Genomic DNA, 57,671 nt, shown 5'->3' on the forward strand with positions numbered 1-57,671 from the left:
CTTCAACAAGTTCAAGGTGGCTAAATAATGACATAATTAACAAGTAGATGGTGATAAAAGTGGGCGTTATTAGATCAGAAAAGCGGCGGGTGTTAAAGCCTTTTTACAAAGTGTGATCCCGCCGTGGCCTGCATACTAACTGCTATTACCAGTCAGATACTGAAGTACAGAAAGAAACACTTGTTTCGCGATCTTCGTGAGAGTTGCTGTGACGGCTAGCCATACCTACAATTGCGCCGTTTGAACCCAGGTGCCAGGGTTGGTCAAAGTTAGTTGGGCCTACGTTCGAACATGTTTCAGCACTTAGTGCAAAACCATTTGCTGAAGACTCAGCCATAGCGGCACAGGCGAACTTGAATACGCGGTCTTCATGTCTGTTGCTGTGTACACTGTATACACCAACCAAGAACTTACCAGCCGGACAGGTATAGTTGAAAGCCTGATCGTACGAGTTTACATAGCCGGTCCAACTTACTGTTTTACGGTAAAGGCGTGCACCACCAGACGTAGTGTACTTGCCACACTCGATGTTAAAACGACGGTCTTCTCTCTTATTGTCGTGGTAGCTTGAGATTGACTTGATAAACATGTTGCTAGGACATGTGTATGATAGTACTGCATCAAAGTCGTTCAGGTAACCTGCGTTGAATGTACTATACAGGCGAAGTGAACCACCTGCTTGTATTGAGAAGTCAGATGTTGACAGTTCAGCATTCGGAATGTCAGCTTTTAATGTCACAACGCCATAGTCAGAAACGTCATTGCGGCTTTCAATTAATGTGATGATTTCATCGATATTGTTAGCCTGTGACGCTGGAATTCTGTAGATGCTGTCTCCCAGGTTATACTCCATATAATCTGCTGTGTCCTGAGCTGCAAATACACCCGTTGTAGCTACTGCCAAACATAATGTTGCAATTTTTCCAATAGAACTAACTTTCATCTTAATAATCCTTTTTAGGGTTTTAGTTTAAGTGATTCAGTTGAATCGGGGTATATTTGATGTTTTGGTGTTTAAATTGTCAATTTCATTTATATTAACCTTGGGTTTCTATTTTGTGTCTTGCAGATGTTTATACACTGAACTGAAATTGTTGTTTGTTGAGGATAAGTGTTTTTTCTTAACAGGGGTGTTTGTTTCTTAAGCTAATAACGGTTTTTTGTCATCCGTTTGTTTTGTTATCTTGTTCAATTAATTTTAGCTTTATTGGCTAATTGGTAATAAAAGGTGCCTTATTCTATTTTATTATATTCATGCCTCTCTGAGGCTGATTTTTGGGGGTACGGGAGAGGCTGAGACCGTTCTAGGATCCAAAGTATGTATGGAGGTGCCCGGTAAGTGTCACATTGATTGGTGTAACGAGATAAGCTCAGGCTGTTGGTGCATATGTGTATAATTACGAGTGGCAGTCCAAGCGCGTCGCCGTTACGGGTTTATTACAGACGTCGCTTTCAATTTCATGTAATTTGGTGGCACAAAAAGAGCGCCCATCATCGAGCGCCCAAAGACTATTTGCCTGATAGAAGATAAAGGCAGCTTATTATTTCATGTTTGCAATGTCGTCTTTTGTTGCATTCACAGTTTTCCATGCGTACGACTCGCCTTCAACGCCGAAAGGATAGCCGTTTGCTGTCCAGTTAGGGTTTGAGAAGTAGTCATACTGTGTTGCACTGCCAAAGACATGCGGATATGCCATGATGCTGGTAAATACATTATAGACACCATGCCCCATACCATCTTGGTATACACCACCCGATGTGTCACCCTGTCTGCGAGCGTGTGTTAAACCCTGGTTGTGGCCTAACTCATGAACAAAGGTGGTAGCACCACAGTCAACAGCAGTGATGGAATACATCTTGTTGACCTGAGACGAATACAAATTACCATTGCTGCCCTGGCCAACCCAGGCAATACCACAGCTAATGAGATTGCTGCCTGCAGATGAACCAACACCCAATAATGCAACCATGTCAGCATTATTTGCATCACGATATTGTGCGATGGATGTACTGTCCGTCAGTGCGTTTAACCAGTTCTCGTCAGCTGTTACCTGCGCATTGCCGATAGAAGCTGAAGCAACCAGGTTAAGCCTTAAGTTAATTTCATTTTGGCTATACACCTGATTCGAAAATGAGATCAGCTGATTGATTTTCGTTTGGATGTTTGATGTATTGGCTGCTGCTTCGTCACTATACAGGATAGCAATGTCGATTGTGTTCGCCTGAGTGAAACCTGAGGCTAAGGTGAGTGCCGACGCCAAGATTGCTTTTTTCATATTGATTTTCCTTACTTCTTACTTGTTGTTTGAGTGTTGATAGGCGGGGAAAAGAGATCTTTAGCCCCTTCTGCAGGCACACGCTCTTGAGGCGTGTGCTCTACATGATTTTTATACAGGTCGCGTTTTGCGGCTATCCAGCCATGTTTTCCATGGGATTCAAAAACATAGTTGCCAGAAGGTACGGTGAATTGTCCGTAAATGGCATCACTGCCCACTGTCATTACCGAATTATGAAAGCGGTTATCCGAGCCGGTTACTTTTGCAAAAACGCTTTTGTCACCGTTGGGAAATACATCCACCTGAGTGACTTCTGCCCGATGCATTTCGGTGGTCTGTGGGATAGTTAAGTCAAAGGTATCGCCAACCTCCAGTTGCTGCATGGCAGCTAGGTTGAATTCGACATAGGCCTCTTCACTAATATCTTTTACCAGCACGCCTGCTTCTATCAATATGGCTTTGGCGCTATCAGAGATTGATGCTATTTCTCCAATATCTTGCGGTAATCGCTCCACGTCCTGCGTTATTTCTTTTGTTGTATTTTGGGCAACTTCTATGTGTTGCTTAGGTGAAGCTGAAACAACAAGGGGCTCTGCCTTGTCTACGTTTTTATTCACTATTAACGCATCTTTTTGCGTGGGTTGAATATGTTGAACTTCTGAGTTTGGTCCGGAAAAAAGCCAATATGATATTAATATGCCTATTAAAATAAGCGAAAAAGTCAGTTTCTTCATTTTTTATTCTTCGGTTGGCTGGGAGAGGGAGGTGAATATAATTAAAGTTAACAAATGTGTCAATTAAGTTGCAAAGTTCTTTTTTTGTAATTCTTTTGTTATGATATAACGAATTATTATTGCTGATAATGAATAAGTATTAGTCACAAAATCAGTGCAAAAAATGGCAGCCACAGAGCAAATAAAAGCAATAAAAACGGGTTAATTACATCAAGTATTAGAATCTATGTTTTTGTATTTATTGCTTTTAATATTTATCCGGTGGAGCCATTTGTTCCTGTGAGAGTTATCTGTAGCGAATTTTTGATCCGTTTACAGCTATCTACACTTGAGCGTCGTTATTAAAAAGAGCAAATATTTACTCTCATGTGAGATATTAATGAGGTCTATAAGTAAACTCATGGGAATATATTATTCGTTTTTATTATATTGGTGTTTAATGAAACTCTCCTCAACTGCTGGCTGGGCGCAACGGAGTATCGCCCAAGGGTGAGCCCTGCATCTGATAATTTATTACCAGATTAGTCACTTTCTTGACAAAAGTATTAATTTTAGGAACTACTACGAACCTTTGATTGAAATCAAGGTTGCTAGCGCCATGCATGGTTAAAAATGTTACCAAAATAACGCTGGCTAGATTTTAGGTGCAGAGGTTTGGGATGCAGAGATTTTGCTACGCTCAGTGGCGTTTGTGCCTTTTTAAAGCCAGTCATCTACAGGAGTAAGGATATGAAAATAAAACACGTAGCACAGGCTTTAATTATCGCATCGGCCACACTTTCTTCCGCAAGCGTACTGGCAGAAGGACATGCTAATTCACCTGTGCGTGTTGCGATTGATCATCAGGGCATACCTTATGTGCAAAAAGATGACTCATTGGGTACCTGGCAAAAAATCGCCCTCCCTTATGGACAAAAAGCGGTTGCGGCTTCTGGTGGGTACTTTCATTACCAATTTGGTACTTCACCCAATGATCCTGGCTATGCATACTACGAAGGCGCGACATTCAGCGTTTCTGAAAGTGGCAATGCATTCAGATATCAAGACGGTAACTGGCAGCCTGTGACCGGCTGCTGGGGCGCAACGGATGTCAGTTCATTCACGGTAGATCATGTTTACTGCGTTAACGGAGATGGCACTTTAAAGAAATTCAATAACGCTACAGAAAACTTCGAAGGCAGTTATCGAATTGACAACGAATTCATTACCAAAATTGATGTTGCACTGGGTGGGGTAATTTGGGCGATCACCGAAAGTGACAAGTTATATAAGTTTAATGGGGTAAGCTGGGAGCAGCAATCAGTTGCGTGTGGAAAGCTATGCACACTTAAAGACCTTGCGGTAGGTAGTGGTGAGGTTTATCTGGTTGCAAGCGTGTATGGCAGCAATGATGGCCCGCAGAGTGTGTATACATTGAACTATGGTGAACTGGTTCAGTTTGGCGCTTTTTACAATATTGATGTAGACAGAGAAGGGGTTATTTGGGCTATTTCAAACTACACCCGCACAGTGTTTTACAAGCGCCCGGGTATGAGCGAGTTTGCAGAGGATATGCAAATGAGCCAGAGGGTCTCATCTAATATTGGCGGATGATAAGTCGCCTAAGTGATGCTAAGTAAGGGTACATACAGAATTAGTCAGCCTGTTTGAACTCTTTCTGCGAAGAACGCCTTTGCATACCTGTGCTAAAAGGAAAGGGGTGATGACTCTCACCCCTTTTCATGTTTAGAAGCTAAAGCTCACCTTAGCGTAGTAAGTCATACCGTCAAAGCCATAGGGTAAAGCGCGCAATGGGTAGCGCATCGCGCCATTGGTAATGAAGTTAAGTACCTCATCTTCGCCTAGCTCATCTGGTGTTTCATCGAACAGGTTATCAATGCCGGCGGACAGCGCAATGCTGTCGGTTAGCTGATAACCCGCATTGATGTCAACTAAAACGGCCGACTCAACTACACTGGTTTCCTGCCAGCTGTTGGTTGGCGACAAGAAATCTGGTAGCACAATGTGTCCGCCAGCAAAGTAGCTGACTTCAGTTTTACCAAAGTAATTAAAACGCAGCAGGGTATTCCAGTCGTCCTGCTGGTAGTCAAAGGTGAGCGTGGCACGTTCTCTTGGCTGACCATGGGTCAGGAATGAGCGTCTTTGTGAATCAAGTACAATGTTGTCAGGAATACCCTGAGGCGCGTTAACTTTGTCAATCTCGGTCTTATTTTTATTCGCTGCAAAGGTGATGTCCAACTCACCAGCTGCCAGAGCCAGAGAATAGGAGGCGATTAAATCAAACCCTTGGGTTGTCGAATCCAGCGAGTTTGAGAAAAAGTTACCTTGCACGGCACCAGTGGCTGTTAATGCGGCGTTGGCGGCCGGGAAAGCAGCCAGCTCATCGCTGTTTACACCAATAAAGCTGCCGAGGTTGATGCGGTCGTAAATCTTGATCTGATAGAAATCCAAAGTGACAGAAAAATCATTGCTGACATCCCAGGCCAGACCTAAGTTATAATTATCCGAGGATTCCAGTTGCAGGCCATCTACGCCAAGCGCGGCGGGAAACGGGGAGCCAGCGGTTGCCGTATAAGAGGTAGCCAGTGCGCCATCTCCACCCAGTGTCGTGGTAAAGGCGGTATAACCCGATTGTTGCAACGACGGCGCTCTGAAACCTGTTGACGCTGCCGCGCGTAGCGCCAGATCTTCCGTCAGCTCATAACGGGTTGCCAGTTTCCAGATGGTGTCATCATTTGAGTCAGACACGTCTTCATAGCGTAGCGCTGCGCTTATCAGCCAGTCTTCATTGAGCAGGGTTTCTGCTTCAATATAAATGGCATGACTGGAGCGTTCGGCTTTGTTGGCTGCATCCGGTCTGAGCCCCTGATAAGCCTGAAAACCACAGTCGGCAAAAATTTCAGCATCAAGGACAGACGGGAAAGAGCGGTCAGAATTCGATACGCCACATGCATAAGAGGCTACCTCACCCGGAACAATCTCATAATTCTCCTTACGGTATTCGGCACCTACAGACAGGTAAACCGGTTCGCCACCGCCTATATCAATAATGCCGCTGATATCCAGGTTCGTGGTCCACTGATCGAATCTGAAACCACCCGAATAACCGCCTCTGGGACCAGCATTGCTGGCAACGTCTTGTGCCGATGCACTGGGATTATTTGCCAGGTATTCGGCTGCATAAGATGCATTGATGGTATTGGATGATGAATAGTCGTACTGGTTTTCGCCGTATACACTGGATACATCGAATGCCCAGTCCGGGTTGATATCGCCTTTCAGGCCGATTGCAAAGGACAGATCTTCAGCTTCATTATCGATCCGCGGTAGAAAACCATCCGGATACACCTGGGGGACGTTGCGTTCTGCACGATTAAAGTCGCGGTAAAAGCCGTTACCTAAAGCAGTCCGGTTTGAGAAGCCAGCAAAAGAATACAACTCTTTGTCACCCACAGGCAGCGCAGCGTTGTAGAACACAGAGATAAACTCACTGTCAGAATTACCCTGCTTCCAGCGTACATCATCGGACAAAGTACCTGGCGCTATGGTTGAGGAGCCACCCGTATCACGCTCGGCCCGGTTGGTACCATCGGCATCGCGATATTCCAAGGAGACATTGATAAAGCCGCCCTGGCTGCCCAAATCAAACCCTCGGTTCAGACCCAGTGAATAGGTATCCCCATCTCCCTCACCAGTTGAACCGGCCTGTACAAAACCAGTCGTGACGCCGGTGCTGTCGTTCAAAGAAAGGTTAATAACGCCCGCTATGGCATCTGAGCCATAACGCGCTGCGGCGCCGTCTCTGAGGATCTCAACATTCTTCAGCGCCATCATAGGGATGGAGTTCATGTCTGTCCCCGCAGCACCGGCTCCAACCGTCCCAGACAGTCCGAAGATAGCCTGGGTATGACGACGTTTGCCGTTGATCAGCACCAGAGTTTGATCCGGTTGCAGCCCTCGCAATGTTGCCGGGCGGAACAGATCTGAGCCATCCGAAACCTGAGTCCTGCTAAAGTTAAATGAGGGGGCGATGGATTGCAGACTCTGGCCTAATTCAGTAAAGCCGCCTTTATTTAGTTGATCCGTGTCCAGTATGTCTATGGGAGAGGTCGACTCGGTGGCCGTCCGGTTGGAGACCTTAGAGCCCAATACTGAGATGGTTTCTATGTTTTGCTCGTTAGATTGTTCTGCCATGGCAGCGGAGCACGCAAAGAGTGCCAGTGCAACTGGCGAAAGTTTAATAGTCGTTGTCATCACTTCTACTACTCTGTTGATGTTATGTAATTATTTTGTGTTTGTTGAGCAGACGTTGACATAAATCAAATTTGAGTGCAATCGGATTGGACTAAAGTAGAAGATGAATTTTATTCATTTCAATGAAGCGCCTCCTCCTAAGTGGCTAATAAGGCAAGCCACTTGAGTGAGGAAATAACATGCTTATTTAGGGCCCACACTGACTTAACCAGGGGGAGGCAAGGCAGGTTTGACGTAGTGTCAGAGCATCGCTGAGTGCTATCTGAGCGGCTTCAAATTGGGCTTCCAGTGCGGGTTTTTCAGCCTCACTGGCCACCGCAAGGAACGCTTTAGTACGCTCTAAATGTCTGACTGCTTCACCATATTGATGCTCAGCCCACCGCCAGGTTGTCTCATACATAGTATTACTCATCACAGATGCCCAGTCAGCGGCACCATAGTGGCCTGAATCCTGGAAGCTTTTTACCACAAAGCTACGAGGCACTTTTTCTAAGTCGGCCAAATCCAACATGAGTCCATTGGGGTCGAAACTATATGCTACAAGCTTCTCCAATGTTTGCAGGCAGGGTGTGATGTTACCGCCCCGGCAATAAGTCGGTTGCTCACTGAGTTGCTGCTGCAGCTTAGCTGGTAATGGTCCATTTGAGTTCACATCGACGCTGAACACAGCATTTTCTGCATACTTTTCGATTTCTTTGACCTTGGTGATGGTCTTTTTGAAAAACAGCAAACGTATCTTAATTTTAATGACAAAGCGTTTGTAATCTTCTTCGGTCCTAAAATGTAGCCGTGTGTTGACGAACAAATCGCGGCCAAAGTTGACTTGATAAACAAAGTGGCTACCGCAGTTTTTCAGATCGACGCCGGCTTTTACCTGACGATCCTCTAAGGTGCTATAGCCTTCATCAAACTTGAGATGAAGCTGCGACGTGAGTGTGCGTTGATCGGTGGCGTTACGATGTGTCATTGAAGTCGACACACTACCGGCAATAATGAACAGGTTAACACCGCCATGTACCTCACCGAATGTACGGCGTTTGATCAAGGTTTCGTCAACGCGTTGGAAATAATCCAGACTGCCGCTGAGTTCATTATGCAGCACAGGTGTGCCCTGCAAGCAAATATCACTCAGCTGATGCATGTTTGGGTCAAAAGCCCGGCCAAGGTCGTTAGCACCGACTTTTTCACTGTAGTAGACCCGGCTATGTGCTGCGAATGCGCACCCCAGAGCCAGTAAAGGTAAAAACTTTTTCATATCCGCTCCCTGAAAAGAAATCGCAATGTGCTCCGGCACATTGCGATTAATTATGGCAGGTTATTGCGCAAACGCCGTACCGTAAGTGGTCAGAGCGCCTTCACACAAACGCCAGTTCAGGATCCCACGAGCCGGGGCTGTGACGTCGATGAAAGTCGGGGCCCAGCGCATGTTTCTGAAACGTGCACTTTGCTCTTCAGTGACGATGCCGGCGCGCACGGCTTCTTGTCTTGCTAACTCACACTGCTTCCAATCTTGTTGATCGTTGCTTGGTAGTTGCAAGTCAGTCACATTGTAGGTGGCCGGGCAGTTTTTACCGCGTTGCACACAGGCGCTCTTCATTTCCTGCACCTTGTTTTCACATGCGTAACCAAATGGGTTGTCGCGGCAAAACTGTGCGGCATTGAAGAAGAACCAGGCATTGTCATAAGCCAGATCTTTGATCTGCTCCACAGCCAGACGTTGTGACGCGGGTAAGTAGGCATAGTAGCTATTGAGTAGCTTATCCGCACGCTGCTCGTCCAAAATAGCCTGTTTGAAATCATCCTCAAGCTCACTGATCAGCCATTTGGTTGCATTTCTGACTATCTGATACTCAGGCACTAACGCGCGTAACGCCAGTGAAGAGTTTTCGTAACGCGTGGTGTAATAGCGCACCACATTGTAATCACTCAATGAATTGAGCTGCGAGTTGAAACCAGACTTGGCATACTTCACGGCTTCATAGAACATATCAAAACATGGCTCTGGATTGTCCAGTGAACAGGTGATGATGTTGTTTGGTATGATGGTTAGCAGCTGCTTTGGGTCGCCCCCTTGCTGGATGGCACGTACTGTGATCTTCACAGAAGATTTGGTTTCATCCTTGAGGTATCTAAGCTGACCGCCTACGTTGAATACACCCCCATACAAATCAACATCCAGATAACCGCCAATGTCTGATTTGTCCTGGTTGCTACCGTATTCGATCTTAAGGTTTACCAATACGTTTGCTCCGTATTCAATGCCGGTTACAAACTCATCGCCAACCAGCGTTTGCAGCTTGGTCTGATGGTTGTTGGCGACATCACTGCCTACCTGTGACAGGGTGTAGCCCTGGTTTTGGTCTTTAGGTAAGAACAGACGCTTTTTCGGCGTACTTGAGGCGCTAAAGGTGTAGGAGCTTGAGTAAGTGCTGGAAGCCATTTCTTTGGCCAAAGACGCACCCGCAGAGACGCGAACAACCGGGAAGTTAACGTCGACATCCACGCTACCGTTCAAAGTATTGAGCATATCATCATAGCTCATATCAATGCCGGTTTTAAACTTGAGCTCGGTATTGCCAAAGGTCTCATCAACCACACCAGCAACAGGCTGTACATTGAGAAAGCGTTTCTTTTGGCTGTCATACGCTGTACCCATGGCAACATGATCGTTGATCAGGCCCGAGATCACAGAGCCAGACAAGTTGGCGCTTGAAATGTTCGCCTCTTTTTCTTGTGCAGCAAGGCTTTGTCCTGTCATTGCCAGTGCAAAAACAGATAAATAAATAGGTTTCATATCATCTTTCCTTAACGAACCGTTACAAGGTAGTCTTCGACTTCACCATATTGAATACGGGAGCATGCGTTGTCTGAGCCACCACCCGCATCGGTTGCAATGCGCATCAATGTGGTGCCCTCGGGCACATCCGCCGGAATGTCCATGGTAAACCTGAACACCCCATCTGATGCAGATTTGTAGACCATTTCACTGTTGTCCAGCTGACCATTGTGATCCCAGTCAACCCAGACTCGTGCAACCACATATGAAGGAAAATCAGGTTCCAGATTGCCCGGTGTGATAGATACCTTGACGCTTCGGTTTGCGGGCAGCGTCACCACTTTTCCAGACACCATAGTGTGTGCTTTGGTGCCAGATTGATGTTCGAAGTCCTCAATAGTTACTTTGGAGATCCATTCCCACTCGTTATCAAAGCTGGCATTGTCACAGTAGTTATGTGACAGCACAGTGGTTTTCAAAGCCACAGGTTGATACTCTGGTGGCATAAGCGTACATGCCTGACTATCACTGGTGCCAGCAACCCAGTTATAAGGATTGCTGAAATCTTCATTTGCAAAGGTCACATATTGCGCTTTGCCCGCAGCGATTTTATCTGCCGACAGCCATAATTCTTTAAGCTGGCGTAATTTCTCTTCTTTGCTGACAATGTCACGGGTATCGAACATCTGCTCCCATAGTTCAACGAGCAAACCATCGTAGCATTTTTGCATCCAGGCGAATCTGCCCTGAGCCTCTGTAACTGTTAGCATGTCACCAAGCTCGCTGTAACGGGCTTCCTGTAGTTGAGCATCGCTGAGATCCTGCGCCTGCGCTGTGGCACCCAGCAGGGGTAAAGCCAGAGCGGCAGACACAATCGATGTGCTTATAGAAAACTTTTTCATAATGGTATCCTTACTTTAATACGTCGCTGATAGCGCTGTAGTCGCGATAGTAAGCTAAGTTACCTGACTCATAGTCGAGGCAGTAATTGCCTTCAGGGTTACGTTCACAATAGTCGACCATATCTGCGAACAAGTTAGCATTGGCGCGGCTGGATGTTTCGATTTCCTGCAGTTGATTCAGCTGCTCGGCGTTGAATTGCGCGGCATAGTAGCGCTGTAAATTCTTCGCTCTGCGGTAAGTCAGCCGTTCTTCAATCCAGCGAGAAGTCAGTTCTTTAATAACGAGCTTTGTCAGGTAGTTGACCGGGGTATAGCCAGCGTCTGGGATTAACTGTTGCAAGCCTGCGCCAGAATCCAGGTATTGTGTGACATAGCTATCAGTGATGTTGTAATCATCCAGTGAATTAAACTGGTTGATGTAATCTGATTTCAAGTAGTTCACAGCGGCTTCGAACAGGTTGAAGCAAGGCTCCGGGTTCAGCAGCGTACAACGCATAATGCCATTTGGAATGATGTTCAACAGCCGGTTTGGATCGCCACCGCTCTGATAGCCACTGATGGAAATCTTAACGGACTGCCTTTTTTCCTCGTCAATTTTTTGGAGTTGGCCATCAACCTTGACCTTACCTATCCAGTCGACACTGAGGTAGCCGCCTATCTGTCGTTTGTCTTCCTCATTGCGATAATCAATCTTCATATTGATCACGACGTTGGAGCCATAGGCAAAGCCTTGTACAAAGCCATCACCGAGGTTTGCTGCCTTGTTACCCGGATAAGCTTGCGCCAGCTCGATTGCCGCTTGCGTTGGTTGATATCCTTGGTCTGAACTTGGCATTAAGATACGAGACTTAGGTTTGACCGACGAATACACGGTATAGGTACCTGTGTAACGGTCGGCACTGATATCTTTTGCATAGTTTGCGCCCGCATCAACGCGCACAGCCGGAAACTTGAAGCCCGCATCGACCTTTCCATCGATGAGTTTGAGCGCCTGTTCATATCTCAGGTCTACACCAACACGAAAGTCAATGCTGGTGTTGCCCAAGTGCTCAACGGCCATGCCCTGCACTGACTGAATGCCCAGTAAGACATCGCCTTTACTTTGATGCGCTGTACCGAGCGGAACTAAATCGATGCTTTTTGCCTCTGCAGAGAGGGGGGCTATTTCGCTGAGTTTCTCTGGTATTTTGGTTGCCTGCGCGAGGGCCTGGGATGTCGTTAGTGCCAGCGCAAGGCAAATGAATTGATTTTTATTCATTGTGTTCACTCCGTGAAGAGGCCCCTTAAGAGGCCTCACTGGTTTATTTCCTGATTACTGGATGCTGTTTAGGTAATCTTTGTGCCAAGCTTCAGGAATTCGATTTAGAACGTCTTGTGTTGTTTCCACTTCGTCCTCAAATTCATTGTCACTTTGCATTGCCAGATCACCTACCTGCAGACCATTTGCAAACATTGAGAAAGTTTCACCGGTAATGTGCTTTGGATCCTCAGAGGTACGAGCCAGTTTGAGGTTGTAAACATTGTCCTCGTATTTCACTTGCTCAATCTTAGTGACCAGCTCCAGGCCATTGGTGGTGTGAATACGGTCACCTTGTTGAACCTTGTTGGCCCAAGCTGAGACACCAGATTGAGTGACCACAGGGTGCGATTCAGTAAGTAGCAGCTCTTTGCCTGAATCTGTGGTGATCTTGATCATAGGTAAAGCTTCAACACCTATTGATACGTCTTTGATTTCAAGTGGCATGTGTGAGTTTGGAGCAAACTGACTGGCGCCAAGTACCAGGTCGCCAACCTGTAATTGCTCGATGGGTAGTTGCTTACCATTTGCCAGCATGATCATCGAGCCTTTCGCGAGACAGCTATACACCATTTGCATCGGTGGGTGCTCAATGTCTGTCCAGGTTTGCTCTTCAGGCATGTCTGTGCTGCCCACAACGTAGGTGAAATTACGCAGGCGTTTTCTGCCACGCATTTCTTGTTCAACTTCAACCGATAAGTTCATGATCCAGTGTGCATCGGCATAACGTCCATAAAGCGTTGCATCACCAAACACCCCTTTTGAGCGTGGGATGTTCCATGAGATGCGCGTGTAATCGTAGACGTTGTCACCGACTTGCTTTTGCAAATATTTCAATGAAATATGATCTGAGAAAAGGTGCTCAGAGCCTTGATAACCCCCTAACTTGGATGCGCCACCGCCTTCTTTCGTCTGAATAAAAATTTCGGTGCCATGGTACAGTCCCATCGGTTGGGTGCCCGCAGGTTTGATGGTATAGCTCGGGTTACCATTGGCGTCATAGGTGACGTCTTTGGTGCTCCAATCAGGGCGATAGATTTTGGTCACTTTACCCATGACATCACGATAACCAGAAAAAGGTACAAGCACCTTTAATTGATCATTAGGCGTGCCGTGAGGGTAGACAGCGTCGTAATCACAGTCATTGTACATGCGGTTCAGACAGATTTTGATTCGGTCCAGTGTTGGGTCGGCATTGATCTCTTTTAAATCAACCGGGTTGGTAACGGCACTTTCCAGAATCGCACCTTGCTGGATAGTTGGCACAGATGACGAGGGGAGTGCTTCAGTCCATGCCTGAGTTGATGCCGTGGCGTGTTTTAAATTCTGACTGGCTGAAAGCGCATTCTCATAGCCTAACTCGGCCAGCAGAGTTTCTTTAGAATATTCAACGATGGTGTTTTTGTCTTCAGCAACTTCATTGCCATTTTCATCGATGTATACCACAGTCACCCAGGCATCAGCGAAAATTTGTTCTGCAGCAAGTAGTCTTGGCATGATATCGCTGAGCTTACCAAGCGAAGCTATGTCCATACGCTTTTTGGAAATCCCTTCGCCATAATACTCTGCAAAACGCGGAATAGTGATGTCCTGGCCATTTTCGTCTATCAGCGCAATATCGATAAAGGTATAGGTCGTCGACGCAACTTCACTGTTGATGGCTGAAATCATCACATACTCTGTACCTGTGGCGTCTTTAACAGCTCTCAAACCCATGTGTTTGAAAAACGAGCACACTTTATCCGCGTTACAATTTGAGCTAATGCTATTGTTCAGACTGCTAAGCTGCTCTGTCTGAGCAGCTTTAAGCCCATATTTTTTCGCCTGTTCGCGTTTGTCCAGCAGGTTGAATAAATGCGGACGGTTACTCTTATTTAGGCCATGCTTACTCAGTCGTTGTTGTACTTTTTCTGCACTGCTTAATGTCTGAAATTTTAAAGCAGACTTAGGTAAAGCGGTGCTATTTTCGGACAAAGGACTCGCGACAGTAGCAAGAGAAGCCCCTCCCAAAGCAGCGATAACTGCTAGGCTAACAAGTTTCATAAAGTTTCCTTTTTGAGTGGTTTTATGAGGTAGCTCGTAGGCAAAGTTGCCTTTGCCTACATTACTGCGAGCGGTTTTAGTTAATATCGGGTGACTTTGATTTTGAGGTCTTCAATTTCACCGTAATTAAATCTGTTACAAGCATCTGACTTATAGTCATTGGTTGGACGCTCTTCTAATTTAGAGCGCAATACAAACCATTTTGACCAATCCCAGGTGCTGACATTGGGCAGTGTCAGTGATTTTGTGGCGCTGATCCGACAATATTCAGAACCGGAAATTGTGGTGCACTGGCTATTGTCTATCCAGTAGTTGTAGTTTGGATCGTTGTCTAACCCGGATTCAGAAGATGCGAACTCCTCGTTGCCGTCTGCATCCAGCCAAATGGTGAAGCGCACATCACGGTTACCGTTTTGCAGTAAGTTTTCGGCAGTAGAACGAGGCATGAGATTAGTCATGATTTCGACGCTGATATACGTTCTTCTCTTAATGTCGGTGCCGTTTAAAGTGCTCAGACTGTAGCCGTCACGGTTGAACCCTGCTGCGGAGGGGACATTGGCAAGCTGCGTTGAGTAATTGAATAACTTCATGTCGTCGATATAGATGACATCTGCATTAGCGCCGTCACTGATTTTGGCTGGACAAGCGTTTACGGGATCCAGTGAGATACGGGTTTGCTTGGTATCTGTCTCGCTTTGATCGGCGTACTGTATTTGTAGCGATACATCAAATTGACCACCGTTTGCTGGATAGTCAATTATCCCTGGATCTCGAGCGGTACTGGTACGATTATCAAAGCCAAATTGCCAAAAGAATTGTGGGCTTTTTGCGTCATTGACCTGAGAGGTGTTAGTGAATTTGACCCGATTGCCATCTAGATACTGCACCTCAAAATCAGAGATCAGCGGCAGGTTATCAGAGTCTACATCCATCATCACGTCCACAACCTGAGCGTTGTCTGCAACACCACAGGCATCCAACAAGGAATAGTCAAACTCGTTGTTAGTAATAGCGACACGCAGCAGGCCAAGACCACGGTTAGTCTGCTGATCAAGCGTGAACTTGACGTTATTCCCTGCGATGGTTTGATTTGACAGTATTGCTTCATTCGATTCCATCAGCCCGTTTTTGTTGCCATCAAAGTACACGGAAACACGTTTGCCGCTCAGGTCCTGTGCAAAGCTCAGAGTGTGCTCTCTCGGTTTTGCGACGGGCCATGGTGCGTCTAGTTTTGCTCTGTATCCGGCGTTGAGCCCCGACAAAGTAAAGTTATTGATAGACAGAGTGTTGGTGTGCAGTACAGCGTTGTTCATAAATGGCTCACAGCGCAACGCTGCAGGGCGGCTATAAAAGTGGTTGTACGCCGACTGGGTTACCTGGTTACCATTGTGATCCTCGGTAGTTACATTGACAGAGAATCGGATCAGGGTGTCTTCAACAACCTGTTTACTGCGTTGTAAAAAGGGATAGATAGGCGTGCCACTATCGCGCTGCCAGCTCTCGCTTTGGCCGTCTCCCCAGTTCACATCAATGCTGCGGATATTATCTTGATTGATACGACTTAAATCATAGCTGGCCTGGTTGTAGTTAAGCCATGCATCGGCATCCAATGTCGACAGTCCGATTCCAGTAGAAATACCGACACCAGCAAGGCTGAGAGATACGTCTGATTTTATCTGGTTCAAAGATTTGTTACCGACTTGAATGTGGGCGGTTTGATCAACCAGACAGAAGCCAAACTCATTTAAAGACATGCCTGAGAATAGACAGCCAGACGTGTTGGCGCGCAAAAATAAACGATAGGCTTGCTGGATGGTCCAGCCTTGGGTTTTGACAAGCTCGTAAAACGCTTTTCTCAATACACCGCCATTGTCATGGCCTGTTTTAGCTGTGGTAAAATCCTTGACGTGATCTATGCTTCGGCCATCCCAGGAAGGTAACTCAAAGAAACGTGCAGCCTTATCCTGTGGGAAGACATCCCAGCCATACCACCACTTACGGTTCTTAGTATACAACCCTGTTTGGTCAGTAAATTGATCAGCAAATGCCTGAGACTGTGTGTAAGCGCCTGATGCGGTATGTTGATAATAGTCGAGTATTGCAATCGCAGAGATATCGGATAGTCCTTCGTTAATTGCACTGTCGACGTCCTCTCTTCCCAATCCAGAATTCCACTCGGTAATAGCATGGGCTATTTCGTGTGCCGCGATACTCATACCAGTCAGAGCAAAATACTCATATCCGCCGTTGCCCGAGCCATAGTTAACAAACTCACCATCCCAGGAAGCGGAGTTAGTGCCAAAAATGGTGTTTCGGTTTACTTTCTGGGAAAGTGGTTTAATACAGTAGCCACTGCTGTCACAGTCAATGCTTTGCTGTGGGTACAAAGTCTTGAGTTGTGTGTGGAAATACTGCATAACCAGGCCAGCGTTAAAATGTGCTTCGTTTGCCGGGCTGTAGCTATAGTAGGCGTCAAATGTTTGGTCAATTTCGCGTTTTACAAAGTTTTCGTTATTTGTCTGACAGACATAAGAAACCGGGGTCGTTTCGGAGACAGTTGCATCGTAAGTCACCACATAAGGGTTATCTAAAATACAGTTGTTATTTTCTTTTTTGACGATGAATGGGTAGCCATTAAACTCAGAAAAAATAGCGTTCTGGCTCAGGTCTTCAAATCTGAGCTCAGCACCTTGAGGGGCAATTTCATCAAACTGATAGCTGGTACAGTTTTGCATACTGTCGGGGCTGGGGGAGTAACATATTGCGCCTAGCTTGTCGTTACCTCCGATGCCACCACCGGCAACATACCCTGCGTCTTTCAGTGAGTCAGGAGAAAACGCAAACGACATATTATAAGACTTAGAAACGACAGTGAGATCGTCACCATTGAGCAGTATCTTTTCTTTTCTATCTTTAAATGTCGCAAAAACTTCGATGACAGGGACCAATACATCACTTTTGATAAAAAAGGCTTTTTCGTAACTATACTTGGTAACATCACTTAGTTCAGGCAGTGCTTCAATGTGTTGGCTGAGCTGAGTATGTGCCATGTCGTGAAACTGAGCTCGACCCTGAGGTGCAACCCCTGAGATTAAACTGCCCATCGCCTGGCGGATCTCACCATGGTTATTGCGTGCTATCACCAGGTTACTTGATAACACCGGATAATTTCCGACATAAGCACGATAGTGTTCATAGACAGTAGGAGCCCCGGTTCTTTTTGTTAATTTATAGTGAACTTTATGTCCTGTTTCTTCCGCGGTTAGTCTGCCGGCCTCAAGTGTTGACGCTGAAAATGAGTGAGGGTGACCTTGCGAAATAACCTGTTTCAGGTCGTCCCACAGAAATTGTTTGTTATGCAGTGACTGAGATTTGATGTCAGCGAGTGCGCTGGAAATGGGCAGCGCAGCAACACCTAAACCAAATAAGTACCCCAAATGTTTCATGCAGTTTGTCCTTAATGAGTGTCAATATATGGCCTTATATGACCTTGATTAGGTGAAAAACTCTAATGTCAGTGCTGGATAGTATATTAATTAAATAAATTGTTGCAAATGTTTATTTTATGTTCAGTTTGTGTTTCTTTTGGGTTTATTTTTAAGTCTGCAATAATTTGGTGGAAAGTGTCTTCCCATGTCATTGTTTTTGTTTCTACAGCTTAAGGAATAGCTAATTGTGGATTGCGACCATTGGAATAAAAATTTCTTATTTTTGTAATCTCTTTGATGTGATAATTCTGTTAAAGACAGTGGCGGAGGGGCAGCTTGATCTACTTTTGCAGCGATGCGTAGATCAAGTTAATCATTTTTGCGGGTTTATGGATGGTTATTTTGCAGCGGTTGTGAGCCATTGTGCGATGCGCTCATACATGAAATCCCGAATGAGAGGCTGAGCTTTTTCATTGGGGTGCAGATTATCGTTTTGCATCAGGCTGCGATCTGCTGCAATGGGCAGCATAAAGTAATCCATTAGATAGGCCCCGGTTTGTTTTGCTACCAGTGGGTAGCTATCGGCAAACAGGGTGCTGTAGCGCTGACCATAATTTGGCGGGATCTGGATTTGCATTAACGCCACTTTGGCCCCACTTGCCTGGCTTTTGTCAACCAGCTCGCGCAGGTGTTTGCGGATCAGTTTAGGCGGAAAGCCTCGCAGGCCGTCATTGGCACCCAGCTCTATCAGTACGTGGCTGGGCTGGTGGCTTTCAAGTTGTTTGTCTATCGTGAGCAGCGCATTGTCTGTGGTTTGTCCCGAGACACTGGTATTGACCAGAGTGATCGGTTTTTGCTCTGCCTCGTATTTATTTTGTAACAAATTAACCCAGGACGGTGCTTGTTTGAGACCATAACCGGCGCTTAAGCTATCACCAATGATCATAATTTTGGTATCGTTGGCGTTCGCTTTTAATACTAAAAGTGTGCCGAAGATCAATACCACCAGTTGTAGGAAAAATCGCATCATGTCAGTGCTTTCTCAGTTAAATATTATTCAGGTTAAGGAGTTGGGTAAAACCGTCAGTACCTTTGAGGGTGACCTCACTATCCTTAGCGATATCAATTTTTCTGTCAAGTCAGGGGAGTCAGTGGCAGTGGTGGGCACATCTGGCTCGGGCAAATCAACATTGCTTAGTTTGCTTGCTGGCTTGGACATTGCCAGCAAAGGGGAAGTCTATCTCGATGGTGAAGCACTTCACCAACTCAATGAAGAGCAGCGCGCACGCCTCAGAGCCGAGAAAGTCGGCTTTGTATTTCAGTCGTTTATGCTGGTGCAAAGCCTCACAGCATTGGAAAATGTGATGCTGCCTGCGGAACTGGCCGGAGAAAAAAATGCCCGTGAACAAGCTCAGGCGCTGTTGGAAAAAGTGGGCCTGGCACATCGGGTTGGCCACTATCCTTCTCAGTTGTCGGGGGGAGAGCAACAACGTGTTGCCATCGCGCGTGCATTCATCGGAACACCAAAAATCCTGTTTGCCGATGAACCCTCCGCGAACTTGGACTCAAAAAATGGCCACCTCATTGAAAGCCTGTTGTTTGATTTAAACAAGCAGCATGGCACAACTTTAATCCTGGTGACACATGACGAAGATCTGGCAAAACAGTGTGACCGTATCATTCATATCGAAGGTGGTCAGCTGGCAAAGATCCGTGACGGAGAGGGAGTAGCTGCACATGTGGGTTAAACTGGCGCTGAGATTATTTTTTCGCGAGCTGCGCCGTGGTGAGCTGACCATCATTTTTGCCGCTATTGCCTTGGCGGTACTGACGGTCTTCAGTTTGAGCTCAGTCACAGAGCGGATCCGGCTCAACATTGAACAGAAATCTGCCGACTTCATTGCCGCGGACCGTCGCCTATCGAGTAACCATGAGTTAGATGCGCGCTACCTCAAAGTCGCACAAGACTTTGGGCTCGAAACGGCACAAAATATTTTCTTCGACTCCATGCTATTCGTAAATGATGAATTGGTGCTTGGGTCGATCAAAGCGGTGAGCAATAGCCATCCGTTGCGCGGAAAGATCACACTCAGAGATACGTTGCAAGGTGAACAGTACGACATTGCTGCGGCGCCCGCTAAAGGAGAAGCCTGGCTCAGTGAAGGCCTGTTTTACACGCTTGGCCTTAAGGTGGGTGATCAGGTAGAAATTGGTGCGGGTATGTTTACCGTCACGAAAGTGCTGGTACAGGAACCTGATTCTGCCTTTTTCTCGTTAGCTGGCAATAAACGTGTGTTACTGAATATTGCCGACATACCAACCACGCAAGCTGTACAGCCTGGCAGTGATGTTTTTTACCGCTTACTATTCGCAGGCGATGAGCAGCTCCTGAAAGAATATTATAACTGGCTTAAACCTCAACTGAGAGAAAACCAAAACTGGCAGGGTGTTAAAGACCGGCAATCCCCCTTGGGTGAAAATCTGGAACGCTCGGAGCGGTTTTTACTGTTGGCGGGTTTATTTGGCATTATGCTGGCGGCGGTTGCCATGGCCGTATCTGCCAAACGCTACTGCGAGCGCCAGTATGATCCGGTTGCTATGATGAAAACTTTAGGAGGCAGCCGCGACACAATCAAACGGATATTTTTTATGCATTTGTCGCTGGTCACTGTGAGTTCTTTACTGATTGGATTGGCAATTGGGTATGGTTTGCAGGAGGTCGCCGTTGACTATCTGACACGCTTTGTCGCCAATGAGCTACCGGCTGCCGGACCTCGCCCGTGGATTTTGTCTATTGCCATAGGGGTGGTGTGCGCGCTGATGTTTTCTCTCAAACCGCTATTGGACCTGTTTGACATTCCACCTTTGCGGGTACTCAGGAGAAGTCTGGGTGACAAACTGGCTGTAAGCCGCATACATATGGCTGTGTCGGTTGGTACCATATTCATGCTGATGTGGCTATTCAGTGGCGATATCAAAACCACCTTACTGCTGTTTGCCGGCACCGCGACTCTGATGGCCGTGTTGTTTGGTTTGTCTCGATTATTTTTCAGTGCGGGTCGTAAACTTGGCCTGAGCCCGGGGAACAGCTGGTCTCTGGCCATTGCGACCTTGCAAAAGCGGGCAAACGCAAATGCTGTGCAACTGATCAGTTTTGCATTGGCTATTAAGCTTATGTTGTTCCTGTTCGTACTGAAAAATGACATGATTTCTGACTGGCAGATGCAGGTACCTGAGGATGCGCCCAATGCCTTTATGATTAATATTGGTGAGCGCGATGTTGACCAGTTTAAGCAGTTTTTTGCTGAACAGAACATTCACCATGAGGCGTTTTATCCGGTCTTTCGGGGTCGAGTCAATGCTTTAAACGGAGAGGCGTTTGCGCGTCGGGTATCCAAGCAAGAAGGAGAACAGGAACAAGAGGATACGCGCAGTGGCGTGGGTCGTGAACTCAACCTGACCTGGACGGACACGCTGCCCGATGGTAACGAAATTCTGGAAGGTCAATGGTTTGAGCAAACCGATGAATTGCAGGTGTCTGTATTTGAAGGGACAGCAGAGCGGGTCGGCATTGAGTTAGGAGATACGCTAACTTTCCTGGTGAATACCCAGACATTCGAAGCGAAAGTAACCAGCATTCGCAGTGTTGATTGGGGAACACTCAAGCCAAACTTCGTAATGATCTTTAACTCGGCAATGGCTGAACGACTACCGGTGACTTATTTCACCGCGGCCAAACTGGAAGAAAACCATGTGCGTCCGGTCAGCCGGATGTTATTGCAGTACCCCACCGTGAGCATGATTGACATCAAAAATAACATCGCTCAGGTGCAGTCGATGATAGCTCAGGTGTCGCTGGCAATCGGGTTTGTATTATCTATTGTATTGATCAGCGGTGCGTTGGTCCTCATCTCTCAGGTGCAAGCCAGTCTTGCAGAACGTATGCAGGAGGTGGTTATTCTTCGTACGCTGGGGGCCAGAGGTAAACTGATTAAGCTTGCGACGCTCTATGAATTTTTATTACTGGGGGCACTTGCGGGTTTCGTGGCAGCGTTGGTGAGCGATATCACTTTATTGATCATTCAACAGCAACTGTTTGATGTTGAGGGTCGTCTGCACCCTTACGTTTGGCTTTTAGGGCCGCTGTCCGGCGCGTCTTTTGTGGCACTGATAGGGTATTTTATGGTGGCACATACGATGCGGCAAAATACCCAGGGGTTGTTACGTAAAGTGGCCTAGTCGTCTTGTGACGAAATGCCGTGGTGTGTGCAAGTATCACACGCCACGGCGGGCTCACAATATCTTCATCTCGTGCAGCGTCGCTTTAGCAATTTCGACTCGCGTTGCTGCCATGTCTTTAAAAGTCTTAGCATTCATATTGAAAGCAAAGTAATGACGCCCCTGAGCGTTTTCAACCATGCCAACATACCACCCCAGATACTCGCCTTTTGCGACTGGGCCGGTCCCCGTTTTGGCAAAGAGCTTTGTGCCTTCGGTTTGCTCCTGTAAGAAAATCTTATTAAACGCCTGGTAGGTAGCGGGCTTTAGTTTGAATGCATGCGACTGCAATCGACGTAAAAATTCGACTTGCTCGACTGCACTGAGTTTTATACTGCTGTTCAGCCAGAACTTATCGTGTGGACCACTGATGTCGCGGTTCCCATAGTTAAAGTCATCCAAATACTGTTGCATCAGGGGTTTGCTAAGCAAGTTTGTCCAGGTTTGGTATAAGGGTAATGCAGAGTATTTAAATGCGTCTTCAGGTGTGATCAACTCTTTGCGCCAGGCATCAAACCACCATGATTTGGCTGGATACTTGGCATGATCTATCTGGTAGCCTTGCCCGGGCTTGATGGTATCTGTGTCCAACAAGATCAGGGTGTTGGGGATCTTATAGGTTGAAAATGGCGTGTAGGTCTGAGTTGCACGCGTTTTGTTTACAAATTGCCACTGTTGGGTGCGCTCGCTATAAACCGCCATTGTACAGGCTTGCCCGTCCTGACAAGCTGGCAGTGTTGCCTCGGTAGTAATGACACTCGCTATTACCAAAGGGGCAAGTGAAAGAGACGAGAGAACTGGCATAGGTATATCCTTAGTTATTTTTATTTGCTCGCGCTCATCATAGAAACACAAACTTACCTTAGCCTGAACCGTTTTTTATATCAGTGCTTTTTGCTGTACTCGTGCACGAAACTGACTGGGTGTGCATTGCTTGATTGCCAGAAAGCGACGGTTAAAATTAGACAAGTTATTAAACCCACACTGATCACTGATTACTGTGATTGGGGCTTTGGTTTTGAGTAGCAGTTTACAGGCTTTGGCAATCCTCAATTGGTTGATGAATTCGGTGACCGTGCACTCGGTGCGCTTTTTAAAGAAACGGTGAAAATGATTAGTACTCATATGGGCTTGTCTGGCCAAAAGCTCGGCACTTAGAGGTTCGGTGTAATTGTCGTAGATGTAATTGATCACATGATCAAACTTATCTTTGGCGGGGTCCAGCTGCTTGGCAAAGCTGAATTCCATGGTTGAAAGGGTGTGGTATTGACTGCCCGCCATCAGATTAAGAAGTTGAAAGAGTAAAATATAACGCTCCAACGGAGTGGCATTTTGCATTTTCCGAAACAGCTTTTCACTTTTTTTAGCTGTGTCTGTGTCAAAACTTAAACCGCATTTGGCGTGGTCCAGCAAGGTGTGTAACCCCTGAAGTTCAGGGTTTTGTTGCAGCTGTTGCTGTAACCAGGGAGCCGGAATTTGCGCAACATGCACAATATGTTTACTGCCATCTGTATTGTCACGGGACTGCCAGGTGTGTGGTAGTTCCGGGCCCATTAACACCAGGTCGTAATCTCCATATGATGCGATGTGATCGCCAATATGGCACATTCCCTGGCTATTTAAAGTCAGGCAAATTTCATATTCAGGATGATAGTGCCAGTTAAAAGGAATTTCTTCTAGCTGATACAGGCAGTATCGCCATGAACAATTATGAGACGGAATGACTTTTTCACACATTGCTTTCATGGCATTACTCCTTTACATAAATCGACTGATGGCTGTACAGACATATTTTTACGTCATAATTTGCTCTATCCAGTTATATTCGCGCCTTGGTCTCTAAATGGTGATGCATTTCACTTATCTTGTAATATTATTCTATGCATTATGCTTAAAAAGGTACAGTTTATTAACAAAGGTTAAGGGAAAGCGTGCATAATGCATGTACCTAGTTCGTTACTAAGTATTAGAAATAAAATGACAGCGCTGTTATCTGATAGGTTTGTACCGATATGGGTTTGAAAATGCAAACTTATAAAGTACAAGCCTGTTCAAATAGGGAAAGTGCCTGGTGATTATTTCGTCAGACGTACATCTTAAGAATATAGAATAAGAGGAAAGAGATGAAACATTGTAATGCAGCATTCAGATTGTCTCGTATTTCATTTGCGGTAACCGCCGCAGTGATTTCGAGCACCGCTTTTGTCATGCCAGCTCAGGCTGAGCAAGAGGAGTCTGTTGAAGTCATTGAAGTTCGAGGGATCCGCGCTTCGACAGAAAAAAGCCTGAACACAAAACGCTTTGCCGATGGAGTAGTCGACTCTATCACTGCGGAAGACATTGGTAAGCTTCCCGACGTCACAATTGCTGATTCTCTACAACGGGTTCCGGGTATTCAGATCCGTCGTAGCGCTGGTGAAGGCTCGACGATTAACGTCCGGGGTATGCCACAGGTTACAACGCTACTGAATGGCGAGCAATTTCTAAGTGCAGGTTCACTGACCACAGTACAGCCTGACTTTACGGATATTCCGTCTAGCCTTGTTGGTGCGATGGATGTAATGAAATCGCCTACCGCAGATACGCTCGCAGGGGGGATTTCTGGTACGGTTGATCTTAAGACTCGCAAGCCATTTGATTTGGAGCAAGGGTTTAGCGGTGCGGCATTGATTGAAGCATCACGGGGCTCTTATTCAAAAGAAACGGACCCTAAAGCGATGATTGCAGCGGGCTATAACGCAGATCGTTTTGCAGTGCTGGCAACCCTGACCAGAGACGAAGTGAACCTGGCGAACTACCGTTTTGGTTCGACCAACCACGGCTGGGGTTATGCGCCGCAAGAGGACGGCGGTTGTTGGTATTGTCCTGCAGGTGATATCAATGGTGACGGGGATACCGATGATGCAGAATTCACTTATGTGAGTTACGGGATGGTTAACAGGTTTACCGAGCGTGAACGTACCGGTGGGAGTTTGAGTTTCCAGGCCCAGCTCAGTAACAACTTTGAACTGAGCGCAGACGTTTTTTATACCAAAATGGATGATGCCGACCGCCAGCGTGGCTTGATGGCCGACAATGCCTGGGGTGGTCACTGGGACTGGCAAGAGCAGCATGATGCCATCGACAGGGGTAAAACGGATGGCGGCTACAACCTGTACACGGCTCAGGACATTACCCTGCATGCACCGCGTGTGGTTGCGCATTCGGAAAGTCATACCAATGAGCGTGAGTCTACCAACTACAATTTCGAGCTGACTTACAAAGGCGACGGCAACTTTTCGGGCAAAATGCGTGTTATTACAGCGGATGCAGAGCGCATGCATACTGAAAACGTTGCGCAGGGCTATATGACCAGTGGTCTGGCGCATAATCTGCGTCGTAACGAAGGCAACGGCCCGATTGCCGTAAACCCGGGAGGTTATGGTCCGGGCACTGTGCCGGTCAGGCTGAATTATCAGGGCGATCATCCGGTACTGGTTCCACCCAGCGAGCTGCAAGGCGAAGTGTTTGGTTCTAATATGAATCGCTACTCAGTGGTGTCGACTTACTCCGAAAACAACTTCAATGAAGATGCTAGCCTGGATATCATCCGTCTGGATGGTGAGTACTTGTTCGATGATCTGGGCTCACTGACCAAGATGAGTTTTGGTGCTCGCTTGGGTAACCGTGATGTTTCACGTGAGCAGTATGTGCTGCTGGCTCCATTTAGCAATCCAGTTGGTGAAGGCAGTGTCGATGTTATGTGGAAAGACCAGGGCCTGGCGGCATTTGATACTGACGGTAGCGGCGGTGTGCCAAGTGCATCTGATGGTGACCTGACCATGGGCTATGACACTCCGTATACGTTCGATAAACTGCCTGAAGGCTGGATCCAGCAGGTCTCTGACTTTGGTCCGGTGAATGGTGGCAGCTATTTCTTCATTGATCCCCGTCAGCTGGATGACCCGTTTGCGTTCCAGAATCAGCTTTATCCGGGCAACAAGAAAGGCGGCGTACCAGGCAGCACCTATGAAGTTGAAGAAGAAACACAAACGCTCTACTGGCGCGCAGATTTCTCCACTGACCTCTACACCGCAAACGTGGGTTTCCAGTACATTAAAACGGATCTGGATATACTACAAAACGTGATTGGTGATTCTATCTGTGTTAACTGTCCGGGCTCTGTGGCTGCAGATGCCGGTGATATTAATACCAGCAAGTCATTCAGTGACTTCCTGCCGTCATTAAACCTGGCGGTTAATCTGAGTGATGACGTCATCTTCCGCTCTGCCTGGGGCAAAACCATGACACGCCTTGACCTGAGCGCGATTGCTGGTGGATTGCAGGTCAGTCGCTCACGTGCTGGCGACGATCTGGCTGCACGTGAAGGTATTTCGCCAGACTTGTTGATTGCAACGAACGCGACTATGCAGGGTAACCCGGAGCTTGAACCCTGGCGTGCAACCAATACCGATGTGGCATTGGAGTGGTATTTCTCTCCAAGTGCATTGGTGAGCATTGGTGTGTTCAACATTCAGCTGAAATCCTTCATTGAAACCAGCACCTGGACAATGCCATTGGCCGATGCGGATGGGGTTGTACGTCGTGAAGTGAGTGTCACCGGTCAGGTAAATGGCCAGGGTGGTACGATGAATGGTGCTGAATTCACTTACCAGCAGGCATTTGACTTCCTGCCAGGGTTCTGGAGCGGATTCGGCGCGGCATTCAACTATACCTACTCTGATAGTGAAAGTGGCCGGGTGGATTTCTATGGTGAAGCGTTACCATTACAAGATAACTCTAAAGAGTCTTCTAATGCTGTACTTTGGTATGAAAAAGATGGCTTCCAGTTCCGTTTAGCTGCAAACCATCGCTCTAAGCGCCTGGCTCAGGTTACCACCACAGGTGGTATGGGCGATACCGCCATCTGGACGGAACCAACCACCTACATTGATATTTCGGCTAGCTATGATGTGACTGATTATCTGACGGTTTACATGTCGGGTAGTAACCTGACAGAGGAATACGAATCCAACTACGCACAATGGAAAGACAACCGTATTTCACAAAACGTCTACGAGCGTCGTCTGACACTGGGTGTACGCGGTCGCTGGTAATTCTCCCTCGGGCCTGAGTAGGTAGTTCAGGCCTTTTCTTTCCGGCTGTCTCAATTAAATGCACTGTGAACATGCTTCTACGATAGTGTCTTGATGATTTTTTCTCACTCAATATATTTTTAAAACTCAGAAACTTACCAACCCCCATCGTTGTCGAATGAAAAAATGGCAACACCTGAACTAAATGAGTTGCAGATTGACGTCGATAATGCGCTTCACTCATATTAAAGAACCTAAAGAGTATAATTTATTAACTTTTTCATATGGCAAGTTGAATAATAGTTTAGTCTTGCTTTTCATTCTGATGAGTCAATATGGTTCGTCTGGTGAGAAGGCTAAGCTTACTGATGGTTACCCCGTTTTTAGCGTCATTGAATGCCATCAACCGCACTAGAAAAGTATTAGCAATTGTTTGAATTGTGCCGCTACAGCGCTGGCAATGGCGGCACACTAGTCTTACCAACGAGTTAAGGCGGTGGCTATCCTTAGCAGGATCCCCTTGGATCATTGAGTTTGTCTGCCCACAAACTGATTCCAAACTAGTCACCGCCTTTTTATCTCTCAGTTCATAACAAGGTAAGACACATGAAACCCAATTACGTCGTGGTTGCCCTGGTACTGGTGACCTTCTTTATGGTGTCCTTTTTCACCAATATTCTCGGTCCTATATTTCCGCAGCTTATAAGCAGCTTTAACATAGGTTTGACTCTGGCCGGTTTATTTCCCTTTGCATTTTTCATCGCCTACGGGGTGATGTCTATTCCTGCTGGATTGCTGGTTCAGCGCTTTGGAGAGAAGCGCGTTATGCTTGGAGCATTTGTGTTGGCTGGTTCCGGTGCGCTGTTGTTTGCAGTAGCACCCGTGTTTTTAGTCGCTATGCTGGCGCTATTTTTGATTGGCACCGCGATGGCAATGTTGCAGGTTGCTATTAACCCCTTGCTCAGGCGCAGCGGCGGCAGCGCGCACTTTGCTGTGTTCTCTGTACTGGCTCAGTTACTGTTTGGTGCAGCTGCGAGTCTGTCGCCTTGGGTGTACGTCACGCTCGCCACTCAAATACAGGCGTCTCCTGCTGATTTCAGCTGGATCCCTTCATCCATGCCCTGGCTCAGCATGTACTGGTTGTTTGCACTGTTAAGTGTGGTGATGCTGATCTGGATTAGTCTGGTCAGGTTGCAGGCAGTTGAACGCAGTGATGAGGAAAAGCTGAGTGTAAAGGCTTGTATGGTGTATTTTCGTGACCCTGTTGTAGTGCGGTTCTTTTTTGCGATTGTGGCGTATGTGGCATTGGAGCAGGGCATCGCCAACTCTATTTCGGTGTTTTTGCAGACCTATCATCAAATAGAGACAGCTCAGAGCGCGCAAGTGATCAGCCGCTTCTGGATGATGCTGACGCTGGGGTGTGTGCTGGGTTTACTGCTACTGAAACTACTTGATGCAAAACTGGTGCTTTTGTTGTTTTGTCTGGGGGCAGCGATGAGTCTGGTTGTGGCTCTGACAGGCAGTGCGCAGACCGCGTTGCTCGCATTTCCGTTGTCCGGATTCTTTTTGTCTGTGATGTGGTCAGTACTGTTCTCTTTGGCATTGAACTCTGTGCCAAGTGGTCATGGCACTGTCTCTGGTGTGTTGTGCACGGGGATAGTGGGTGGTGCGCTTGCCTCTCCCTTGATTGGTATTCTGACTCAGCTGAGTGGCTCGTTGCAGCTGGCATGTTTTATTCTGTTGTTGCCACTGGGATACATCGCCTGGATTGCATGGTGGGCAAAACCTATCGTGAAAAACCACACCATTAAAACATTCTGGCAAAAGAAAGCCCTTTCAACTGAGCAACAGGAAGTGGCAAACCAATGAGTATGATAGTCAGTGTTGACCTGGGTGGAACCAAGGCACAAGTCGCCCGGGTTGATGAGCAGGGTGTTTACGATGCCCGTCGCTATAGTGTGCCTGCCACCGCAACCAAGTCGCAAGTTAATGATTTTATAACTGGGATTGTTGCTGAGCAGCTAAATACACAGTGTTGTGGTATAGCGATTGGTGTGCCCGGCATGGTTGATCTCAGCAGTGGCACTGTGCTGGAGACCGTAAATATACCTGCCTGGCAGGATGTACCACTGGCTGCTCAATTAAATGCGTATTTTTCTCTTCCTGTAGTTGTTAACAATGATGTTAACTGTTTTACTATGGGTGAATATTGTTATGGTCATCACTATCTGTCTGGCACTGGCTTGCATACACCTGTTCCTAACCTGTTGGGTGTGTGCCTGGGAACCGGGCTCGGTGCTGGGCTAGTTTTTGATGGTCGCCTGTATAGCGGAAGGCATTGCGCCGCGGGGGAGTTTGGCAGTTTTCCGTATCGAGACGGGATACTGGAGCATTACACCAGTGGGCAGTTTTTTCTGAAGCGCGGGACGAATGGCGCTGAGCAGGCATTGCTTGCACAACAAGGAGATCGCTATGCGCAATCTCTGTTTGATGAATTTGGAAGCCACCTGGGATATGCGTTAGCGCAAACTTTGTTGGCCTTTGATCCAGATAAAATAGTACTCGGTGGTTCTGTTAGTCAGTCGTATGACTTATTTGAGCGTGCTATGTGGCAAAGTCTGGCCAGGCAAACACATCCGGCGTTGTTTAAACGACTGGAAATAGCCGTCGGTACATTAGAGCACGCAGCACTGCGTGGTGCATATAAGTTGTTTCAGCAACAGCTTTCGGAGGGAATATGAAGAAGTTAGCTTGCCTGTTTATGGTGCTGTTGAGTGCCCCGGCGGCTCTGGCAATGACGCAAGGACAGTTGAATGAAATTGCGGATACACTCCAGGTCCGTTACCACCTGATTGACTCTATGCCGAAACACTGTCCGGAACCTGCTAAACAGTGTTATTTATCTGAGCTAAGATTGCGCTCACCGGTGCGTTATCCGGGGTCTGATTGGGCTATTTATTTCAGTCAGCTGATGCCCATATACCAGGTTGAGTCGGCATTGTTTAAGATTGAGCATTTAAATGGTGACTTACATCGTCTGACACCCACAGCGGCGTTTCGTGGATTTTCATCGGATGATGAGCACGTAGTGCGTTTTTATACGCAAAACTCACAGATCACGCGCTCTGAGTTTATGCCCAACTATATTTTGGCGGACCAATCGCACAATCTGACCCCCAGAGTGATTGCCAGTACGCGGCCGGTTCGTGATGAGCATACTTTGCTGGAACAGCAGCCTTACCTTGCGCCGTTCGACTCATATAATCAATTACGTGTGAGCGATAAAGATCAGACTCCCTGGATGGGCGCGGCCCATCTTGCGCAGCACCAGTCGGCGCCTGAGTTTACCCATGCACCGCAGGGCGTCATTCCCAAGCCCAGACAGCTGAAGGTAGTGTCTCAGGGACGGATTATGCTAGACAAAGGCGTTCACTTTGAATTGGCGGGTGTTAATCTGGCACAGCTGGAAATGGCTGGTAAACGACTTGCTCAACTGGGCGTTAAGCAGACCAAAGAGGGGCTGCCGGTCAGAGTCACTGTCGATCCCTCATTGTCAATCGAACGAGAGGGGTATCAACTGAACAGTTCCACCCACGCCATAGACATTAAGGCGTCCAGTGCCGCGGGAGCCTTCTACGGCGTGCAAACGTTAATAGGATTAATGGACCTGAAAACACTGACTATCCCCAGTGTATCCATCGAGGATTCACCCCGATATGCGTTTAGGGGGCTGCATATCGACAGCGCTCGTAATTTCCGCTCCAAGCAATTTATACTGGATACCATAGTGCAGATGGGCGCGTATAAACTGAATAAGCTGCACTTGCATCTGGCTGATGATGAGGGCTGGCGGCTGGCTATTGCAGGCCTGCCTGAGTTGACAAAAGTTGGCGGATTACGGTGCCTTGAACTCAGCGAAACGCGTTGTCTGTTGCCGCAATTGGGCGCAGGAACGGGCACGGGGGCGCCACGCAATGGGCATTACTCTCAGCAGGATTACAGCGATATTTTGCGCTTTGCACAAGCACACCACATAGAGGTTATTCCCTCGTTGGATATGCCGGGTCATTCTCGGGCCGCCATCATTGCCATGGAAGCGCGCTATCGCTCTTTGATGGCCAAGGGTAAGTCTGAGGCGGCCAATAAATATCGTCTGGTGGAGGACGCCGACACCACGACGTACTCTTCTATCCAGCATTACCATGACAACACGCTAAATGTGTGTTTGCCTGCCACCTATCGATTTGTTGACAAGGTACTGACAGAACTTCAGCGTATGCATGAGATGGCGGGAGTGCCGTTGAAAACCTACCATATAGGTGCCGATGAAACTGCGGGTGCCTGGCTGGACTCTCCAGCGTGCCAGGCCCTGAACAAGCAACAAGCCATTACCTCAATGAACGGCTATTTCATCGAGAAAGTTGCTGCAATGGTGGCCGAAAAAGGGATAACAGTAGCGGGCTGGAGTGATGGCCTGAGTGATGTGGACCCGGCGAAGATGCCAAAGCATGTGCAAAGCAATGTCTGGAGCACGCTGAGTGAACAAGGCCACAAGGTTGCCCATCAGCAGGCTAACCTGGGTTGGGATGTTGTGTTGTCACTGCCGGATGTCACTTATTTTGATTTTCCATACCAGTCTCACCCTCAGGAACGCGGCAATCATTGGGCGAGCCGAGCGCTAGATACTCGTAAAGTTTTTGAATTCATGCCAGATAACTTGCCAATTCATGCCGAGTTCTGGCGTGACGTGCTTTCGCATACTTATAGTGCAGATGACAGGGAGTCTGGCCTTGCGAAAGGCGCAGGGTATATTGGCATGCAAGGACATCTGTGGAGTGAGATGATCCGGGACGATTTACAGGCCGAATACATGTTGTACCCGCGCCTGCTGGCTCTGGCCGAACGTGCCTGGTATAAGCCTGCCTGGGCTGTACCTTATCAGAGTGGTCGGGTTTTTGATGATAAAAGTGGCTACTTTAAGGCCAAAAACCGGCAGTTGCGTGAACAGGACTGGCAACGTTTTGTGGCCTTGTTAGGCTATCGGGAACTCCCCAAGCTGACACGTCAGGGGCGTTTTTTCCGTATTCCTACCGTGGCTGCAAACCGGCGCGATGACGGTACACTTAACCTGTTTAGTGAATTACCCGGGTTTAAACTGGAGGCACTGATTAATGGCCGCTGGGTAAACTATCATCCGAAACTGGACTTTGATGCCGTAAATGCCGTGCGTGCGGTCTTGCCGGATGAATCGCGAGCAGGCCGGTCATTGCCTTTACCAGCGCCGGTTGAGCCAACAGTTAGCCCCCTGGAAAATTAAAAAAGGGGCTGACCGTAGCCCCACTATGACCTAACGCTGGTAAACAATCTCGCCATCGAGTAGTGTCATGACTACCTGTGCATTGCGGATCTGTGTGGCCGTGGCTTCAAATAAATCTCGGTCAATGACCACCAGATCAGCCAGTTTACCGGCTTCAATGCTACCGACACGTTGCTCCTGGCGCATGGCATAGGCGCTGCTAAGCGTGTAGGCTTCTATCGCCTGTGCCAGCGTAATGGCCTGCGGCTGACGAGAAACCGCATTGCTTAATCCGATGAATGGATTAAACGGGCTGACATTCCAGTCGCTTGATAAGGTGAGCGTGGCCTTGTTGTCAACCAGGCTGCGAATAGGCACCAAATCCTGCGCCCGCTGTGCACCAATTAAGGGGATGGTGTCGGGCCAGTGGCTCGGATCTGTAAAGTCTCCGGCAACTTGTGCATCGGCAATCACCCCCAGCTTGTCAAAGCGTGGTAAATCAGCAGGGTCAACGACCTCCAGGTGGGTAACTCTGTGGCGGGCTTGTCCATTTGAGGCCTTTTCAATAGCGTTTAACGCTTCATGAATACCACGGTCACCAATACCGTGGATATTAAAGTCAAAGCCCGTTGGTTCCAGCGCTTTGATGTACTTTTCAAGTCGTGCCTGAGAAAAGTAATTCAACCCCCGGTTGCCATCCAGTTCCAGCCAGTTTTCCAGGTAGGGTTCATGCATCGCGGCTGTGGTATTGACTAAAATACCATCCATATAGAATTTGACCTGGTTAACCTGTAGCAGCTCGGCTGGGTTACTCTGGTACAAAGATTTAAGTTTCGCCAACTGGGTGGTATCGTTCATTTGTGGGTAAGCCCATAGCCCCAGCGCGACACGCAGTGTTAATTTGTCTTCTTTCGCAACGCGCTGCCAGGTTTCCAGGTGACCACGTTGCCAGTAGGTGCGCGCATCACTGATGGAGGTGATGCCTGCCTTGTTGAGCTCAGGCATGGTGTATTCAATCAGGCCCAGGTAGTCACTCTGTGCAGCTTCCGGAAGTGACTGCATGGCCAGCTCCATGACCTGGTTGCCCGCATTGTCGTACAAAATACCGTTGAGCGCCCCTTGCTCATCGCGACCCAGCACCCCACCAATAGGGTCAATGCTTCTGGCAGACAGGCCGGCAAGCGCCAGTGCTTTACTGTTTACCCACATAGAGTGAGAAGTTTGTTCCATAATGATCACCGGGCGGTCAGGCACGGCTTCATCGAGTACTGCCAACGGAGAATCAGACATCTCCAGCAACGTTGATATTTCATGGCCATAGCCGATCAGCCAGGCAGCCGTGGGGTGTTGGCTGGCTGCGTAAGCTACTTCGTCTATGTATTCTCCGGCGGTTGCTGCGGCAGGCACCGTAAACTGGGTCGCCTCCGAGGCTGACTCAAGCGGGTGCATATGCACATCATGGAAGCCGGGCAGCATCATCTTACCCTGCAAGTCGATATGATGTGTGGTTTCGCCGATATACTGCTGAGCTTGTTCATTGCTGCCAACCAGGACAATTTTGTTGTCTTGCAGCACCACGGCCTGTGCCCATGGTTGCTCAGTATTCACTGTGTATATTCGTCCATTGGTAAAGACCATAGTGGCGCTATTAATATCACTGGTCTGCACTACATTCGGGGTGCTTGTCGGCTTCGTAGTTGGACTCGTTGTTTGATTGTCTGAGTTACAGCCACTGAGGGCTAAACCGGCTATCAGAAAGCTGCTGGTGATCATCTTTGTTGCTCGCATTGTTGACTCCTCGTTGATGCCGATACACTATCAATAGCATGGTAACCACAAGGTAACAGTATAGAGGTTAAATGCTGATCTTATTGGTTGAAGACGACTCGGTTCTGGCTGCGCAAACCATCGACTTTCTTAACGCTGAAGGGATTGAGGTGGATTATGCCGCAACGCTTGCCAGCGCAAAAGAGATTGCGGCCAAAAATGCCGCTTTTGACAAATACGATGCGATTGTTCTGGACATGGCATTGCCTGATGGTAACGCATTGAGTTTGTTGCAACAAACACTGGCGGGGTTTGACGCTCCGGTATTATTCTGCACTGCCGCAACGGCACTGGATGATAAGCTGGCTGCATTTGAGGCTGGGGCACTCGATTATTTAACCAAACCCTTTGCGCTGCCGGAATTGGCAGTGCGAGTCAAGTTACTAGCGGGCAAAGTAAGTAAACAAAATCAGGTCTTTGAGCTGGGTGATCTGCATATCGACTTTTCGGCAAAAATTGCCCGGCGAGGCAGTCGCACCATAGTGTTATCGCCCCAGCAATGGCAATTGCTCGCATTACTGGCTGAGCAGGCTCCGGCTCCTGTCAGTAAAGTCCAAATATTGCGCCATATCTGGCCGGACAGTGAGGTCAACAACAATATGTATAAATCATTGATAACCAGGCTGAGACATAATCTGAGCCGGGGAGATGAAGCGTCAATGATACACACGCTCAAGGGACAGGGCGTAGCATTGAGAGAAACCGCGTCATGAAGCAAAAAACGCTCAGGTGGTATCTGGCCAGGCGATTGTTTTTGCTGTTTAGCATCTTTTCTTTGATCTGGATTTGGGTAGCCAGTCAGGTTTACCACTATGCCTGGGATGGCACATCAGAGTATTATCTTTATCAGGATCTGGAGGTGGCGCTGTCGGGCCAGCTAAAATTACCTTATGAGGATACCGGCAAGTTCATGGGTCACTGGCAAGATCTGCCCACAGGCTATCAGCGTACTTTTGAGCGTCATGGGTTAGGGCCTGACGAACAGACTCGGGAATTCACACAGTTGCTCACACTGGGTGAAGACTATGTGTATATTCTGCGCTATGCAGAGATACCGGCCGAACCGCTGTACATTGTGCATCGCATTGCCGGGCAGGATTCGCCCAGCCTGCTGGTGGTGTTTATTGCCCTGACGCTGGCGCTGTTTGTGCTTGCCGCCCTAATATGGTGGCCCACTCATCAACGTATTGTGCGCGAGTCTGAACAACTCACTGCGTCTTTGAGGTCACCGGATAGCAACCTAACCCAGTTTGAAGAGTTTGCTTCTCAGTCTATTCTCGCTGCCACTGATGCTTACGCACAAGACTATGCCCAGCAACAGGAGCGGCTGTATTCCGCCTTTTTAAGTCATGAACTTAATACGCCGCTGGCACAGATCCAAAATACGCTGGCACGATTTGGGCAGCTGGATGAGCTGCCTTTAGATGCTTTACCTCTATTAACTCAGCTTGAACAAGCAGGCCAGGATCTGGTTTTGCTGAGTGAGGCTATTTTGTTGCTGTGTCGAGCTGATCAGGCACGTCTGACAGTAACGGAACTGAGTGGGGCTCTGATAAGCTGGCAACAGACTTGGCAGCAACAAGGCCTGTGCATAGAGCTGAATCTGCCAACAGAGCCTGTCAGCCAGCCAGTTCAGCTGCGTCTGTTGACTTTACTCCTGACGCAGCTGGGCAAAAACGCGCTGCAACATGGTGAAGGCACACTCGTTGTAACACTGGATAATAGTGGCATGACCTTTTCCAATCGAGTTGGTCAACAGCAAGCACATCACGGTCAGGGATTAGGTACCCAAATTATTGCCCGCGTATGTGCATGTTTTGGTTGGCGGGAACAGCATCATTCGCATTCGGAGCAGCAATTTACGCTAACGATCCATTTTTCCGGTTACACCGGTTGAACCAGTACCTCGGTTTTAACAGAGTTGGCTATAAAGCACAGCTCATGAGCCTGATGATGTAACATGTTCAGGCTGATCTGGTCTTGAGTATTATGTGTGGCCAGGGTTACTTCGGGGCGCAGGATAACCTGGATCATGACCATTTTTCCTGTGCTGTCTTCACTGAGAGTGCCGACAGCCTTGTCTTCGTAACTTTCTACCACAACGTCTGATTTTGCAGCCAGGTGAAGGAAAAATAGCATATGACAACTAGACAAGGAGGCAACAAACGCTTCTTCCGGATCCGCATATTCAGGCACTGAATATGGCTGTGGCACGATGTGTGGTGATGCAGAAGCTGAGAGCTTCGCTCCGCCACCCAATTGCCATTGGTGTGCGCGGCTGTATTGTTGTTCGGTAAAACGCTCATTTTGGTTGAGCTGCCAACGAATAGTTGCATGATATTGGGACATTTTATTACTCCAGATTGTGATGACTGACATCAGTATGGAGTTGAATTGCTATGAGTAAAAGCGATAATAACTCAACCTGTTATTAATTAAATTCACATCATGATTGAGGCAAATATTTCGCTGACTGCACTACAAAGCTTTGCCGTGGTCGCAGCTGAGCTGAGTTTCACCAAAGCCGGCCAGATTCTGCACAAAACCCCCAGCGCGATTAGCCACCAAATGAAACAACTGGAACATCAGCTCAATGTGCAGTTGTTTTACAGAAAATCCAAAGGCGTATTATTGACACCAGCAGGCAAGTTACTAAAGGCGGATGTCAATCACGGATTGGCACAAATCAACGCAGGGATCCGCCAGGCCAGACTTAAAGCGCAAACTGACAGGCAGACTCTCGTTCTTGCGGTGATCCCTTCATTACTTGAACACTGGCTGTTGCCCAGGCTCAGTCGCTTATACACAGCGCTGCCTGCCATTCAACTGGAGCTGATAGCAATGGACCAGCTGGCCGATTTCGCCAGCAATCGGGTTCATGGTCATCTGCATTTCGGTCGGGGAGAGTTTGCTAATTTGGACAGTCGCTGGCTGGCCGATGAGTATACCTATCCCGTGATTTCACCGACGCTTCGCCAGCAATATCCTCATTTGTCTTCGGTCAGAGACTGGATTGGGCAAGTGCCCTTACTGGCTTATCGTGGTGGGGTCGAGGATGCGCCAGCAAATCTTGGCTGGGAAGCATGGCTGAATCGCTTTAACCCATCAGACGCTCGGGTGCCGCGTGTTAACACCTTCAGCCATGTGGGTCTGGCGATAGGGGCGGCCAAACATGGCCAGGGTATGGCCCTGGGTTGGCACCACATTGTACATCATGCCCTGAATCGTCGAGAGTTAGAGCAACTCCCTGTTGAACCACTCAAGTTGGCATTTTCTTACCATCTGGTAGCCCCCAAATGCCAATGGCTCCGGCCAGAAATGGTGGCTTTATTTGAGTGGCTCAAATTAGAATTTTCTCTCTCATCAATCGGGTGAATTTCAGGCAGAAAATTGCCCCAACTTTTGGCTGCATGACTATACTCTGAGCGAACATTTCCAGAATAAATGGACTGGCGCTTTATAGAGAGAAGGAATAATGGAGTTAAATACGTTAAGTACGCGCATTAGTGCGGGGTTTGTACTCGCCTTTTTGATCCCCGCTGCAATTGTCATTGCGGCACTTTTTCAGCTTGCTGAGCTGGAGCGCAGCAGCACTCACTTTAGTGGCAATGAACTGGCCAGTGTTAAGCATATGCAGGCGCTGAGATCGAATTTTGAGGACTCTAAACTCGAGCTGAAATCCTGGATGGCAGGTGGTGGTCAGCAGCACCTGCAAGGAAGGCGAGAGGCCTGGCAAAACATCGACGAATCTCTTTTCAAGATAAAGCGGCTATCTTTATCTGCGTTGAATCGTGATCAGGTTGTAATGCTGGAAGCAAAACTGGGCGAAGCCAGGTTAGTGCAGCAGAAAATAGAAGCTGTGGCCCAAACCGAAGAGAACTTTCCTGGGCTACAAATTCTGTTTAATCAGGCAATGCCCAGAGCTGAGCGGATCCAAAATGCGGTAACCTTGTTGATAGAGCGAGAAGAAGAACTCGCTGGAGGAGAGCAGCGCAAGCAGCTTCTTAAACACCTGGCCGATTTTAGGGCCAGCTTCGCCAGTGCAATGAGCGCTGCAAAAGCATTTTTACTCAGTAATCAGGAGTCCTATTTCAGGGATTTTGAGGAATATCACTCGTGGCATGAAGATGCCTGGTTAAGCGTTCAGCAGCAACAGGCATTGATGGATTTGAAACGGCCGCTTTGCTGCGCATGAATGATGAGACCAAGCATACGCCAATTATCTTTATCACTGCCGCAGATCATACCGAAGCGCTGTAGTTTAAGGGGTATGAGGTGGGGGCGGTCGATTATTTGTTTAAACCCATCAATGCCCACACCTTATACAGCAAAGTGCAGGTTTTTCTTGAACTGGAACAGCAAAGAACGAAGCTTTTACAATCTTTCCATGATATTCAGGAACTTGAAAACAAAAACCGTCTGTTATTGAAGTCGATTGGTGAGGGGATCTTAGGAGTCGATACACAGGGTCGTATCACTTATACCAATCCGGCGACCGAAAAAATACTGGGCTTAAATGAAAATATGTTGGTGGGCGCTGATATTGCGGAGTTCATCTGTTTATCTACATCGCTTGCTGGGATTGCAAACTGGGAATATTGCAAAATATTTGAGCACTGTACCAAGGGGTATACCTATCGGGATTCATACGGGTTATTCAAGGATAACGAAAAACGCATGTTTCCAGCTGAGTTTATTGCCACGCCCATCTATGAAAACAATACTTTGTTTGGTGTGGTTATCGCATTTCAGGATATTAGCCAAAAGCGCAGTATTGAAGAGCAGCTGAGTCGTTTATCTCAGTTTGATACTCTGACAGGTCTGGTCAATCGCAGTACTTTTGAAAAGCACTTGCAGCAGGCGATTAAACGTAGCCTCAGGCATGGTCGGGAATTTTCACTTCTGCATCTCGATTTAGATCATTTTAAGCAGATCAACGATCAGTTTGGTCATGAGGTGGGTGATATTTTACTTCAGGAAGTGGGCCACCGGATTGTAAAAACGGTCAGTGATGGTGATATTGTTGCTCGGATAGGCGGCGATGAATTTGTGGTTCTGCTGGAGAATTTTATTGAGCAGCATGTCAGAAACGAGGCTGTACTTGCTGAGCATTTGCTCAGTCATTTATCGGGTGCTTACCATATTCGGGGTAACGAAATTTACATTGGCCCGAGCATTGGCATAGCGCGTTTCCCTGGTGCAGGTGAAGACAGCGTCAGTGTATTAAGAGCAGTTGAACTGGCAATGTATCGGGCCAAAAAGCAGGGAGGACAGAACTTTCAGTTTTTCACCGAAGAACTGCATTTGCAAGCTTTGGAATCTCTTGAGCTGGAACAAAAGCTACGGGCGGCCATCGAGCATCAGGAGTTTGAGTTGCACTATCAGCCACAGTGGGACATTGCAAATAACAAAGTCAACAAGGTAGAAGCTCTGCTACGCTGGTTTCCCGCCGACGGCAACCGGGTGGGCCCGGATGTTTTTATTCCTAAGCTTGAGGAAATGGGGCTGATCAATAAAGTGGGTGAGTGGGTTGTTGAACAGGCCTGCTTGCAGGCAAAAAAATGGCGATCCGACATGCTCAACCCGCCCTGCATTGCGGTTAATTTGTCGATGGAGCCACTGCAGCGAGAGGAGTTGCCCGAAATGGTGTTTTATTTGCTGCAAAAGTATCAGCTACCGGCTGATGCCATCGAAGTAGAGGTAACGGAAGGGATGATGATACAAAACCCCCAACAGGCAATTGAAATTCTTAATGCCTTTCAACGTTTGGGGATTGCCGTAGCGATAGATGACTTTGGCACGGGTTATTCATCGTTTAGTTATCTGGTACATCTGCCGATCGACACACTTAAAATAGATCGCGAGTTTGTTCGCAAGCTGGGAGAAGATGAAAAGTGCGAAATGGTGGTGCGGGCCATTATCAGCCTGGCTCACAATATGCGTTTGAAAGTGGTGGCAGAAGGGGGCGAAACAGAGCAGCAGCTGGCCTTTCTTTTGGAGCAAAAATGTGACTATATTCAGGGCTATTATTTTGCAAAACCCGCATCTGCTGCGCAGGTACGGCTTGAACTGTGAGCCTGCGCCTGTGCAATGGTGGGCAAATGAATAACGATAGCCTGTGAAGTGATATAAAGTACCCAATTAATTGCTCTGATCTGTGGATAGTAACCTTGCCCCTCGTTGCCAAAAATCCAAAATTGTCCGATGAGTGCGTCGGCCAATGTAGCGAGTATCATACCAAACGCCAGGCTGAATCTGGGCACTTTTGGCAGGTTGGAACGGATCAACAGGCAAAAACCCAGCAGGGCGGCCTGAGCAATAAACACGGCGTAGCTGCCGGTTAGGAGCGTAACATACCAGCCACTGTCAGGCAGGTGCATAGACAGGTAACTGCACAATGCCAGTAGTGCAGTGATCAGCGCGGCAAGCATAAAGTAAACCACATGAACACCCGAGTAGTTCAACAAACGCCAGCACGCCAAAAATAAGAACAGATAGCCGGGCATAAAAAACCACACAGAATCTGCCAGGTAATCATGCTTTACTACTGTGCCGTGTTGAAAGTAACTTTGTGTCAGGTTGAAATTAACCAGGTCGCCGGCCAGACAAAATAAAATGGATAAAACGGCCATATTTGCAAATAGCCGACAACTGCTAGCGTATTGATGTTGATAGATTGATTGCCTTATTATTAAGCAGTTGGACAGTAGTAAGAGCAAAGTCAGCGCTTCGAAACTCACAACCCAAACGCGTGTTTCTCCTTGTACAGACCAAACGCCGAGCAGGGTTAAAAGCAGGTCGAGCATTGCCAATGCGATGATTAAGGCACTTATGTTGATCGTGTTCCAGCGGGCTACCATCCTGAATCCTTGTTACTTTGCCGACCTGTTTTGTGGAGGTACAACTTTTAACAGTATTCTCGATGCAAAAGCAATGCTTTTTGTGTAGATTGCGAGGCTTGAGAGGAAATATATGTCACAATTAAAAACCACACTGTCGTTTACTTTTTCAATCAGTGCGCTGTGCATTGCGCTCTACAGCCACTTTACTCACTCGCCAGAGCAAGGTCTCACGCAGCTGTCCTTATCCGGGGAACGGGAACAACTTACGCCGCAAAACGAGCTGTTGACAGCTGGCCGAGCGGAAGCATTTGAACAAGGTCAGCAGCACATCCAGCAGTTGAAAGAACAAGTACGCTATTTGCAAGAGCGTGTGTTAGAGCTGGAGAATCGTGCGTTTTCAGCGCCAGGGGCCGCTCAATCTCTTGAAGAATCGGTATTAGCTATCCTGGAGGAGAAAGAGCAGCGAGAGAGAGCTGAACATCGCGAAAGCAATCCCGTCTATGGTTTTTACGAAGACCTGCCTGATGATTATGAAATGCGCCTAAAGACTGACCCTGAGTACGCAGATAAACTGTCTAAACAGTTACAACAAAAGGTACTGGATGAGAGTTTACCTGTAATTGATCGTCTGTCCGCTATGGGTCAGTTGCAGATGAATATGTATGTACTTAATCGTACGCAAATGGACACTATGAGCTACGATACTGTAGATGCAGTTATCAAAATCAGCCGCGGTCAGTACGACGATAAATTGCGCGTTCAGGCATTAGACGTGGTAGCTCAAACACCGGTCGTAGACGGGCGTATCGCCCGCTCTCTGCTTGATATTGTCGAAAAGGAAAGTAACGATTACATGCGTGCAACGGCTGCGGAAGGTCTGATGGCGCAATACTATCAAGCCAATGACGAACAGTATCCGGGTTTAAAACGGCAACTGGCCAACGACATATTGAAGCTCTACAACAATGATATCGACAGTCAAGTATACAATCTGATGCAACGCATGATTGGAGATGAAGACTTGCTTGAGCAAATACGCAAAGACGCTAACAAGTAGTCAGATAACGCGAATTGGTGTGATTTTGCAACGAAAATTAGTTATTTTGTTTCTAAATACAACAATTTCTCCTATGTTTGTGTTATACATTTTATTAAACAACTTGATTATTTAGCGTTGCCGCCTGGAAAAAGGAGACGGTAGCAGAGGAAGGTATAGCCATGTTGCCGTTGCGGCTTTCCATTAAACACAAAATTACCCTGGGCTTCGGGGGCATCGGTATGTTGCTGGTCATTGCCTGTGGGCTTGCATATTGGGCACTGTTGGAAATTCAGCATGCCAATCACAAAGTAACCGATACCGCCCAGCCTATCTTGCATGCCGCAGAACAATTTCAGCAACAACAGCTAAGAATTCGCAACCTGGTTTCAAAAACCTACAGTGCGGACGATGAAAGTAGTGTCAGGCAAGTAAAGCTGGCGTTTAGCCAGGCAGAAGATAGGGCTCAATTGTTACTGGCTGACTTAGAAGCGCGCGCTGAAGACAATCAACGGCTGACACAACCTTTGCGAGAAGTAAATCGGATCCGCTTAGAGTTACAACAAATATCAGAGTCTCTATTTACAGCACGACTGAGCCAGTTTCAGGCGACAACCCATATTCAGCAAGGGGTGGCAGAATTCTTTGAGCAAAGGAACATAGCAGGCTCGGCTATGTTGGATATTGAACTGGTTGAAACATCCGATAGCCGGTTAAGAGATGAAGTAGCTGGCACTGGGATCAGGATAGATGACTTGTTGTTTACGCTGGAGAATAATGTGCAATCGCTAGCACCGATTGGGCCTGACAGCCTTGCTACTCATCGTGAAGATGTCGGTTTTATAGTAGACAACATCAGTGACAACTTTACTTATCTAAAACGCCAGTCTGCCGGGTTGCCAGTAGAGCCTCTGTTCCAGCAGTTTGAGCCGGCATGGGGTAAAATAACTCAGCAGCTAAAATCGCCGGGGACTTTGTATCAGGCTCTGGCCCGTCGTCATGAAGGGCAAAAAATGGCCATACAGAGCTACCAGCAAGCAGAGCAAGCATTTCAGGCTCTGTTTTCTCAGATTGACAGCATTCAAAGTCATGCACAAAGCCAGTTTGATCTATATCAGCAGGAGTCCGATCTGATTATCGAGCAGGCTAAAAATGCGGCCTTACTGTTAGTATTAGTATTTGCAGCGCTTGCAATCGGGATTGCCATTTCCACCAGCCGCGCTATGTTGACGCCGCTGGCTGCTGTAAACAAGATGCTCAGATACATTGCGAGTGGCGATTTTTCACGACAAATAGTTAAGCGTCAGGATGATGAGTTTGGTACGCTGACTGACAACATTAATCAGGTAAAACAAAATCTGAGTGGCTTACTTGAAGAGATAGACACTCAAGTGCATGAATTAAAGGGTCTCGCTGGCACATCTTTGGAACGCAGTCAGACACTCACCAGTCGAGCGACGGCCCAGGTAGAGCGTACCGGCAATGCGCTCAGTATTGCATCGAATATTGCCCGCAGTGCCATTGATGTGTCAGAACAGTCTGCTCATGGCGTAGCCGGGCTTAAGCGGGCCCAGTCGTTGAACCATGAAACAGCGCAAAGTGTCGTGCAAAACAAGCAGAAAATTATGTCTCTGAATAGCAGGATGGCTGAGTCGGTCAGTGCGATGGACGGACTAAGAAGTCACAGCGAGAGTATTGGCCAAATTCTGGACACCATTGTCGCTATCGCTGAGCAAACGAATTTATTGGCGCTCAATGCTGCAATTGAGGCAGCCAGAGCTGGTGAGCAGGGAAGGGGCTTTGCGGTGGTGGCAGATGAAGTGAGACAGCTGGCCATTCGCACACAACATGCGACTCAGGAAATCAATAAAATGATTGCGACATTACAAGCTGATACCCACTCGACTGCGACTTTAATTCAAAGCGGACAACAAGATGTACAGGAGTGCGCAGAGCAAAGTGAAGTTCTGGCAAGTAATATGTCACAAGTCAGTGACGCGATTGAGCAGGCGACGGTGTTGAGTGAGCAGGTTTTGGATGCTGCAAATCATCAGGCCGAACACTGTGAGCGTATTGCAGACCTGATGAAAGAGGTGCAGGAAACAGCTTCTCGTAACTCTCAGGAAATGGGGTTTATGGCCGAAGACAGCGAGTCACTGAGCGGCTTTGCGGCCAGGCTAACCCAGTTAGTTGAACGCTTTAAGCTTTAATATCAAGCGGTATTAAAATATCGCTACTCCGTGAAATTAAATCTGCCGGTAAGCGGATTAAACACCCCATTAAGGCGTCGGAGTCAGGATAACCTAAGTATCAATGTGGCCCATTGAACGCTCAGGATCAAGCTGGTCTCGTACCCGACGTTTTAATATTTTTGCTTCAGGAAATCCGCCATCGCGCTCGCGACACCAAATTAAGGTGTCATTGTAATAGATTTTAAAGACTCCCTTACTGGCCGGAACCAGTGCGACCTCTGCCAGCTCGTCAGAGAAGGTAGATAGCAGCTCTTGGGCAAGCCAGCCACTGCGCAGCAACCACTGACACAGGACACAATAGTGAATGGCTATTTTAGGTTTATTCACGTCAATTCCTTGCTATCGTCAATCCCCCGGGCATGCTGAACAAACTCCGAGTAAATAGAATCTTTGATGAGCCTGTCTGGTGTGAAGGCATAATAGTTCTGGTAAACGTTGGCGATTGCGCCGATAAAACTCACATCGTAGTGACGTTCAATTTCGTCACGTACAGACAAAGGTGCTGGGAAAACACCAAAACCTTGTTGGCCAAGCGCTTTCATTAGTGCACTGTCATCTACATGTCCGGCAACCGAAATCTCGATTTTTTGCTCATTGAGCCAGTACTGAATTGCACTGGTCACCGGGCTGTTCTTCGCAGGTAAAATAATGGGCGTCTCGGCGAGTGCGGCTGGAAAGTTATCGCTGCTTATGGCCTGAGTGTGTTTCGCGCCATAAAAGCCGATCTGACTTTTCCCTATCTCATGGCAAAAGAGTTTAAATGGGGTATCGCCATCTAACGGCTTGTCTGCCAGCACCAGATCCAGTTTATGTGTGGCCATTTGCGCCAGCAACTCGGCTTGTTGCCCATCAATACAGTGGAGATTTGAAATCCGTTCATTGTCAATCAAAGGCGCGAGCCACTTTGATACCAGTGACTTTGGCAGAGCATCTGAAATACCCACTTTCAACGTTCGGTTAATCGATGCAAGATCACCTTTGGTCGTTTCCAGCCACTCCTCGGCAATGGCGAACATGTCATCCGCATATTGCTGTGTTAGTTGCCCGTATTCGGTCAGTCTCAGCCCTCGTCCTTCTCTTAAAAACAGCTGTTTGCCAAGCCGTTGCTCAAGACTGGTGATCTGAGCACTGATGGTCTGAGGTGTCAGGTGCAGTATCTTACTTGCCGCTGCAATACTGCCATGACGGCTTACCTGCCAGAAGTAGTACAGGTGGTTATAATTTATGTTCGTAATCATTCGTAATATTCGACGTTTCGCTAAGAATTTATCAGCTTTTTTCTTTTTAAATACATTAGTAGATTAACCTCAACGACGCAACAATATGAGTTCAACTCCAATTTGTTGACTGGCTTTGTTCAAAAGGTTGATAGCATTATGAAACTGAATTTCAGAGCAACGGGAAAGCGCATTGCAGAGGCGACTAAGTCGCAACTCTCCAGATTGGCAACTAACAAATTTATGCGCTATGCGGCCCACATCCGCAAAGTGCGGATAGATGTGGATGAGCAGCCTTGCCAGCGTCACGGTATGCTGACGATTTGTAAGGTGGAAGTGTTGTTACCCGGATTGCCGAATGTCTCTGTCAGGGCCAAAGGTAAGAACATGATGCAGGTGATCAAACGTGCTTTACGTGACAGTGAGCTGCTGTTAGCACGCCAGTTCAACAGAGCCGCATAGGACTGAACAGTATTTCTAACAAAGTAGATAAATTATTTGACCCTAACTGTGCAAAATAGGAGGTGGCGTCCAGGTTAGATTACGATTATGCAGTATTTACAGTTATTCCCAAGCACTTGCGGCGGCATGGAGGCCGCGCTTTACTCCCATCATTAACGCACTTCTCGCGACATCTCTGACCTTAAGGCACCAACACTCGGTGTATAAATTAACCATATAAGGTAAATAATGTTCCCAAAATAAATTTTCATACAAGGAGAATATTAATAAAATGTTTATTGTTGGTGACATTTAGTTTGATTTTTGCTATTTTCAGACTCGGTATTGATCAACACTTTTTATTTTCAAGGACGTAGTAGATGCAGTATATCGATGATACCAGCGCTCAGGACAGCCAGTTAGAAAAAAAACACAACTATAAACGCTATTTCCTGATCATCGCTGGTGTAATTATTTCATTATATTTTATTGTTCCTCAAATACTTGCATGGGCAAGTGGTGAGAGCGCTGTCAGAATGGACAATATTCATGTCGCACAAGTGCGCCGTGGTGAATTCGTCAGAGATATTTCAGTCCAGGGGCGGGTAATTGCAGCGCGCAGGCCCACATTATATAGCCCGGCAGAAGGGACTGTTACTTATCTTGTGACTGCCGGAGATTCTGTCGAAATTAACCAGCCGTTGGCTCAGATAGACAGCCCTGAACTTAAGAGCTTGTTGGCACAAGAACAGGCTGAATTAACGCGTTTGGGTACTCAGTTAGAGCGGGAAAAAATTCAGGCGAAGAAGCAAGACCTGGCACAAGAAAACTACCTGGGCAAAGCCATGGTGGCGTTAAACGCAGCAAAGCGAGAAATGCGCCGTAATGAAGAAGGTAAAAAGAACCAGGTTGTCAGCGACATTGATTATCAAAAAGCCAAAGATGAACTGGAAAATGCACAGCGAGAACATCGCCTTGCGGTTAAAGAAGTGGCTTTATTAAAAGAAAGTCAGAAGTTTGAAATCCAGACGCGTGCAATTGAATTGCAAGCGCAGCAGGTACTGGTAGATGAGCTGCAGCGACGAGTTGCATCTTTGGAAATTCGCTCTCCGGTGAGTGGTATTGTCGGCAATCTGAGTGTTGATCAGAAGAATTCGGTTGCGAAAAACCAGCCATTGCTGAGTGTCGTGGATTTGTCTCACTATGAGGTTGAGGTCAACATCCCAGAAAACTATGCAGATGACCTGGCGTTGGGTATGCCGGCACAAATTACACTCAATGGTCGGGCATATGCTGGTGAATTGACTGCCATTTCACCTGAAATTGTACGTGGACAAGTCGAAGGCAAGATACGCTTCAAAGAAACTGACATTACCGGTCTCAGACAAAACCAGCGTCTGACTAGTCGAATTGTACTGGAAGAAAAATCGGGCGTGACTTATTTGCCTCGTGGTCAGTTTGTCGATGCATACAGTGGTAAGTATGCCTATGTTCTTGATGATGGCAGTGCAGTGAAAAAGTCAATCAGCCTTGGTTCAAAAAGTCTGGGTCAGGTTGAGGTACTGTCCGGATTGGCAGTCGGTGATACCGTCATTATCTCTGACACCCGCATGTTTAATAGTGCAGAACGTGTGAGGGTCGTTCAGTAAAAAGTTAAATTCAAGAGCGCGAATAAGACAATGTTCGCGCCAGCCCTGCGCGATTAATAAGCGTAACAATATGTGGAGGAAGCATGCTGATGAGATATTATTTCAAACTGGCCTGGATAAGCTTCAAACAAACTCCACTATTAAGTTCCTTAATCGTGGTCACAATTGCGGTGGGGATTGCCGCAACCATGATTACTTATACCATCAGTTACATGATGAACAAAGAGCCGGTGCCGGGTAAAGCCGACTCTCTTTATCTGGTTCAGCTCAATAGCTGGGACCCTCAAAAAGCCTATTACAGCCAGGGAGAAGAAGAACGAGTTCCTCCTTACCTTACCTATCAGGACATGCAAAATTTATGGCGCGCCAATCAGGCACAACGTCATGTGCCCATCAGCGGTTATAGAGATCAACTTAAGTTGCCACAGCAGGCTGACTCTGATGCAAAAACAGCATTGGTACGTTCGACAAGTCGGGATTTTTTCAGCGCATTTAACGCGCCAATTCGGTTTGGCAGTCCCTGGTCAGTTGAAGCGGACAGGCAAGGTGAGCTGGTTGCTGTAATCAGTGCTGATGTGAATCAGCGACTATTTAACGGACAAAACTCAGTTGGACAATCTATACGGCTGGGAGCGTTGGAGTACCGAATTGTTGCTGTTCTGGACAACTGGCCCATTCTGCCACGATTTTACGGCGAGGCGATGCGTGCTTTTCGCAAACCAAGAGATGTGTTTATTCCTTTTGAGGCGCAAGTGCGTAACGAGCTATGGTCATCGAATTTACAAGCTTTTGAGTGTTGGCGTGATCCGGAAGATAGCTCATTCGAGGCGTTCTTGTCCTCGGAGTGTGTCTGGGTTTACTTTTGGGTTGAGCTCAATGGGCCCTCTGAGCGCCTGGAATATGAAGAGTTTCTGTATTCCTATGTTCAGGAACAGCGAGCGTCAGGACGATTTCAACGCAAAATCATCAATAAGCTGAGCACCCCTGTGGAGTATCTGACTCAGCGTGAAGCCATCTCTCAGGACAACCATATAGCACTGGGGTTGTCACTGTGCTTTTTGATACTTTGCCTGCTGAATAGTATGAATCTGATGATGGCTAAGTTTCACACTAAGACGCTTGAAGTAAGCTTGCGCCGCGCCGTTGGTGCCAGCAAACGGCAGGTGTTTTATCAGTTCTGTATTGAAACCCTGTTGCTCGGAACGCTTGGGGGCGCGCTGGGGTTGATACTGGCACAGCTGGGACTGAAGGTGTGTAGTCAGGTTTATCAACATCTGAGTAGCGATTTGATGCAAATGGATCTGTTTATTGTGGTGTTAACCCCCTTAATTGCGATTTCCGCCAGCGTATTATTTGGCTTGTTACCCGTTATTCGTGCCAGCCGTATTGAGCCCGCCAGTCAGCTTAACAGTGTGTAAAGGGGCAATCATGAGAGACCTGTTACCGATTATTAAAACGTGGAATTATAGTCGCACTGCTCCTCTGTTATTTGTGCTGCAAATCGCGTTGACGTTTATGATATTAGTGAATGCTGCCTACATGGCGTTGCACAAGCACAGTTTATTATCTCGTCCAAGTGGGCTGGATGAACAGCATACCTTTTACGTGCTAACTAATTTACCCTCGGAAGCCATCGCAAGGGCTGCGGATATTGACCAAGATTTATCGGAAATAAATGACTTACCAAGTGTCACTTCCGTATCAGTTACATCGGGAGTGCCACTAACTGGGTGGGGGCGTTTTCTGGAAGTGGCCACTCAGGCCGACAGTGAGTACGATACCTTCAGTGGCTATTATGGAGGCGACAACGCGTTACTCGAGACGATGGGGTTAGAGCTGGTCGCGGGGGAAGGCTTTTCACAAGCCCCACTGTTTGCAGAAACAGACGGGTTTCGGGTCGCAACTGAGATCATCATCACACAAGCGCTCGCACAGGCACTTTATCCCGATGACTGGCGTCAGGTTGTAGGGCAGACCATCTATATTAACAAGCGACCACAACAGGTTCGAGGGGTAGTCAAAACCTTGCAGGCTGCCTGGAGTTTTTGGGCCGTTGTGGAACACAGTGTGCTTGCACAGGTAATAGAGACCAGTGAGTATGTTTATTACCTGGTACGTGCTGAACCTGGCCAGCAGGCTGAGGCTATGGCACAAACAATTGACTATCTTATGCGTCGTAATGGGAGAAAAATCGAAGAATTACAAACGTTCGAACAAGTAAAGCAGCAAAGCTATCAGGCTGAATATTCGGCCAGTATGACACTGTTGTGGGTTGTAGTTTGCTTGTCTTTGGTTACGGCATTGGGCGTGTTTGGTCAGGCGCGTTTTGCTGTTACCCGGCGTCGCAGGCAAATAGGTATCCGACGAGCTCTTGGAGCACAAAAAGAGCATATAGTCGGGTACTTTATGCTGGAGAATGCGCTTCTGACGATAGTAGGTATCGGTCTGGGATGTATTGCGGCTATGCTGCTTAATGTGCAATTTAGTAATTGGTTTGAGCTTGCCGTTGTACCTGTGGAATTCCTGGTAATCGGTGGAGTGTGTATGTTGCTGCTCGGTCAGGCTGCAACTTTGGCACCCGCTTGTCGTGCCGCCAGCGTATCGCCAGCCATTACGACCCGCCTTGGGGAGCTGAGATAGACTCACCTGTGCGCAAATTGTTATGATAGCGGCTATAGAAGCGAATCGTGGTAACTATGTTAAAGCTATCAAATAATGTTGAACTGGCTGCGTGGGAAATTGAACTGACAGCGATCCGAGCTCAGGGGGCTGGTGGGCAAAATGTCAACAAGGTGTCCTCTGCAATTCACTTGAGGTTTGATATTAAGCGCTCAACTTTACCTGCTTTTTACAAAGAGCGGTTACTGGCCTTGCAAGACAGTAGGGTCAGTAAAGAGGGGGTAATCATCATTAAAGCTCAGAGTTTTCGCACTCAGGAACAGAATCGCGAGGATGCATTAGAGCGACTGAAAACATTGATCCTCGCCGCCATCAAGGTAGAAAAGAAGCGCAGGGCCACTAAACCAACACGCAGTTCTCAGCGCAAGCGTCTGGACAGTAAAAGTAAACGGGGCCAGACTAAAGCGATGCGCGGGTCGGTTAAATTCTAATATCAATGAGCTAGTCAGCAATCAGCGGCAACGCCAGCGTGAATTTGGCCCCGCCGAGATCAGACTCGCCCACCTGACAAGAGGTGTCGTGCCAGGACAGGATTTTACTGACAATGGCCAGCCCCAAGCCAAATCCGCCGGTTTCTTTACTCCGGCTTTTGTCCAGTCTGGAAAATGGCTGAAATACTTGTTCTCGCTTTGATTCAGGTATGCCCGGTCCATCGTCTTCAACTGTGAATTGCGCCATTCCCTGTTGCATTGCCAGTGTGACTTTAATTTTACTTTGGCCATATTTGTCGGCATTTTGCAGCAGGTTTTGTATCACTCTGGATAACTGATGTGGATCGCATTTTACCGGAATATCTGGCTTGATGTCAGTGACAAGGTGTTTGTCCGTTGTACGCCCAAGTTTGTCAAGTTGGTCCAGGATGAGAGGGGCCAGGTCGCACTTTTGCATATGTAGTTGTTGATTAGCAAATTCCAGCCGAGCATAACTGAGCATCTCGTCAATCAGCACTTCCATTTCTGTTACATCCTCTTCCATGGCAGCAACTTGCTTTGGGTCTGTAGGTGCCAGCATAGCCAGTGCAAATTTTAGCCGCGCCAGAGGTGTTCTGAGTTCATGAGACACTGCATTGACAAGCTGCTTTTGGTTATTCATCAGGCTCGCGGTTTTAAGCGCCATTTTTTCAATTTGCTGGGTCAGAGTATAGATAGCAGAAAACCGCGAGCGAGTTGGAGTAAGGTCAAGAGAGCCTGAGGCGAGTTTTTCCGACGTGCGTTTTAATTGTACCAAGTCTACCCACAGTGGTCTGAGCCACAGCACCAAAAGCAATGCCAATAAGGAAAATGACAGAAATTTAATCGTGTATTGCTTTATCGTTGCGGATTGTGCTGGCGCAAAAGGACCAAGTTGAACAACCGATGTACTATTGATAACGAACAGAATCAGAGCGTTTCCGGTGTCATCAAAAGAGGTGATAATTTCCCCGTTCTTGAGTGCTGCCAGCTGCTCAGGCAACCAGGCAACATCTTCGTACGGAAACACAGCCAACTGTGTTTGAGTGTCGAAAAACGAGGTTAAATCTTCTTCGTTTAGATGTGTTAATGCTTGTTTATAGTGCTTGGCGACCGCCGTTGCATGACGTAAGTCATCAGGTGCCTGCTCAACCCAGTTACGCCAGATAGCTTCACTGCCCTGATTAATTGCAATAATGCTGGCAAACACCACAATATACAAGCTAACAAGCAAACGCAGCACTGGCTTTATTCCCAGGCAGATTTAGAACACAAGTAACCTTTGCCCCAAACAGTAATAAGTCGGTAGGGTTGTTCCAGGTTGTCATTGAGCTTTTTACGCAACCTGGAGATCCGTACATCGACACTGCGATCTAAGCCATCGTAAGGTCTGCCAACCACTTCCGTGTATATGTGCTCGCGACTGAGTGTTTCTCCTGCGTGTCGGGCAAGCTCCCAAAGCAGATCAAATTCATAGCTGGTCAGTTCGATTTCTTGTTCGCACAGGTAAGTCTTTCTGGCCGCTTTATCTATGTGAAGCTGGCCTAAGGTCAGTGTATCTGTGTTATCAGTTTGTTTTCCCTGGCGACGCAACAAAGCGTTCAATCTAGCAAGCAGTACATAGGGCTCAACGGGCTTAATTACATAGTCATCCGCACCAATCTCGAGCCCTCTTACATGATCGAAATCGCTGTCTTTTGCGGTTAAAAACAGGACTGGTCCCGAGTATTCTGGTCGGATCCTACGGCATATTTCAAAGCCATCAAGGTTGGGCAACATGATGTCGAGAATCACCACATCGGGCTGCTCTTGCACGATTTTTTCCGGAGCTAAAGCGCCATCATGGATCAGGGTGACATCGTAATTGTTGCTTTGTAAAAACTGCCCAGTAAGTTGAGCGAGTCGTTCATCGTCTTCTACCAGAATGACTTTAGTCATCAAAATAAACTCCAATCGGTTTTCAGTTTCCTGCGATACTTAGTACTTACCACAGCATTGACCTTCACTGTCTTCTTGGCAAGGGTATGCTGCTTTGCATCCCTCAGGCTAAACTCCATATTTTGTGCAAGTTTAACTGCCAGTTTAGCGGTTCCCTGACTGCTGCTTTCCCAGCAATGCAATTGCTTATTTTCCTGGTACAAGCATAGGTCTTCTGACACAGAATGATGCCAGTTTACCCGAATGGTCATTTGGCAGGTTTGGCCTTGTGTCTTAACCATACATACCATGGGTTTAATCTCAAATAATGGTTGCGGTTCAGCACTGGCTTGTACAGCGCCGGCGCACCATAAAAGCACCCCAACAGGCAGTCCGTACGGAGGACGACTAGAACGCATAAAGGCCTCCGATGAAGACTGACGTAGTATAGCCTTCCTCTATAATTGGACTGTTAGCGATGCTAGAACCAAGCCATTGGTGTTTTGCGGTAAATTTAAACTGCCAGCTATCAGTTAGTTTATGATTATAAGCGATACCTATGTAGGGGTTAAAGGTACTGTCTACGTGATAGTGGAAATGCGTGAGATCGGTATCTTTGTCAGTGATGCCGTAGTAATAGCTACCCAACTTGGCATCTTTGTAGTCTATACCCAGTTTAAGCTGTAACTGCGCATATTTAGGGTGACCAAAGGGTAACTTGTAACTATAGCCAAGGGAACCATTAAACCCCTTATAAATCCCTCTAATATCGTGTAGTAAACGTATTGTCAGCTTATGTTGTTCAGAGATGTACCAATGTGCCAGTATACCGCTGTCTATTGCCCATTTTCGCTTAGCCAGATCTTCAAAGGTTAAGGACGGTGGCTTGGTCTTTGCTGCAGTTTGGTCACTGTTAATGACTGGGATATAGCCACTGATTTCATTAGGCAGGCTAATATTTCCACCGTCATCAGGGGATACGTCTCCATTGCTCGAAGGGATCCGGGACTCCGGAAAGTCTACCCGCTCACTGATGTCCGGAGAAAGTCTATTTGAGCGTAACAGGGTTCCAGGCCGGGAACGGGAAAAAAATGCCTGTTCCGAATTGAGTTCTGCAATCCAACTGACGTCGAATGATTGCTGATTGATAAATGTATAACCAACTGCAGTATTATCAAGGAAGAAACGATCGCCGTAGTAGCTGACATAAGGCAATACGATCAATGGGGAGTGTTCTCCGTCCTTAAGTGGGTTTGTTGCGACGCCGGCGCCCACCGCCACTGAAACTTCCCACTGGGACACCTCAATACAGTTTTCAGGCTGTGTGTCGCAGTTAGCAAAAGCCATACTACTAAACAACATTAAGCCAATCACACCTGTCAGACGTTTCACTTTTCCACCGCTCCCTATTTTACACAGAGGTACTTTACCAATTAAATTACCAATTACCAGAAAGAGTTACATTAAATAACATTTACACTGGCTGGAGTAACAGCAACTCTTTTGCAAACAGGTATGGTTATGCACATACTTAATCCCAAGGAGACAACCAATGTTAAATTCTAATCAGTTAAAAGTCACAGCAGCCGCGCTCTCGTTAGCGTTGCTCAGTGCTTGTGGTTCGGGGAGCGACGGTAATTCTTCCGGCCAGGGTTCGGGCAATGGGGGGGGTCAAACTCCAGCCGATAAAGTGCCTGACTTGTCCACTGGTGAAGCCAGTGCGAAAAAGTTACGAAAAGCCAGTGCAGGGGACTTTGCTACTTATCTTAAAAATGGTGTTTATCTATCTCAGGGGACATCAGATGCGTCAAATATAGCAGACGGTTCCGAAGCAGGCACGTCTCCAACTTCTGGAGAGTCTCCTACTTTTTCCACCACCAATGTACAGGAGTCAGCAGTCGATGAGGGTGACCGGATCAAGTATGACGGTGACTACTTGTATATTGCCAACACGACGGATTTTCAGGCGGCAGAAGGAGAGCACCAGCAGTCTGTACGCATTCTGAAACGCACAGAAGCGGGAGAGCTTACGCCACTTTCCAGCTTGATAACCAGTAGGGATTACTATGTTAATCAACGCCTTTATTTAAAGGAGGATAACCTCGCCGTCGTACTCAGTAACGAGGGGGGCATGTTCGGGGTAGAGCCTGGCATTGATGGAGCCCTTTCCATAGCAGTGATGCCTTATCCGGCAGAGCTAGGTATTACGCTGGTACGTGTTGATGTTAAAGATCCCACACAGAGTAATATTACGCATCAGCTACGCTTTGATGGTGAGCTGGTGGACTCGCGCGTTATAGGTGACTCGCTTTATTTGGTCAGTAAATTTACTGCGCGTTTTGATGGTTTTGAGCGACAAGGAGAAGATCTTAACCTGACCAACTACCAGAAAATAATAGCGACGGATATCTCCGAGTTGTTACCCAAAGTGACCGACATCAAGACCGGAACACAAAGGCTGATGGTAGACCCCGCAACCTGCTACGTGCCGGAGCAAGCTTCAGAGCTCAATGGTTATCATCAAATTACCTCTGTAACGCGTGTGTCATTAAGCGATCCCAACTCTCTGACTTCAACCTGTGTTGCGAGTAGAACACAGGGGATCTATATGTCACAGAAAAATCTCTACCTCTACGGCTATTATTACGATCCAGAGGACGTGACTTTTGATGACACAACCCAGACAGTTATGCATCAATTTAGTCTGACAGAAAATGCCGTGACTTACAGTGCATCAGGCAGAGTTGCGGGCCGATTAGGAAGTGGAAATACAAACCTTCGCTTTAGTGAGCACAATGATTTACTGCGTGTAGTAACGTCACGCTTCACCGAAGAAAATGGCATGGTGCACAAACTGCACATACTACAAAGGCTGGGCGATAATCTGGCGCTGATCAGCCAGTTGCCCAACGACACTCGACCCACGCCAATCGGAAAAGTTTCTGACAATGGTTTGGTGGAGGAAGATATCTACGCGGTGCGTTTTTTTGGTGATAAAGCCTATATCGTGACATTTCGCCAGGTTGATCCTCTGTATGTGCTCGATCTCAGCGAGCGAAATGATCCTAAAATAACCGGTGCATTGGAAATCCCCGGGTACTCGGCATACCTTCACCCGGTTTCAGACACTCTGCTGGTTGGGATTGGTCAGAATGTGCAGGATTGGTTTATCGACCCTGTTGCGCTGAACGATGACCAGATAGGCGCAAAGGTAAGCCTGTTTGATGTCAGTGACATTGGCGCGCCGGCCTTGCTGCAGGAAAAAGTATTTCCTGGCGGATATAGCCCCGTGGAGTTTGACTATCATGCATTTAGCTACGTAAAACACAGCGAAGACGTATTCAGAATGACGTTACCTGTAGAAAGCTGGCTCACTCAGGATGAGGGTGATAATAGCGTGTCTTGGTATATACGCAGTGAGTTAGCCGCATTCGAAGTGCACAGTGGTGAAACGCCCAAGCTACAGTATATGGGCAGCAGTGTTATTGAACCGCAATCCGACATAGAGCTTCAGGGTTATGTTTGGTCGGGAGATGATCGTAGCGTGATACATGACGATCATATTTACTACGTGCATGGCAATTTTGTCTGGTCAAGTCTGTGGCAAACGCCACAGGTAACGACAGGACCATTCTAATGTAACTTGGCAAAACGACGCAACCGGCATCTTTTTCCGGCTGCGTCATGTGCGTTTAGTTTGGCGTGATCAAGCCAAGCTTTTGGTCATTACACCACTTTCCACCGAGCATATAGTTATCTTTTAGCGTGCCTTCATGCTCAAAACCTAACTTGGTCAGTAAGTTAAAAGAGGGCTCATTGCCTTCGGTTACGGTTGCCGTTAATTTGTGGTAACCACACTCGTTGAAAGCAAATTCAATGACTGCTTCGGTTGATTCTTTGGCGTACCCTTTACCCTGATGTGTGGGGTCAAGCATAAACCCAAGCTCTGCCTGTTGGAAGGGGACCCAGTTGCACAGAAAGCCATGTAAGCCAATAGGTGTCCCTGATTGGCGGTCTTCAATCATCAATGTTAGCCAGTGGTTTTGTTGTTTTCGCCAGCGAGGCAGACGGCGGTTAAATTGGCCGCGAATAAAATCTTGCCCTGGCAGGTCCTTAATAAATCGCATCACCTGAGGCTGCTGGTGCAGGTAGAGGAAAAATGACCAGTCTTCATTGGTCAAAGGCCTGAGTAAGAGTCTTGGGGTTTCTATCACAACATTGTCCTTATGAATTATTATTTAGGTGTGAAAAAGTAGTGCTCTGGTGGCGACAATTTGCGCAATGCTGTCAGGATTATCACCGTGAACACAAAGTGTATCTGCTTTGAGCGGCAATGAACGACCGCTGGCTGTCGTAACTGTGCCCTGGGTTACCAGCTGTTTTACCTGCGCCAGAAGTTGGGCTTCATTATGCACTGCATTGGGCTGCGCGCGCGGGCTTAGCAGTCCTTCGTCTGTGTATAGCCTGTCTGCAAAAGCCTCAAACAGCAGCTCTACACCAAATTGTGACGCAAGACGTAGATGATGATCCTGCTTTGCCGTCGCCAGAATCATCAGCTTGAGCTGCGCAGGGTACAATGAGATTGCCTTGAGCACCTGAACAAGTATACCTTCGTCGCGCATCATGTCGTTGTACAGGGCGCCGTGTGGTTTAACGTATTGTAGCGTCATGTCGTGTACGCGGGCCATTCCTTCTAGTGCTGCAATTTGATAATGCAGGGTATTGATCAGCTCATGCTCATTAAGGGTCATAGAGCGGCGTCCAAACCCTTGCAGGTCCGGGTAGCTGGGGTGAGCGCCAATAGCGACTTTATGCGTTTTGGCAAGTGCCAAAGTAGATGCCATAACACTGGGATCGCCCGCATGAAATCCGCAGGCGATGTTCGCCAGATCAATGTGAGGCATAACCTGATCATCCAGACCCATTTTCCAGGCGCCATAGCTTTCGCCTAAATCGCAATTTAATAGCATGAGTTGCTCTTTTGTTTGGTTTTTACTGAACCT

Annotated in this window: 44 protein-coding genes; 20 read left to right on the forward strand and 24 right to left on the reverse strand. The window is 47.4% G+C overall.

Annotation, left to right across the window (positions count from 1 at the left end; all coding sequences use genetic code 11):
• Nucleotides 1–145: 145 nt before the first annotated feature.
• The 3 genes from NH568_RS19475 to NH568_RS19485 form a co-directional block, all read right to left on the reverse strand.
• Nucleotides 146–943 (reverse strand): dermatopontin-like protein, encoded by a 798-nt coding sequence (locus NH568_RS19475; protein WP_253050012.1) that lies wholly within the window; start codon nucleotides 941–943, stop codon nucleotides 146–148.
• Nucleotides 944–1,541: 598 nt separating this feature from the next.
• Entirely contained in the window at nucleotides 1,542–2,276 is a 735-nt protein-coding gene (locus NH568_RS19480) for a zinc-dependent metalloprotease family protein (protein ID WP_253050015.1), read from the reverse strand.
• An 11-nt stretch (nucleotides 2,277–2,287) separates the two neighbouring features.
• Nucleotides 2,288–3,010 (reverse strand): hypothetical protein, encoded by a 723-nt coding sequence (locus tag NH568_RS19485; RefSeq protein WP_253050018.1) that lies wholly within the window; start codon nucleotides 3,008–3,010, stop codon nucleotides 2,288–2,290.
• A gap of 729 nt (nucleotides 3,011–3,739) precedes the next feature.
• On the opposite strand from NH568_RS19485, the gene NH568_RS19490 reads away from it, so the two are divergent.
• Complete coding sequence (locus tag NH568_RS19490) at nucleotides 3,740–4,603, forward strand: hypothetical protein (protein WP_253050021.1); 864 nt, start codon at nucleotides 3,740–3,742, stop codon at nucleotides 4,601–4,603.
• 132 nt (nucleotides 4,604–4,735) lie between these two features.
• Here NH568_RS19490 and NH568_RS19495 read toward each other — a convergent pair whose 3' ends face one another.
• From NH568_RS19495 to NH568_RS19530, 8 genes are all read right to left on the reverse strand, one after another.
• The gene (locus NH568_RS19495; protein ID WP_253050024.1) at nucleotides 4,736–7,264 is read right to left on the reverse strand and encodes a TonB-dependent receptor; all 2,529 of its coding nucleotides are present in this window, start codon (nucleotides 7,262–7,264) and stop codon (nucleotides 4,736–4,738) included.
• 187 nt (nucleotides 7,265–7,451) lie between these two features.
• A complete protein-coding gene (locus NH568_RS19500) occupies nucleotides 7,452–8,519 on the reverse strand; it encodes a hypothetical protein (protein WP_253050027.1) in 1,068 nt (355 codons plus the stop codon).
• Between the two features lie 60 nt (nucleotides 8,520–8,579).
• Nucleotides 8,580–10,058, reverse strand: a complete 1,479-nt coding sequence (locus NH568_RS19505; protein WP_253050030.1) for an internalin — start codon at nucleotides 10,056–10,058, stop codon at nucleotides 8,580–8,582.
• A gap of 11 nt (nucleotides 10,059–10,069) precedes the next feature.
• Entirely contained in the window at nucleotides 10,070–10,942 is an 873-nt protein-coding gene (locus NH568_RS19510; protein ID WP_253050033.1) for a GEVED domain-containing protein, read from the reverse strand.
• Nucleotides 10,943–10,952: 10 nt separating this feature from the next.
• Nucleotides 10,953–12,200 (reverse strand): hypothetical protein, encoded by a 1,248-nt coding sequence (locus NH568_RS19515; RefSeq protein ID WP_253050036.1) that lies wholly within the window; start codon nucleotides 12,198–12,200, stop codon nucleotides 10,953–10,955.
• Nucleotides 12,201–12,254: 54 nt separating this feature from the next.
• Nucleotides 12,255–14,282, reverse strand: coding sequence for a Hint domain-containing protein (locus NH568_RS19520; protein WP_253050038.1), 2,028 nt, complete (start codon nucleotides 14,280–14,282; stop codon nucleotides 12,255–12,257).
• Nucleotides 14,283–14,362: 80 nt separating this feature from the next.
• Entirely contained in the window at nucleotides 14,363–17,728 is a 3,366-nt protein-coding gene (locus NH568_RS19525; RefSeq protein ID WP_253050041.1) for a M4 family metallopeptidase, read from the reverse strand.
• A 379-nt stretch (nucleotides 17,729–18,107) separates the two neighbouring features.
• The gene (locus NH568_RS19530; protein ID WP_253050043.1) at nucleotides 18,108–18,740 is read right to left on the reverse strand and encodes an arylesterase; all 633 of its coding nucleotides are present in this window, start codon (nucleotides 18,738–18,740) and stop codon (nucleotides 18,108–18,110) included.
• Between NH568_RS19530 and NH568_RS19535 the strand changes: the two genes are divergently transcribed.
• Both NH568_RS19535 and NH568_RS19540 read left to right on the forward strand, forming a co-directional pair.
• Nucleotides 18,739–19,458 (forward strand): ABC transporter ATP-binding protein, encoded by a 720-nt coding sequence (locus tag NH568_RS19535; protein WP_138551167.1) that lies wholly within the window; start codon nucleotides 18,739–18,741, stop codon nucleotides 19,456–19,458. The two genes, NH568_RS19530 and NH568_RS19535, sit on opposite strands and share 2 nt — an antisense overlap.
• A complete protein-coding gene (locus NH568_RS19540) occupies nucleotides 19,448–21,949 on the forward strand; it encodes an FtsX-like permease family protein (protein WP_253050047.1) in 2,502 nt (833 codons plus the stop codon). Before NH568_RS19535 ends, NH568_RS19540 begins: the two co-directional genes overlap by 11 nt.
• A gap of 54 nt (nucleotides 21,950–22,003) precedes the next feature.
• Here NH568_RS19540 and NH568_RS19545 read toward each other — a convergent pair whose 3' ends face one another.
• Together NH568_RS19545 and NH568_RS19550 are read right to left on the reverse strand one after the other, a co-directional pair.
• Complete coding sequence (locus tag NH568_RS19545; RefSeq protein WP_253050050.1) at nucleotides 22,004–22,792, reverse strand: penicillin-binding transpeptidase domain-containing protein; 789 nt, start codon at nucleotides 22,790–22,792, stop codon at nucleotides 22,004–22,006.
• A 75-nt stretch (nucleotides 22,793–22,867) separates the two neighbouring features.
• Nucleotides 22,868–23,734: an AraC family transcriptional regulator gene (locus NH568_RS19550; protein ID WP_138551170.1), complete on the reverse strand. Its 867-nt coding sequence runs from the start codon at nucleotides 23,732–23,734 to the stop codon at nucleotides 22,868–22,870.
• A 377-nt stretch (nucleotides 23,735–24,111) separates the two neighbouring features.
• Here NH568_RS19550 and NH568_RS19555 point away from each other — a divergent pair, with 377 nt between their 5' ends.
• The 4 genes from NH568_RS19555 (at nucleotide 24,112) to NH568_RS19570 (ending at nucleotide 32,380) form a co-directional block, all read left to right on the forward strand.
• Entirely contained in the window at nucleotides 24,112–27,084 is a 2,973-nt protein-coding gene (locus NH568_RS19555) for a TonB-dependent receptor (protein WP_138551171.1), read from the forward strand.
• A gap of 585 nt (nucleotides 27,085–27,669) precedes the next feature.
• Nucleotides 27,670–28,932, forward strand: a complete 1,263-nt coding sequence (locus NH568_RS19560) for an MFS transporter (protein ID WP_253050053.1) — start codon at nucleotides 27,670–27,672, stop codon at nucleotides 28,930–28,932.
• Nucleotides 28,929–29,804, forward strand: coding sequence for an ROK family protein (locus NH568_RS19565; RefSeq protein ID WP_253050056.1), 876 nt, complete (start codon nucleotides 28,929–28,931; stop codon nucleotides 29,802–29,804). Before NH568_RS19560 ends, NH568_RS19565 begins: the two co-directional genes overlap by 4 nt.
• Nucleotides 29,801–32,380 carry a family 20 glycosylhydrolase gene (locus NH568_RS19570; RefSeq protein ID WP_253050059.1) on the forward strand — a complete coding sequence of 860 codons (2,580 nt, stop codon included), beginning with the start codon at nucleotides 29,801–29,803 and terminating at the stop codon, nucleotides 32,378–32,380. Before NH568_RS19565 ends, NH568_RS19570 begins: the two co-directional genes overlap by 4 nt.
• Nucleotides 32,381–32,410: 30 nt before the next feature.
• Here the strand turns inward: NH568_RS19570 and NH568_RS19575 are convergent, their stop codons facing one another.
• Complete coding sequence (locus NH568_RS19575) at nucleotides 32,411–34,147, reverse strand: amidohydrolase (protein ID WP_253050062.1); 1,737 nt, start codon at nucleotides 34,145–34,147, stop codon at nucleotides 32,411–32,413.
• Nucleotides 34,148–34,218: 71 nt separating this feature from the next.
• On the opposite strand from NH568_RS19575, the gene NH568_RS19580 reads away from it, so the two are divergent.
• Both NH568_RS19580 and NH568_RS19585 read left to right on the forward strand, forming a co-directional pair.
• Nucleotides 34,219–34,899, forward strand: a complete 681-nt coding sequence (locus NH568_RS19580) for a response regulator transcription factor (RefSeq protein WP_253050065.1) — start codon at nucleotides 34,219–34,221, stop codon at nucleotides 34,897–34,899.
• On the forward strand, nucleotides 34,896–36,083 hold the full coding sequence (locus NH568_RS19585; protein WP_253050068.1) for a hypothetical protein: 1,188 nt from the start codon (nucleotides 34,896–34,898) through the stop codon (nucleotides 36,081–36,083). Before NH568_RS19580 ends, NH568_RS19585 begins: the two co-directional genes overlap by 4 nt.
• Here the strand turns inward: NH568_RS19585 and NH568_RS19590 are convergent.
• Complete coding sequence (locus tag NH568_RS19590) at nucleotides 36,071–36,535, reverse strand: OsmC family protein (protein ID WP_253050071.1); 465 nt, start codon at nucleotides 36,533–36,535, stop codon at nucleotides 36,071–36,073. The two genes, NH568_RS19585 and NH568_RS19590, sit on opposite strands and share 13 nt — an antisense overlap.
• Nucleotides 36,536–36,634: 99 nt before the next feature.
• On the opposite strand from NH568_RS19590, the gene NH568_RS19595 reads away from it, so the two are divergent.
• The 3 genes from NH568_RS19595 (at nucleotide 36,635) to NH568_RS19605 (ending at nucleotide 40,261) form a co-directional block, all read left to right on the forward strand.
• The gene (locus NH568_RS19595) at nucleotides 36,635–37,561 is read left to right on the forward strand and encodes a LysR family transcriptional regulator (RefSeq protein ID WP_253050074.1); all 927 of its coding nucleotides are present in this window, start codon (nucleotides 36,635–36,637) and stop codon (nucleotides 37,559–37,561) included.
• Between the two features lie 100 nt (nucleotides 37,562–37,661).
• Nucleotides 37,662–38,381 carry a hypothetical protein gene (locus NH568_RS19600; RefSeq protein ID WP_253050076.1) on the forward strand — a complete coding sequence of 240 codons (720 nt, stop codon included), beginning with the start codon at nucleotides 37,662–37,664 and terminating at the stop codon, nucleotides 38,379–38,381.
• An 80-nt stretch (nucleotides 38,382–38,461) separates the two neighbouring features.
• On the forward strand, nucleotides 38,462–40,261 hold the full coding sequence (locus NH568_RS19605; protein WP_253050079.1) for an EAL domain-containing protein: 1,800 nt from the start codon (nucleotides 38,462–38,464) through the stop codon (nucleotides 40,259–40,261).
• Here NH568_RS19605 and NH568_RS19610 read toward each other — a convergent pair.
• Nucleotides 40,213–41,046, reverse strand: a complete 834-nt coding sequence (locus NH568_RS19610; protein ID WP_253050082.1) for a hypothetical protein — start codon at nucleotides 41,044–41,046, stop codon at nucleotides 40,213–40,215. The two genes, NH568_RS19605 and NH568_RS19610, sit on opposite strands and share 49 nt — an antisense overlap.
• A gap of 112 nt (nucleotides 41,047–41,158) precedes the next feature.
• Here NH568_RS19610 and NH568_RS19615 point away from each other — a divergent pair, with 112 nt between their 5' ends.
• Nucleotides 41,159–42,085: a hypothetical protein gene (locus tag NH568_RS19615; protein ID WP_253050085.1), complete on the forward strand. Its 927-nt coding sequence runs from the start codon at nucleotides 41,159–41,161 to the stop codon at nucleotides 42,083–42,085.
• A 161-nt stretch (nucleotides 42,086–42,246) separates the two neighbouring features.
• Entirely contained in the window at nucleotides 42,247–44,274 is a 2,028-nt protein-coding gene (locus NH568_RS19620) for a methyl-accepting chemotaxis protein (RefSeq protein WP_253050088.1), read from the forward strand.
• A 93-nt stretch (nucleotides 44,275–44,367) separates the two neighbouring features.
• On the opposite strand, the gene NH568_RS19625 is transcribed toward NH568_RS19620, so the two are convergent.
• Together NH568_RS19625 and nhaR are read right to left on the reverse strand one after the other, a co-directional pair.
• The gene (locus NH568_RS19625) at nucleotides 44,368–44,649 is read right to left on the reverse strand and encodes a SelT/SelW/SelH family protein (protein WP_349288028.1); all 282 of its coding nucleotides are present in this window, start codon (nucleotides 44,647–44,649) and stop codon (nucleotides 44,368–44,370) included.
• A complete protein-coding gene (gene nhaR / locus NH568_RS19630; protein WP_253050091.1) occupies nucleotides 44,640–45,554 on the reverse strand; it encodes a transcriptional activator NhaR in 915 nt (304 codons plus the stop codon). Before nhaR ends, NH568_RS19625 begins: the two co-directional genes overlap by 10 nt.
• A 138-nt stretch (nucleotides 45,555–45,692) precedes the next feature.
• Between nhaR and NH568_RS19635 the strand changes: the two genes are divergently transcribed.
• The 5 genes from NH568_RS19635 (at nucleotide 45,693) to arfB (ending at nucleotide 50,733) form a co-directional block, all read left to right on the forward strand.
• On the forward strand, nucleotides 45,693–45,995 hold the full coding sequence (locus NH568_RS19635) for a hypothetical protein (protein ID WP_138544918.1): 303 nt from the start codon (nucleotides 45,693–45,695) through the stop codon (nucleotides 45,993–45,995).
• Nucleotides 45,996–46,354: 359 nt separating this feature from the next.
• Nucleotides 46,355–47,623: an HlyD family efflux transporter periplasmic adaptor subunit gene (locus NH568_RS19640; protein WP_253050094.1), complete on the forward strand. Its 1,269-nt coding sequence runs from the start codon at nucleotides 46,355–46,357 to the stop codon at nucleotides 47,621–47,623.
• 83 nt (nucleotides 47,624–47,706) lie between these two features.
• Nucleotides 47,707–49,041, forward strand: a complete 1,335-nt coding sequence (locus tag NH568_RS19645) for an ABC transporter permease (protein WP_253050096.1) — start codon at nucleotides 47,707–47,709, stop codon at nucleotides 49,039–49,041.
• Nucleotides 49,042–49,051: 10 nt separating this feature from the next.
• The gene (locus tag NH568_RS19650; protein ID WP_253050099.1) at nucleotides 49,052–50,263 is read left to right on the forward strand and encodes an FtsX-like permease family protein; all 1,212 of its coding nucleotides are present in this window, start codon (nucleotides 49,052–49,054) and stop codon (nucleotides 50,261–50,263) included.
• A 56-nt stretch (nucleotides 50,264–50,319) separates the two neighbouring features.
• Nucleotides 50,320–50,733, forward strand: a complete 414-nt coding sequence (arfB, locus tag NH568_RS19655; protein WP_253050102.1) for an alternative ribosome rescue aminoacyl-tRNA hydrolase ArfB — start codon at nucleotides 50,320–50,322, stop codon at nucleotides 50,731–50,733.
• A gap of 10 nt (nucleotides 50,734–50,743) precedes the next feature.
• Here the strand turns inward: arfB and NH568_RS19660 are convergent, their stop codons facing one another.
• From NH568_RS19660 to NH568_RS19675, 4 genes are read right to left on the reverse strand one after another with little or no spacing between them, the layout of a single operon-like run.
• Complete coding sequence (locus NH568_RS19660) at nucleotides 50,744–51,994, reverse strand: ATP-binding protein (RefSeq protein WP_253050105.1); 1,251 nt, start codon at nucleotides 51,992–51,994, stop codon at nucleotides 50,744–50,746.
• Nucleotides 51,995–51,999: 5 nt separating this feature from the next.
• Entirely contained in the window at nucleotides 52,000–52,689 is a 690-nt protein-coding gene (locus tag NH568_RS19665; RefSeq protein ID WP_253050108.1) for a response regulator, read from the reverse strand.
• Nucleotides 52,689–53,087, reverse strand: coding sequence for a DUF3019 domain-containing protein (locus NH568_RS19670; RefSeq protein ID WP_253050111.1), 399 nt, complete (start codon nucleotides 53,085–53,087; stop codon nucleotides 52,689–52,691). Before NH568_RS19670 ends, NH568_RS19665 begins: the two co-directional genes overlap by 1 nt.
• On the reverse strand, nucleotides 53,077–54,060 hold the full coding sequence (locus NH568_RS19675) for a MipA/OmpV family protein (protein WP_253050114.1): 984 nt from the start codon (nucleotides 54,058–54,060) through the stop codon (nucleotides 53,077–53,079). The genes NH568_RS19670 and NH568_RS19675 overlap by 11 nt, the downstream gene beginning before the upstream one ends.
• A gap of 160 nt (nucleotides 54,061–54,220) precedes the next feature.
• Between NH568_RS19675 and NH568_RS19680 the strand changes: the two genes are divergently transcribed.
• Nucleotides 54,221–56,305 (forward strand): beta-propeller domain-containing protein, encoded by a 2,085-nt coding sequence (locus tag NH568_RS19680; protein WP_253050117.1) that lies wholly within the window; start codon nucleotides 54,221–54,223, stop codon nucleotides 56,303–56,305.
• 55 nt (nucleotides 56,306–56,360) lie between these two features.
• Here NH568_RS19680 and NH568_RS19685 read toward each other — a convergent pair whose 3' ends face one another.
• Both NH568_RS19685 and NH568_RS19690 read right to left on the reverse strand, forming a co-directional pair.
• Nucleotides 56,361–56,882, reverse strand: coding sequence for a GNAT family N-acetyltransferase (locus NH568_RS19685; RefSeq protein WP_253050120.1), 522 nt, complete (start codon nucleotides 56,880–56,882; stop codon nucleotides 56,361–56,363).
• Between the two features lie 24 nt (nucleotides 56,883–56,906).
• Nucleotides 56,907–57,638 (reverse strand): 5-oxoprolinase subunit PxpA, encoded by a 732-nt coding sequence (locus NH568_RS19690; protein ID WP_253050123.1) that lies wholly within the window; start codon nucleotides 57,636–57,638, stop codon nucleotides 56,907–56,909.
• Nucleotides 57,639–57,671: the final 33 nt, after the last annotated feature.

It is taken from the genome of Pseudoalteromonas sp. XMcav2-N (assembly GCF_024124545.1).
Lineage (GTDB): Bacteria > Pseudomonadota > Gammaproteobacteria > Enterobacterales > Alteromonadaceae > Pseudoalteromonas.

Coding starts and splice junctions, on each gene's coding strand:
- NH568_RS19635 (WP_138544918.1), top strand. CDS start 45,693: ATGAAACTGAATTTCAGAGCAACGGGAAAGCGCATTGCAGAGGCGACT.
- NH568_RS19505 (WP_253050030.1), bottom strand. CDS start 10,058: ATGAAACCTATTTATTTATCTGTTTTTGCACTGGCAATGACAGGACAA.
- NH568_RS19485 (WP_253050018.1), bottom strand. CDS start 3,010: ATGAAGAAACTGACTTTTTCGCTTATTTTAATAGGCATATTAATATCA.
- NH568_RS19545 (WP_253050050.1), bottom strand. CDS start 22,792: ATGCCAGTTCTCTCGTCTCTTTCACTTGCCCCTTTGGTAATAGCGAGT.
- NH568_RS19565 (WP_253050056.1), top strand. CDS start 28,929: ATGAGTATGATAGTCAGTGTTGACCTGGGTGGAACCAAGGCACAAGTC.
- nhaR (WP_253050091.1), bottom strand. CDS start 45,554: ATGATTACGAACATAAATTATAACCACCTGTACTACTTCTGGCAGGTA.
- NH568_RS19475 (WP_253050012.1), bottom strand. CDS start 943: ATGAAAGTTAGTTCTATTGGAAAAATTGCAACATTATGTTTGGCAGTA.
- NH568_RS19620 (WP_253050088.1), top strand. CDS start 42,247: ATGTTGCCGTTGCGGCTTTCCATTAAACACAAAATTACCCTGGGCTTC.
- NH568_RS19585 (WP_253050068.1), top strand. CDS start 34,896: ATGAAGCAAAAAACGCTCAGGTGGTATCTGGCCAGGCGATTGTTTTTG.
- NH568_RS19555 (WP_138551171.1), top strand. CDS start 24,112: ATGAAACATTGTAATGCAGCATTCAGATTGTCTCGTATTTCATTTGCG.
- NH568_RS19520 (WP_253050038.1), bottom strand. CDS start 14,282: ATGAAACTTGTTAGCCTAGCAGTTATCGCTGCTTTGGGAGGGGCTTCT.
- NH568_RS19530 (WP_253050043.1), bottom strand. CDS start 18,740: ATGATGCGATTTTTCCTACAACTGGTGGTATTGATCTTCGGCACACTT.
- NH568_RS19535 (WP_138551167.1), top strand. CDS start 18,739: ATGTCAGTGCTTTCTCAGTTAAATATTATTCAGGTTAAGGAGTTGGGT.
- NH568_RS19670 (WP_253050111.1), bottom strand. CDS start 53,087: ATGCGTTCTAGTCGTCCTCCGTACGGACTGCCTGTTGGGGTGCTTTTA.
- NH568_RS19615 (WP_253050085.1), top strand. CDS start 41,159: ATGTCACAATTAAAAACCACACTGTCGTTTACTTTTTCAATCAGTGCG.
- NH568_RS19665 (WP_253050108.1), bottom strand. CDS start 52,689: ATGACTAAAGTCATTCTGGTAGAAGACGATGAACGACTCGCTCAACTT.
- NH568_RS19610 (WP_253050082.1), bottom strand. CDS start 41,046: ATGGTAGCCCGCTGGAACACGATCAACATAAGTGCCTTAATCATCGCA.
- NH568_RS19515 (WP_253050036.1), bottom strand. CDS start 12,200: ATGAATAAAAATCAATTCATTTGCCTTGCGCTGGCACTAACGACATCC.
- arfB (WP_253050102.1), top strand. CDS start 50,320: ATGTTAAAGCTATCAAATAATGTTGAACTGGCTGCGTGGGAAATTGAA.
- NH568_RS19645 (WP_253050096.1), top strand. CDS start 47,707: ATGCTGATGAGATATTATTTCAAACTGGCCTGGATAAGCTTCAAACAA.
- NH568_RS19490 (WP_253050021.1), top strand. CDS start 3,740: ATGAAAATAAAACACGTAGCACAGGCTTTAATTATCGCATCGGCCACA.
- NH568_RS19500 (WP_253050027.1), bottom strand. CDS start 8,519: ATGAAAAAGTTTTTACCTTTACTGGCTCTGGGGTGCGCATTCGCAGCA.
- NH568_RS19480 (WP_253050015.1), bottom strand. CDS start 2,276: ATGAAAAAAGCAATCTTGGCGTCGGCACTCACCTTAGCCTCAGGTTTC.
- NH568_RS19540 (WP_253050047.1), top strand. CDS start 19,448: ATGTGGGTTAAACTGGCGCTGAGATTATTTTTTCGCGAGCTGCGCCGT.
- NH568_RS19525 (WP_253050041.1), bottom strand. CDS start 17,728: ATGAAACATTTGGGGTACTTATTTGGTTTAGGTGTTGCTGCGCTGCCC.
- NH568_RS19600 (WP_253050076.1), top strand. CDS start 37,662: ATGGAGTTAAATACGTTAAGTACGCGCATTAGTGCGGGGTTTGTACTC.
- NH568_RS19650 (WP_253050099.1), top strand. CDS start 49,052: ATGAGAGACCTGTTACCGATTATTAAAACGTGGAATTATAGTCGCACT.
- NH568_RS19680 (WP_253050117.1), top strand. CDS start 54,221: ATGTTAAATTCTAATCAGTTAAAAGTCACAGCAGCCGCGCTCTCGTTA.
- NH568_RS19560 (WP_253050053.1), top strand. CDS start 27,670: ATGAAACCCAATTACGTCGTGGTTGCCCTGGTACTGGTGACCTTCTTT.
- NH568_RS19595 (WP_253050074.1), top strand. CDS start 36,635: ATGATTGAGGCAAATATTTCGCTGACTGCACTACAAAGCTTTGCCGTG.
- NH568_RS19640 (WP_253050094.1), top strand. CDS start 46,355: ATGCAGTATATCGATGATACCAGCGCTCAGGACAGCCAGTTAGAAAAA.
- NH568_RS19550 (WP_138551170.1), bottom strand. CDS start 23,734: ATGAAAGCAATGTGTGAAAAAGTCATTCCGTCTCATAATTGTTCATGG.
- NH568_RS19575 (WP_253050062.1), bottom strand. CDS start 34,147: ATGCGAGCAACAAAGATGATCACCAGCAGCTTTCTGATAGCCGGTTTA.
- NH568_RS19580 (WP_253050065.1), top strand. CDS start 34,219: ATGCTGATCTTATTGGTTGAAGACGACTCGGTTCTGGCTGCGCAAACC.
- NH568_RS19590 (WP_253050071.1), bottom strand. CDS start 36,535: ATGTCCCAATATCATGCAACTATTCGTTGGCAGCTCAACCAAAATGAG.
- NH568_RS19690 (WP_253050123.1), bottom strand. CDS start 57,638: ATGCTATTAAATTGCGATTTAGGCGAAAGCTATGGCGCCTGGAAAATG.
- NH568_RS19510 (WP_253050033.1), bottom strand. CDS start 10,942: ATGAAAAAGTTTTCTATAAGCACATCGATTGTGTCTGCCGCTCTGGCT.
- NH568_RS19570 (WP_253050059.1), top strand. CDS start 29,801: ATGAAGAAGTTAGCTTGCCTGTTTATGGTGCTGTTGAGTGCCCCGGCG.
- NH568_RS19495 (WP_253050024.1), bottom strand. CDS start 7,264: ATGACAACGACTATTAAACTTTCGCCAGTTGCACTGGCACTCTTTGCG.